51 protein-coding genes (1 of these 51 only partly in view) are annotated in these 57,671 nt (G+C 69.9%); 36 read left to right on the top strand and 15 right to left on the bottom strand.

The features are described 5' to 3' along the window. Positions 1-6: 6 nt before the first annotated feature. From AC068D_RS14305 to AC068D_RS14295, 3 genes are all read left to right on the top strand, one after another. Complete coding sequence (locus AC068D_RS14305; protein ID WP_478823303.1) at positions 7-585, top strand: TerD family protein; 579 nt, start codon at positions 7-9, stop codon at positions 583-585. A 98-nt stretch (positions 586-683) separates the two neighbouring features. Beyond that, complete coding sequence (locus AC068D_RS14300) at positions 684-2,693, top strand: TerD family protein (RefSeq protein ID WP_478823302.1); 2,010 nt, start codon at positions 684-686, stop codon at positions 2,691-2,693. Between the two features lie 450 nt (positions 2,694-3,143). Next, complete coding sequence (locus AC068D_RS14295; RefSeq protein WP_478823301.1) at positions 3,144-4,178, top strand: TerC/Alx family metal homeostasis membrane protein; 1,035 nt, start codon at positions 3,144-3,146, stop codon at positions 4,176-4,178. Between the two features lie 80 nt (positions 4,179-4,258). On the opposite strand, the gene AC068D_RS14290 is transcribed toward AC068D_RS14295, so the two are convergent. From AC068D_RS14290 to AC068D_RS14280, 3 genes are all read right to left on the bottom strand, one after another. Further along, positions 4,259-5,554 (bottom strand): MFS transporter, encoded by a 1,296-nt coding sequence (locus tag AC068D_RS14290; RefSeq protein ID WP_478823300.1) that lies wholly within the window; start codon positions 5,552-5,554, stop codon positions 4,259-4,261. Positions 5,555-5,727: 173 nt separating this feature from the next. Beyond that, on the bottom strand, positions 5,728-6,384 hold the full coding sequence (locus AC068D_RS14285; protein ID WP_478823299.1) for an MBL fold metallo-hydrolase: 657 nt from the start codon (positions 6,382-6,384) through the stop codon (positions 5,728-5,730). A gap of 21 nt (positions 6,385-6,405) precedes the next feature. Next, positions 6,406-7,104: a maleylpyruvate isomerase family mycothiol-dependent enzyme gene (locus AC068D_RS14280; RefSeq protein ID WP_478823298.1), complete on the bottom strand. Its 699-nt coding sequence runs from the start codon at positions 7,102-7,104 to the stop codon at positions 6,406-6,408. A gap of 221 nt (positions 7,105-7,325) precedes the next feature. On the opposite strand from AC068D_RS14280, the gene uvrA reads away from it, so the two are divergent. Further along, entirely contained in the window at positions 7,326-10,397 is a 3,072-nt protein-coding gene (uvrA, locus tag AC068D_RS14275; protein ID WP_478823297.1) for an excinuclease ABC subunit UvrA, read from the top strand. A 518-nt stretch (positions 10,398-10,915) separates the two neighbouring features. Here the strand turns inward: uvrA and AC068D_RS14270 are convergent. Continuing rightward, positions 10,916-11,836 (bottom strand): carbohydrate kinase family protein, encoded by a 921-nt coding sequence (locus AC068D_RS14270; protein WP_478823296.1) that lies wholly within the window; start codon positions 11,834-11,836, stop codon positions 10,916-10,918. A 175-nt stretch (positions 11,837-12,011) separates the two neighbouring features. On the opposite strand from AC068D_RS14270, the gene AC068D_RS14265 reads away from it, so the two are divergent. From AC068D_RS14265 to AC068D_RS14200, 14 genes are all read left to right on the top strand, one after another. After that, positions 12,012-12,440: a Rieske (2Fe-2S) protein gene (locus AC068D_RS14265; RefSeq protein ID WP_478823295.1), complete on the top strand. Its 429-nt coding sequence runs from the start codon at positions 12,012-12,014 to the stop codon at positions 12,438-12,440. 49 nt (positions 12,441-12,489) lie between these two features. After that, entirely contained in the window at positions 12,490-14,580 is a 2,091-nt protein-coding gene (gene uvrC, locus AC068D_RS14260; RefSeq protein WP_478823294.1) for an excinuclease ABC subunit UvrC, read from the top strand. Between the two features lie 203 nt (positions 14,581-14,783). Then, the gene (rapZ, locus tag AC068D_RS14255; protein ID WP_478823293.1) at positions 14,784-15,689 is read left to right on the top strand and encodes an RNase adapter RapZ; all 906 of its coding nucleotides are present in this window, start codon (positions 14,784-14,786) and stop codon (positions 15,687-15,689) included. After that, on the top strand, positions 15,686-16,720 hold the full coding sequence (locus tag AC068D_RS14250; RefSeq protein WP_478823292.1) for a gluconeogenesis factor YvcK family protein: 1,035 nt from the start codon (positions 15,686-15,688) through the stop codon (positions 16,718-16,720). The genes rapZ and AC068D_RS14250 overlap by 4 nt, the downstream gene beginning before the upstream one ends. Then, entirely contained in the window at positions 16,711-17,700 is a 990-nt protein-coding gene (gene whiA / locus AC068D_RS14245) for a DNA-binding protein WhiA (protein WP_385411348.1), read from the top strand. The genes AC068D_RS14250 and whiA overlap by 10 nt, the downstream gene beginning before the upstream one ends. Before the next feature lie 576 nt (positions 17,701-18,276). Next, complete coding sequence (locus tag AC068D_RS14240; RefSeq protein ID WP_478823291.1) at positions 18,277-21,216, top strand: M14 family metallopeptidase; 2,940 nt, start codon at positions 18,277-18,279, stop codon at positions 21,214-21,216. 192 nt (positions 21,217-21,408) lie between these two features. Beyond that, positions 21,409-22,413, top strand: coding sequence for a type I glyceraldehyde-3-phosphate dehydrogenase (gene gap / locus AC068D_RS14235; RefSeq protein ID WP_478823290.1), 1,005 nt, complete (start codon positions 21,409-21,411; stop codon positions 22,411-22,413). Positions 22,414-22,521: 108 nt separating this feature from the next. Beyond that, complete coding sequence (locus AC068D_RS14230) at positions 22,522-23,733, top strand: phosphoglycerate kinase (RefSeq protein ID WP_478823289.1); 1,212 nt, start codon at positions 22,522-22,524, stop codon at positions 23,731-23,733. 6 nt (positions 23,734-23,739) lie between these two features. After that, positions 23,740-24,516: a triose-phosphate isomerase gene (gene tpiA / locus AC068D_RS14225; RefSeq protein WP_478823288.1), complete on the top strand. Its 777-nt coding sequence runs from the start codon at positions 23,740-23,742 to the stop codon at positions 24,514-24,516. A 145-nt stretch (positions 24,517-24,661) separates the two neighbouring features. Further along, positions 24,662-24,892, top strand: coding sequence for a preprotein translocase subunit SecG (gene secG, locus AC068D_RS14220; protein ID WP_478823587.1), 231 nt, complete (start codon positions 24,662-24,664; stop codon positions 24,890-24,892). Between the two features lie 110 nt (positions 24,893-25,002). Beyond that, entirely contained in the window at positions 25,003-25,338 is a 336-nt protein-coding gene (locus AC068D_RS14215) for an RNA polymerase-binding protein RbpA (RefSeq protein ID WP_338675831.1), read from the top strand. Positions 25,339-25,588: 250 nt separating this feature from the next. Beyond that, positions 25,589-27,265 carry a glucose-6-phosphate isomerase gene (gene pgi, locus AC068D_RS14210; RefSeq protein WP_478823586.1) on the top strand — a complete coding sequence of 559 codons (1,677 nt, stop codon included), beginning with the start codon at positions 25,589-25,591 and terminating at the stop codon, positions 27,263-27,265. 14 nt (positions 27,266-27,279) lie between these two features. Continuing rightward, on the top strand, positions 27,280-27,780 hold the full coding sequence (locus AC068D_RS14205; protein WP_478823287.1) for a PH domain-containing protein: 501 nt from the start codon (positions 27,280-27,282) through the stop codon (positions 27,778-27,780). Next, on the top strand, positions 27,777-29,285 hold the full coding sequence (locus AC068D_RS14200; protein ID WP_478823286.1) for a PH domain-containing protein: 1,509 nt from the start codon (positions 27,777-27,779) through the stop codon (positions 29,283-29,285). The genes AC068D_RS14205 and AC068D_RS14200 overlap by 4 nt, the downstream gene beginning before the upstream one ends. Positions 29,286-29,480: 195 nt before the next feature. Here AC068D_RS14200 and pgl read toward each other — a convergent pair whose 3' ends face one another. Genes pgl through tkt form a run of 5 tightly spaced genes read right to left on the bottom strand, consistent with a single transcriptional unit; the run spans position 29,481 to position 36,075 of the window. Continuing rightward, a complete protein-coding gene (pgl, locus tag AC068D_RS14195) occupies positions 29,481-30,263 on the bottom strand; it encodes a 6-phosphogluconolactonase (protein WP_478823285.1) in 783 nt (260 codons plus the stop codon). Continuing rightward, positions 30,260-31,276, bottom strand: coding sequence for a glucose-6-phosphate dehydrogenase assembly protein OpcA (gene opcA / locus AC068D_RS14190; protein WP_478823284.1), 1,017 nt, complete (start codon positions 31,274-31,276; stop codon positions 30,260-30,262). Before opcA ends, pgl begins: the two co-directional genes overlap by 4 nt. After that, entirely contained in the window at positions 31,273-32,805 is a 1,533-nt protein-coding gene (gene zwf / locus AC068D_RS14185; protein WP_478823283.1) for a glucose-6-phosphate dehydrogenase, read from the bottom strand. Before zwf ends, opcA begins: the two co-directional genes overlap by 4 nt. Positions 32,806-32,810: 5 nt before the next feature. Beyond that, positions 32,811-33,953, bottom strand: a complete 1,143-nt coding sequence (gene tal / locus AC068D_RS14180; RefSeq protein ID WP_478823282.1) for a transaldolase — start codon at positions 33,951-33,953, stop codon at positions 32,811-32,813. A gap of 34 nt (positions 33,954-33,987) precedes the next feature. Next, positions 33,988-36,075: a transketolase gene (gene tkt / locus AC068D_RS14175; RefSeq protein WP_478823281.1), complete on the bottom strand. Its 2,088-nt coding sequence runs from the start codon at positions 36,073-36,075 to the stop codon at positions 33,988-33,990. 338 nt (positions 36,076-36,413) lie between these two features. On the opposite strand from tkt, the gene AC068D_RS14170 reads away from it, so the two are divergent. From AC068D_RS14170 to AC068D_RS14160, 3 genes are all read left to right on the top strand, one after another. After that, positions 36,414-37,361 (top strand): heme o synthase, encoded by a 948-nt coding sequence (locus AC068D_RS14170; protein ID WP_478823280.1) that lies wholly within the window; start codon positions 36,414-36,416, stop codon positions 37,359-37,361. 175 nt (positions 37,362-37,536) lie between these two features. Continuing rightward, positions 37,537-37,890: a hypothetical protein gene (locus AC068D_RS14165; protein ID WP_478823279.1), complete on the top strand. Its 354-nt coding sequence runs from the start codon at positions 37,537-37,539 to the stop codon at positions 37,888-37,890. Between the two features lie 566 nt (positions 37,891-38,456). Next, the gene (locus AC068D_RS14160; protein WP_478823278.1) at positions 38,457-39,539 is read left to right on the top strand and encodes an amidohydrolase family protein; all 1,083 of its coding nucleotides are present in this window, start codon (positions 38,457-38,459) and stop codon (positions 39,537-39,539) included. 45 nt (positions 39,540-39,584) lie between these two features. Here the strand turns inward: AC068D_RS14160 and AC068D_RS14155 are convergent, their stop codons facing one another. The 3 genes from AC068D_RS14155 to AC068D_RS14145 all read right to left on the bottom strand — a co-directional run bounded on the left by AC068D_RS14155 (position 39,585) and on the right by AC068D_RS14145 (position 42,392). After that, entirely contained in the window at positions 39,585-40,553 is a 969-nt protein-coding gene (locus AC068D_RS14155) for a COX15/CtaA family protein (RefSeq protein WP_478823585.1), read from the bottom strand. A gap of 112 nt (positions 40,554-40,665) precedes the next feature. Next, positions 40,666-41,433, bottom strand: coding sequence for an ABC transporter permease (locus AC068D_RS14150; RefSeq protein ID WP_478823584.1), 768 nt, complete (start codon positions 41,431-41,433; stop codon positions 40,666-40,668). 32 nt (positions 41,434-41,465) lie between these two features. Continuing rightward, positions 41,466-42,392 carry an ABC transporter ATP-binding protein gene (locus tag AC068D_RS14145; RefSeq protein WP_478823277.1) on the bottom strand — a complete coding sequence of 309 codons (927 nt, stop codon included), beginning with the start codon at positions 42,390-42,392 and terminating at the stop codon, positions 41,466-41,468. Between the two features lie 135 nt (positions 42,393-42,527). On the opposite strand from AC068D_RS14145, the gene AC068D_RS14140 reads away from it, so the two are divergent. The 10 genes from AC068D_RS14140 (at position 42,528) to AC068D_RS14095 (ending at position 50,601) form a co-directional block, all read left to right on the top strand. Further along, positions 42,528-43,289 (top strand): DUF72 domain-containing protein, encoded by a 762-nt coding sequence (locus tag AC068D_RS14140; RefSeq protein WP_478823276.1) that lies wholly within the window; start codon positions 42,528-42,530, stop codon positions 43,287-43,289. Between the two features lie 243 nt (positions 43,290-43,532). Further along, positions 43,533-44,294 carry a helix-turn-helix transcriptional regulator gene (locus tag AC068D_RS14135; protein WP_478823275.1) on the top strand — a complete coding sequence of 254 codons (762 nt, stop codon included), beginning with the start codon at positions 43,533-43,535 and terminating at the stop codon, positions 44,292-44,294. Next, complete coding sequence (gene sufB / locus AC068D_RS14130; protein WP_478823274.1) at positions 44,291-45,712, top strand: Fe-S cluster assembly protein SufB; 1,422 nt, start codon at positions 44,291-44,293, stop codon at positions 45,710-45,712. Before AC068D_RS14135 ends, sufB begins: the two co-directional genes overlap by 4 nt. A gap of 59 nt (positions 45,713-45,771) precedes the next feature. Then, a complete protein-coding gene (gene sufD, locus AC068D_RS14125; RefSeq protein WP_478823273.1) occupies positions 45,772-46,953 on the top strand; it encodes a Fe-S cluster assembly protein SufD in 1,182 nt (393 codons plus the stop codon). Next, positions 46,953-47,270, top strand: coding sequence for a non-heme iron oxygenase ferredoxin subunit (locus tag AC068D_RS14120; RefSeq protein ID WP_017948817.1), 318 nt, complete (start codon positions 46,953-46,955; stop codon positions 47,268-47,270). Before sufD ends, AC068D_RS14120 begins: the two co-directional genes overlap by 1 nt. A 7-nt stretch (positions 47,271-47,277) precedes the next feature. Next, complete coding sequence (gene sufC, locus AC068D_RS14115; RefSeq protein ID WP_478823272.1) at positions 47,278-48,042, top strand: Fe-S cluster assembly ATPase SufC; 765 nt, start codon at positions 47,278-47,280, stop codon at positions 48,040-48,042. Beyond that, positions 48,042-49,307: a cysteine desulfurase gene (locus AC068D_RS14110; RefSeq protein WP_478823583.1), complete on the top strand. Its 1,266-nt coding sequence runs from the start codon at positions 48,042-48,044 to the stop codon at positions 49,305-49,307. The genes sufC and AC068D_RS14110 overlap by 1 nt, the downstream gene beginning before the upstream one ends. A gap of 13 nt (positions 49,308-49,320) precedes the next feature. Beyond that, entirely contained in the window at positions 49,321-49,785 is a 465-nt protein-coding gene (gene sufU, locus AC068D_RS14105; protein WP_478823271.1) for a Fe-S cluster assembly sulfur transfer protein SufU, read from the top strand. After that, on the top strand, positions 49,782-50,177 hold the full coding sequence (locus tag AC068D_RS14100; protein WP_478823270.1) for a metal-sulfur cluster assembly factor: 396 nt from the start codon (positions 49,782-49,784) through the stop codon (positions 50,175-50,177). The genes sufU and AC068D_RS14100 overlap by 4 nt, the downstream gene beginning before the upstream one ends. 58 nt (positions 50,178-50,235) lie before the next feature. Then, positions 50,236-50,601, top strand: coding sequence for a VOC family protein (locus tag AC068D_RS14095; protein ID WP_478823269.1), 366 nt, complete (start codon positions 50,236-50,238; stop codon positions 50,599-50,601). On the opposite strand, the gene AC068D_RS14090 is transcribed toward AC068D_RS14095, so the two are convergent. Further along, positions 50,591-51,742, bottom strand: coding sequence for a DUF7847 domain-containing protein (locus AC068D_RS14090; protein ID WP_478823268.1), 1,152 nt, complete (start codon positions 51,740-51,742; stop codon positions 50,591-50,593). The genes AC068D_RS14095 and AC068D_RS14090 overlap by 11 nt on opposite strands. Before the next feature lie 114 nt (positions 51,743-51,856). On the opposite strand from AC068D_RS14090, the gene AC068D_RS14085 reads away from it, so the two are divergent. The 4 genes from AC068D_RS14085 to AC068D_RS14070 all read left to right on the top strand — a co-directional run bounded on the left by AC068D_RS14085 (position 51,857) and on the right by AC068D_RS14070 (position 54,347). Then, positions 51,857-52,177 (top strand): DMT family transporter, encoded by a 321-nt coding sequence (locus AC068D_RS14085; RefSeq protein WP_478823267.1) that lies wholly within the window; start codon positions 51,857-51,859, stop codon positions 52,175-52,177. Continuing rightward, entirely contained in the window at positions 52,177-52,719 is a 543-nt protein-coding gene (locus tag AC068D_RS14080) for a TetR/AcrR family transcriptional regulator (RefSeq protein WP_478823266.1), read from the top strand. The genes AC068D_RS14085 and AC068D_RS14080 overlap by 1 nt, the downstream gene beginning before the upstream one ends. Positions 52,720-53,060: 341 nt before the next feature. Further along, on the top strand, positions 53,061-54,050 hold the full coding sequence (gene dapD, locus AC068D_RS14075; RefSeq protein ID WP_478823265.1) for a 2,3,4,5-tetrahydropyridine-2,6-dicarboxylate N-succinyltransferase: 990 nt from the start codon (positions 53,061-53,063) through the stop codon (positions 54,048-54,050). 93 nt (positions 54,051-54,143) lie between these two features. Then, positions 54,144-54,347 carry a hypothetical protein gene (locus AC068D_RS14070; protein ID WP_478823264.1) on the top strand — a complete coding sequence of 68 codons (204 nt, stop codon included), beginning with the start codon at positions 54,144-54,146 and terminating at the stop codon, positions 54,345-54,347. On the opposite strand, the gene dapA is transcribed toward AC068D_RS14070, so the two are convergent. After that, positions 54,332-55,258, bottom strand: coding sequence for a 4-hydroxy-tetrahydrodipicolinate synthase (gene dapA, locus AC068D_RS14065; protein WP_478823263.1), 927 nt, complete (start codon positions 55,256-55,258; stop codon positions 54,332-54,334). The two genes, AC068D_RS14070 and dapA, sit on opposite strands and share 16 nt — an antisense overlap. Before the next feature lie 194 nt (positions 55,259-55,452). On the opposite strand from dapA, the gene AC068D_RS14060 reads away from it, so the two are divergent. Beyond that, on the top strand, positions 55,453-56,097 hold the full coding sequence (locus tag AC068D_RS14060; RefSeq protein ID WP_478823262.1) for a hypothetical protein: 645 nt from the start codon (positions 55,453-55,455) through the stop codon (positions 56,095-56,097). Between the two features lie 201 nt (positions 56,098-56,298). Here the strand turns inward: AC068D_RS14060 and AC068D_RS14055 are convergent, their stop codons facing one another. After that, a protein-coding gene (locus AC068D_RS14055) for an endonuclease/exonuclease/phosphatase family protein (protein WP_478823261.1) crosses the window boundary here: on the bottom strand, positions 56,299-57,671 show its 3' portion. It continues 478 nt past the right edge of the window; 1,373 of the gene's 1,851 nt are visible here — the last part of the coding sequence; its start codon lies off the right edge, out of view — the gene reads right to left on this strand; the stop codon is at positions 56,299-56,301.

Below are 57,671 nucleotides of genomic sequence, written 5' to 3'. Positions count from 1 at the left end.
CAGCGCGTGAGCGTCAACTTGTCCAAGGGGCAGGGCATCAGCCTGCAGAAGTCCGACGGCGGCACCCTGAGTTCGGTGCGCATGGGCCTCGGCTGGCAGGCGGCGCCGCGGCGAGGACTGTTCGGTTCGCGTACCCGGGAGATCGACCTGGACGCGTCGGCGGTGCTCTTCGCCGACAAGCAGCCCGTGGACGTGGTCTTCTTCCGGCACCTCGTGAGCGACGACGGCTCGGTCCGGCACACCGGTGACAACCTGGTCGGCGGCGCCGGTCAGGGCGGCGACGACGAGGCCATCCTCGTCGATCTGCAGCGCGTGCCGGTCCACATCGACCAGATCGTCTTTACGGTGAACTCGTTCACGGGCCAGACGTTCCAGGAAGTGCAGAACGCGTTCTGCCGCATCGTCGACGAGACCAACGGCCAGGAGCTGGCCCGCTACACGCTCACCGGCGGAGGCCAGTACACCGCGCAGATCATGGCGAAGGTGCACCGTGTGGGCGCCGGCTGGCAGATGACCGCCGTCGGCAATCCCGCCAACGGCCGGACCTTCCAGGACCTGATGCCGGCGATCCTGCCGCACCTGTAGGCACGGCTTTCGACGTGTCGTGACCGCAGCTCCCGGAGGCATGAGGCCGCCGGGAGCTGCACCAATGAACACCGCTCACCATCGAGGGGACAGAGGCGATGACGGCCGAGCTGGTCCGGGGGCAGAACCATCCACTGCCCCACAACCGACTCGAGATCCGGGTGTCGGCCGGCAAACCCGTCGTCGCCGGCGCCACACTGGCCGACGAGAACGGCCGGGTGCCCGGCATCGAATGGGTCGCCCACCCCGCCCAGCCGGGCCTCCCCGGCATCGAGGTCTCCCGCAGTGCCACCGCGGACCACCGGATCACCGTCGATCTGGCTGCCTTCGCCGCTGCCGTGCACCGCGTGAGCGTGCTGCTCGCACTGCCGATGGGGCCCGCGGTGCCGACCCGCTTCGGCGCCGTCGCGGCCCCGTTCGTCGCCGTCACGGACCCTGACGGCACGGAAATCGCCAGCTACACCATCACGGGCCTGGACACCGAGTCCGCGGTCGTCGCCCTGGAGCTCTACCGCCGCCAGGACGCCTGGAAGGTGCGCGCCATCGGACAGGGATACGCGGGCGGCCTCACCGACCTGTTCGCCGACCAGGGCCTCGCCGACGCCGGCCCGCTGACCGCCGCCATCCAGGAGGCCGTTGCGCCCGGGCTCGCTCGCACGGTGGGCACACCCCCGCCGCGCACCACGGAGGTGCGCCGCAGTGCTCCGGCTGCCGCGTCCGGTACAGCGGCCGCCGATGCCGCCCCGGGCCCGGGTGCCGTGCCGTCCGCACCGTCCCAGGGGGCCCACGGCACCGCGGTGCCCGGCCCCGCCCCGGCGGACACCCCTGCCGATGGGATCCCAGGGGGCCAGAACCAGACGCACGGACCGGACCGGTCCCACGACGGTCCGATCAATTACACGCATCCCCGCCGACAGTCCGCCGCCCCTCCGCCGCCGCCCCCGGTCGCACCGCCCGCCGGTCCGGGCCGCGCCCCCGCCCCGGTCGCCGGGGACGCCACCGGCTGGTCCATGGAGGAGCGGCTGTACAACCAGGTCTGGGGCATGTTCGAGGACCTGGCCCGCACCACGGCGGCCTATCGCAGCGCCGTCGATTTCGCGGAGTCCCGCCTCGATCAGGAGCTCGACAGCGCACTCGCCGACCCGCGGAGCCGTATCGCCGGAACCGGTGACGCCGCACGCGAGGACGCCCGAGCCAAGCACGACCGGCTGACCACGCAGGCCCGTGAGGTCCTCGATCGCGACCTCGACCAGCTCTCGGCCGAATCCGAGGTCGTCGAGCCCGCCCTGCCGCCCGCCTTCGCCCGATGGGACAACCCCGTCTGGCACGCGTACCGCGTCCCGATGGAGATCCCCATGGCCGTGCGCCTCGGTGATCTGCACCTTCCGGAACGCCCCGAACTGCGCATCCCCATGCTCATCAGGCTGCCGCTGGAGCGCGGGCTGTGGGTCGACAGCGGCCGGGCCACATCCGAGGTGGCTTCGACGATGGACGAGGGCCGGCTGCGCAGGCTCGCCATGGACACCGCAGTGGCACTTGCAGCCCGGCTGCTCGCCGTCTATCCGGCCGGCGAGTTCACGGTCCGGGTCATCGATCCGGCCGGTGCCGCGGCGGCGGCGCTCGCCCCACTGGTGCAGTCCGGTGCGCTGGACGAGCCACCGGCCACCGGCGCCCAGGGTGTCTCCGCGATGCTCGCCACGCTCACCCAACGGGTCGATCTCGTGCAGATGGCGGTGCGCGGCGGTGCGTCCGACGCCCTGCCGCCGGACCTGGACACCGCCGAGCAGTTGTTGATCGTCAACGACTTCCCGCACGGTTTCGACGACCGCGCCGTCACCCAGCTGCGCTATATCGCCGACGAGGGCCCGGCGGTCGGCGTTCATCTGCTGATGGTCGCGGACCGTGAGGACGCGAGCGCCTACGGTCCGGTTCTCGACCCGCTGTGGCGATCCCTGCTGAGGATCACCCCGGTCCCGGACGACCACCTCGCCGATCCCTGGGTGCAGCACTCATGGACGTACGAGCCGCCGAGCGTCCCGCCCGGTAGCCAGGTGCTCCAGCAGGTGCTGGCCCAGGTCGCGGAGGCGCGCCGCACCTTGCGGCGTTGACGCCCGGGACGGTACCCGCAGGCACCTCGGGGACGGCGCGCGGCTGACGACGGGCCTTCCACCCTCGCTTCCGGGGGTGGAAGGCCCGTCCTCTTCGCCGAGGGACCAACCAAGCAGGGGACCCGCCCGGGCCGTGCTCCGGCACGGAAAGAGCGGAGGAGCGGGCAGAGCGGGGAGCGCAGAGGAAGCAGCACCGGACAGCGGGCCGACCGGGGCTGACCTGGCCACTTGACGCTTGCATTACCTTCCCCTTTACCTTTCTTTGGCCTTTCCTGTAATGTTCTTTGCGCGGAGGGGAGTACTCCCACATGCGGCGTGCCCGTCAGTACGGACGGACAGACACAGGTCGGTCCCGGGGCGCCGGCCCGGGCAGGGCAGCAGCCCGCCCGGGTGGAAGAGACCTCCGGCAGCGACGACGCTGATCAGTAGCCGTACGACGCCGGAGGCGCAGTGGACGTTTCATTGAACATGTGGGTGCTGACCATTCTCGGTCTGTCCGCCCTGATCGCGGTCGACTTCTTCATCGGCCGCAAGCCGCATGATGTGTCGATCAAGGAAGCGGGGATCTGGACGGTCGTCTGGATCGTGCTTGCCGCACTCTTCGGCCTCGGCCTGCTGGTGTTCGGCGAGAGCCAGGCGTCGGGCGAGTTCTTCGCCGGCTTCATCACCGAGAAGTCGCTCAGTGTCGACAACCTCTTCGTCTTCGTCCTGATCATGGCGAAGTTCGCGGTGCCGTCCCACCTCCAGCAGCGCGTGCTGCTCGTGGGTGTGCTGATCGCCCTGGTCCTGCGGGCCATCTTCATCGCAGCCGGCGCCGCGATCATTGCCAGCTTCTCGTGGGTCTTCTACATCTTCGGCGCGTTCCTGATCTACACCGCCTGGAAGCTCATCCAGGAGGCGCGCTCCGACGACGAGGAGGACGAGTTCGAGGAGAACCGCCTCCTCAAGTCCATCGAGAAGAAGTTCGGCGTCGCCGACCGGTACCACGGCACGAAGCTCTTCATCCGTGTCAACGGCAAGCGTGTGCTGACCCCCCTGATGGTCGTGATGCTCGCCATCGGCACCACCGATGTGCTGTTCGCGCTGGACTCCATCCCCGCGATCTTCGGCCTGACCCAGGACCCGTACATCGTGTTCACGGCCAACGCCTTCGCACTGATGGGCCTGCGCCAGCTGTACTTCCTGATCGGTGGACTCCTCAAGAAGCTGGTTCACCTCAGCTACGGCCTGTCCGTGATCCTCGGCTTCATCGGCGTGAAACTGGTGCTGCACGCCCTGCACGAGTCCGGGGTGCACGTCCCCGAGATCTCCATCCCGTTCTCGCTGGCGTTCATCTGCGGCGTGCTGGTCATCACCACGATCACCAGCCTCATCGCCTCCAGGAAGCAGGAGCGGCGTGAGGCGGCGGAAGCCGCCGAGAAGGCCGCGGCCGTGGAGACGGGCGGGCCGGGCGACACGGCCGACAAGGACAGCATCGACGCCTGAGACAGCAGGTCCGTGTCCCGGGCCTCCGACACCGGCCGGGCCGCTCAGGCGGCCCGGCCGGTGCTGTGCGTGGGCGTCGCTCAGACAGCTGCCCCCTCCTCCGCTGCTCCCTCGTCCGCGGTCTTCGTCGCCGGAGCCCGCGACGGCACGGTCTCCGGAAGCAGGGCGAAGCATCCGAGGCTGAGCAGCGCGATCCCGGTCAGATAGGCGGCGACGCCCCACGGCGGTCCGTGCCCGCCCGACATCGCCGTGGCCACGATCGGCGTCAGCGCGCCCCCCAGCACACCCGCCAGGTTGTAGCCCACGGCCGCACCGGTGCACCTGACCCTCGGTTCGTACAGCTCCGGCAGATAGGCCGCGATGACCGCGAACATGGTGATGAACGCGAGCAGGGCGACGAGGAACCCGACGAACATCAGCAACGGCTCCGCCGTCTGCAGCAGCGCCACCATCGGGAACATCCACACCACGGTGGCGGTGCAGCCGATGAGGCAGAGCGGCCGCCGCCCGTAGCGGTCGCCGAGCAGAGCCACCAGCGGCGTGGCCGCACCCTTGATCGCCACGGCGGCCATGATGCAGCCGAGCATGGTCGTACGGCTGACGCCGAGCTGCTCGGTTCCGTACGCGAGCGACCAGGTGGAGACGGTGTAGAACACGGCGTAACCGACCGCCAGCGCTCCGGCGGTCAGCAGCACGAGCCGCCAGTGTCCGCGGAGCACCTCGGCCAGCGGGAGCCGGGCAGGTTCGGTGATCTGATGGAACTGCGGGGTCTCCGCCAATGAGCTGCGCAGCAGCAGTCCGCCCGCCGCGAGCAGGCCCGCCGCCCAGAACGGCACCCGCCAGCCCCACTCCTGGAACTGGGCATTGCTCAGATTCGCCGACAGGACCAGCATCACCCCGTTGGCGAGCAGAAATCCGACCGCGGGCCCGATCTGCGGAAAGCTCGCCCACAGTCCACGGCGAGCCGCAGGCGCGTGCTCGGCGGTCAGCAGCACCGCCCCGCCCCATTCGCCACCGAGCCCGAGCCCCTGCAGGAAACGCAGCACCAGCAGCAGCACGGGAGCGGTGACGCCGAGCGTTGCGTACGACGGCACACAGCCGACCAGGACGGTGGCCAGTCCGGTCAGCAGCAGCGAGGCGAACATCACCGGCCGCCGTCCGTAGCGGTCGCCGATGTGGCCGAAGAGCACGGAGCCGAGCGGACGCGCGAGAAACCCGGCCGCAAACGTGCCGAAGGCTGCCAGGGTCCCCGCGATCGGAGAGAACGTGGGGAAGAACAGCGGTCCGAGCACCAGCGCGGCGGCGGTGCCGTAGACGAAGAAGTCGTAGAACTCCACGGCCGTACCGGCCAGGGAGGCCGCGGCCAGCCGGGTCATGGAGGGGGGAGCGGCCGGCACGGGTGGGCGCGGAGTGTGATCTTTACGCATGCCGCGCCCAACTACCTGTGATCGTCCCGGGTTACGGGGGCGCACGGAAGCACGGCGCGCCCTTCCGGGGAGCGGCACCGGGCGCGGGGCTCACCGGCCGTGGGCCCCGCGCGACAGGTGGCTCACCAGCCGCGTGCGCGCCACTCCGGCAGATGCGGCCGCTCCGCGCCGAGGGTGGTGTCGTTGCCGTGGCCCGGGTAGACCCAGGTCTCGTCGGCGAGGGCGTCGAAGAGCTTCGTCTCGACATCGTTGACCAGGCTGGTGAAGGCCTCGGGGTCCTTGTGGGTGTTGCCGACCCCGCCCGGGAAGAGACAGTCGCCGGTGAAGACGTGCGGGTGGCCGTGCGGGTCGTCGTAGATCAGGGCGATCGACCCGGGGGTGTGGCCGATGAGACGGCGGGCGGTGAGCTCGACCCGGCCGACCCGGATCGAGTCGCCGTCCTCGACCGCCACATCGGTGGGCACGGGAATGCCCTCGACGTCGTAACGGCCTGCGTAGGTGCGTGCCCCGGTGGCCTCGACGACCTCGGCCAGTGCCTGCCAGTGGTCGCCGTGCCGGTGTGTGGTGACGACGGACGCGATGCCGTCGTCACCGATCAGCCGGAGCAGGGTCTCGGGCTCGTTGGCCGCATCGATCAGCATCTGCTCGCCGGTGGTCCGGCAGCGCAGCAGATACGCGTTGTTGTCCATCGGTCCGACCGCGACCTTGGAGATCATCAGGTCCCTGAGCTCGTGCACGTCCGCCGGACCGCCGACCTTCACCGCTCCGCTGTAAGTCATGGGGCCAGCGTACTCAGCCGACTACAGCGGCGGCAGCACCGGCAGCGGGCCGCCCGAGACCTTCAGTGCCGAACCGGCACGGCGCCCGGCCAGCCAGCCGAGCAGGTCGGCGGGCGTTCCCTCGACGACCACCGTGCCCTCCGCCCCGCCGCCCGTAGTCCAGAACCGGCCGTCCGTGGTGGCCAGGCCGGTCGACGGTACGTCCTTGTGTCCGGTGAACCGCTCCGCGAGGAAGTCGATCTCGCGTTCCGTGAAGTCCGTGGGGAGGTCTTCCAGTTCGTAGCCGATGCCGAGGTCGACGTGGTGGAGCTCGATCTCGACGAGGCGCCGGAAGGGGATCCGGGCCGCCGCGTCCTTGACGCCGTTGCGCAGTTCGACGGTGCGGGTCCAGCCGGCGCCCTGGGCTTCCTGGGCGCCGCCCACGGCCTGGAAGCGCGCGGCGGTCTCCCGCACGTCGTCGAGCTGGACGTCGAGGGGCCGGGGCGCGCCCTGCTCGATGTCGGCATCGCGGGCCTCGGCGCTCGGATACATGGGGCGGCCCTCGAAGACGTTGACGAGGGCGTCCGCGTTACGGGCGAGATGGGCCAGGACATGGCCACGGCTCCAGCCGGGGAGCCGTGACGGCCCGGCGGCCGCCGCGTTGTCCAGGCCGGCGGCTGCGCTGAGGAGCCGCTCGGTCGCTTCATGTACAGAGGCCAGGTCACGTACAGGCTTGATCATGGGCCCGACGATAGTCCCACCACACGTTCGGGTGAAGGTGGCCGAGCAGCACCGAAAATCGAATGCGCGTGCTATAGGCTCGGTGGAGGCATCCTTGGTAGTCAGGCATTCATCCTCAGACAGTCAACGACCTCGTGGCCCCCCGGCCCGGAGCCGTCCGGGGACGGGGGCCGTACCCCCGCTTCTCCCACGACATCCCTCAAGAAAGGTGCGGACCCGGCGTGGCCGACCGTCTCATCGTCCGTGGCGCTCGCGAGCACAACCTGAAGAACGTCTCGCTCGACCTCCCGCGTGACTCACTCATCGTCTTCACCGGGCTCTCGGGGTCGGGCAAGTCGTCGCTCGCGTTCGACACGATCTTCGCCGAGGGACAGCGCCGCTACGTCGAATCGCTGTCCTCGTACGCCCGGCAGTTCCTGGGCCAGATGGACAAGCCCGACGTCGACTTCATCGAGGGCCTCTCCCCGGCCGTCTCGATCGACCAGAAGTCGACCTCGCGCAACCCGCGCTCGACGGTAGGCACGATCACCGAGGTCTACGACTATCTGCGGCTGCTCTTCGCCCGGATCGGCAAGCCGCACTGCCCCGAGTGCGGCCGACCCATCTCGCGCCAGTCGCCGCAGGCCATCGTCGACAGGGTGCTGGAGCTGCCCGAGGGCAGCCGCTTCCAGGTGCTCTCGCCGCTCGTGCGCGAGCGCAAGGGAGAGTTCGTCGATCTCTTCGCCGACCTGCAGACCAAGGGCTATGCCAGGGCCAGGGTGGACGGGCGGACGATCCAGCTCAGTGACCCGCCCAAGCTGAAGAAGCAGGAGAAGCACACCATCGAGGTGGTCGTCGACCGCCTCACCGTCAAGGACAGTGCCAAGCGCCGGCTCACCGACTCCGTCGAGACCGCGCTCGGCCTCTCCGGAGGCATGGTCGTCCTCGACTTCGTCGACCTCCCCGAGGACGACCCCGAGCGCGAGCGGATGTACTCGGAGCATCTGTACTGCCCGTACGACGACCTGTCCTTCGAGGAGCTCGAGCCGCGTTCCTTCTCCTTCAACTCCCCGTTCGGCGCCTGCCCCGACTGCACGGGCATCGGTACGCGCATGGAGGTCGATCCCGAGCTCATCGTGCCCGATGAGGAGCGGTCCCTGGCCGAGGGCGCGATCCACCCCTGGTCCCACGGCCACACCAAGGAGTACTTCGGACGCCTGATCGACGGGCTGGCCCAGGCGCTCGGCTTCAGCACGGACATGCCGTGGGCCGGGCTCCCGCAGCGTGCCAAGAAGGCACTGCTGTACGGGCACAAGACCCAGATCGAGGTCCGCTACCGGAACCGGTACGGCAGGGAGCGCGCATGGACCACCCCCGCCTTCGAGGGGGCGGTCTCCTTCGTCAAGCGACGCCACGGAGAGGCCGAGAGCGACTCCAGCCGCGAGCGCTTCGAGGGCTATATGCGCGAGGTGCCGTGCCCGACCTGTGAGGGCACACGTCTGAAGCCGATCGTCCTCGCGGTGACGGTGATGGAGAAGTCCATCGCCGACGTCGCCGCGATGTCGATCAGCGAGTGTGCGGACTTCCTCGGCCGGCTGACGCTCAACGCCCGGGACAAGAAGATCGCCGAGAGGGTCCTGAAGGAGGTCAACGAGCGGCTGCGGTTCCTGGTCGACGTCGGCCTCGACTACCTCTCGCTGAACCGGGCCGCAGGCACGCTCTCCGGCGGCGAGGCACAGCGCATCCGGCTCGCCACCCAGATCGGGTCCGGTCTCGTCGGTGTGCTGTACGTCCTGGACGAGCCGTCCATCGGCCTGCACCAGCGCGACAACCACCGGCTCATCGAGACCCTCGTCCGCCTCCGCGACATGGGCAACACCCTGATCGTCGTGGAGCACGACGAGGACACCATCAAGGTCGCCGACTGGGTCGTGGACATCGGCCCGGGCGCGGGCGAGCACGGCGGCAAGGTCGTCCACTCGGGACCGCTGAAGCAACTGCTGGGCAACAAGGAGTCGATGACCGGGCAGTACCTGTCCGGGAAGAAGTCGATCGCGACGCCGGACATCCGGCGCCCCGTGGATCCGGCCCGACAGCTGACGGTGCACGGCGCCCGGGAGAACAACCTCCGGGACATCGACGTGTCGTTCCCGCTCGGGGTTCTCACGGCCGTCACCGGTGTCTCCGGCTCCGGCAAGTCGACCCTGGTCAACGACATCCTCTACACCCATCTGGCGCGCGAGCTCAACGGCGCCAAGTCGGTGCCGGGGCGGCACACACGGGTGGACGGCGACGACCTGGTCGACAAGGTCGTGCATGTCGACCAGTCGCCCATCGGCCGTACGCCGAGGTCCAACCCGGCCACCTACACCGGGGTCTTCGACCATGTCCGCAAGCTCTTCGCCGAGACGATGGAGGCGAAGGTCCGCGGATATCTGCCGGGCCGCTTCTCCTTCAACGTCAAGGGCGGCCGCTGCGAGAACTGCTCGGGCGACGGCACGATCAAGATCGAGATGAACTTCCTCCCGGACGTGTACGTTCCGTGCGAGGTCTGCCACGGCGCGCGCTACAACCGGGAGACCCTGGAGGTCCACTACAAGGGCAAGTCCATCGCCGAAGTCCTGGACATGCCCATCGAGGAGGCACTGCACTTCTTCGAGGCCGTGCCGACCATCGCCCGCCATCTGAAGACGCTCAACGAGGTGGGACTGGGGTACGTCCGGCTCGGGCAGTCCGCGCCGACGCTGTCGGGTGGTGAGGCCCAGCGGGTGAAGCTGGCGAGCGAGCTCCAGAAGCGGTCCACGGGCCGCACGGTCTATGTGCTCGACGAGCCGACCACCGGACTGCACTTCGAGGACATCTCCAAGCTGATCACAGTGCTGTCCGGACTGGTGGACAAGGGCAACTCCGTGATCGTCATCGAGCACAACCTGGACGTCATCAAGACCGCCGACTGGGTCGTCGACATGGGTCCCGAAGGCGGCAGCGGCGGTGGTCTCGTCATCGCCGAGGGCACCCCGGAGCAGGTCGCGGGGGTCCCGGCGAGCCATACCGGCAAGTTCCTGCGGGACATCCTCAGCGCGGAGCGGATCAGCGACTCGGTGCCCCCGCAGTCACGCAAGACCGCCCCGGTCAGGAAGGCCGCGGCCGCGAAGAGGACGGTGGCGGCGAACTCCACCCCCACGAAGAAGGCCGCCACGGCCAAGACCGTCACAGCGGCCAAGACGGCCAAGACGGCCAAGTCCGCCACGGCGGCCAAGACGGCGAAGACCGCCACGGCGGCCACGACGCGCGCCCGGGCCCGCAAGGCCTGAGCCGCCGGGCGTGTTCAGCCCCGCCGCTGCCCGGGGGTGGCAGGGCTGTGCACGACCCCGCAACGCGCCCCTTGTCCCGGGTGCCACGCCGTACCCCCTGCCGGTTGCCCCTACGGGCCGAGGTCCTGTCCTGGCGATCTTTGAGGATCGGCCCGCGGCGTCGGATGCATGGGGTCTCCCCGGGCCCGTCGGGGCCGAGGGAAGCATCGCAAGGCGGTGGGGGCACCGGATGGCCATCGCCGACCGCCGACCGCCGGCTGCCGTCCGCCGACGGCCTCGCCGAGTCCACCGAGGGCGGCGTCGTCCTCTCCGTGGACCCGGCCGGCCGCGAGGTGGTCTACAGCGCGCCGGGTTCCGCGCCCTCCCCCTGGCTCTGCCGGGGGTGCCCCACCAGCCGGAGGACGGGGGAGATCACCTTCGTACCGGGCACCCCGTCGCGGGCCCGAGAGGAACGCCCTGGACAGAACCCAGGCGGCTCCGCCCGGCAGCCCCTCTCCCCGGGCAAGGGGCACGGCGGATCACGCCAGCTCGGACGCGTACGGCGGCTCCGCGCCGGTACGAGAGCAGGTCAGCGCGGCCGCACGGGCCGCGAAACCGAGGATCTCGGCCCATGTGGCTTCGTCCAGCGCGCGCAGCACGGGTACGGAGAGGGCGTCCCGGCGCGCCAGGGCGTGGAGCAGCGCCGCGTTCACCGTGTCGCCGGCGCCTATCGTGTCGGCCACCCTGACCGGCACCGCAGGTACGGAGACCTCCACGCCGTTCCGGGTGAAGACCGTCAGGCCCCGGTCGCCGCGGGTCAGCACCACTGCCGCCGGACCGCCCTCCACGAGCCAGTCCCGAGCATCGCTGCCGAGCCACCGGGCGTCGTCCTCGGAGAGCTTCAGCAGGGACACCGACGACAGCCAGCCACGAAAACGGGCCCGGTATGCGTCGGGGTCCGGGATCAGACCGTGGCGGATATTGGGGTCGAGGAGGGTGAAGGCCCCCCGTTCTGCCTCGCGCCGCAGCAGCGCCTCGTAAGCGCTCGCCCCCGGTTCCAGCACCAATGAGCACGTCCCGAACGCCAACGCCCTTACCTCGCCCGGTAGTTCCGGTGGCAGCTCGAAGAGCCGGTCGGCGCTGCCGGCCGTATGGAAGACGTACCCCGCGGAGCCGTCCGCCGCGAGCGAGGCGACGGCGAGCGTCGTGGGCTCGGGCCCGCGCTGCACCAGCGCCGTCCCGACCCCCGCCGCGCGCAGCCCGCCCAGGAGCGCCTCGCCGAAATCGTCCGTCGAGACACGGGAGCAGAAGGTGACGGGCGAGCCCAGCCGCCCGAGGGCCACGGCCGTGTTGTAGGGGCCTCCTCCGCGGCGGGGGAGGAGCGCCGGCAGGGATTCACCGCAGGCCGTCGCCCGCTGCGGGACCAGATCGATCAGGGACTCACCGGCGATGACGATCACGGCCAAAACGTAACCCATCGTGCTGGTCGGCAACAGTGCGTTCCTGGGGCAGCCCCCGGGCCGACCCGGTGGCGGGCACCGTGATCTGCGCCGGTATCGTCGGGTCTGTTCCGACGCCGCGCCCGCAACGCGTACGCATGTCCGCGCCCGCACCCGCCCGACCAGTGGAGAACCGATGTCCGGCCAGCCGCCCGCCCGCCGCACCGTGCTGAAAGGCGCGGCCCTTGCCGGGGCCGCCGGGCTGGGTGCCGCCGCCTGCTCCACCGAGTCCAAGCTCGGACACGCCCAGGTGCCCACCCCGACCGCACCCGTCGACCTCGGTGCAGCGGAGGCGGTCCCGGTCGGCGGCGCCAGGCTCTACCGCGAGCAGCGGCTCGTCGTGCACTGTCCCGCCGAAGGACAGTACAAGGCATTCAGCGCCCAGTGCACCCACGCCGGCTGCGTCCTGGACAAACTGGAGGGAACCGAGGGCAACTGCCCCTGCCACGGCAGCCGCTTCGACGTCACCACCGGCAAGGCCGTCCAGGGCCCTGCGACCGTTCCCCTGCCGGAGGTCCCGGTCACTGTCCAGGGCGGAAAGCTGGTCGCCGGCCCCCAGGCGTAGGGCCCTGCGCGAGCCCCGGTTGTCGGCGTCCGCCAGTAGGGTGGGCGGCATGGCAGACCCCTCCAGCTACCGCCCCAAGCCGGGACAGATCCCCGACTCGCCAGGGGTCTACAAGTTCCGTGACGAGCACCGCCGGGTGATCTACGTCGGCAAGGCGAAGAGTCTGCGGCAGCGTCTCGCCAACTACTTCCAGGACCTGGCGAGTCTGCATCCGCGCACGCGCACGATGGTCACGACCGCGGCCTCCGTGGAGTGGACGGTCGTCTCCACCGAAGTGGAGGCGCTGCAGCTGGAGTACTCCTGGATCAAGGAGTTCGACCCCCGGTTCAACGTCAAGTACCGGGACGACAAGAGCTATCCGTATCTCGCGGTGACGACGAACGAGGAGTTCCCGCGGGTCCAGGTCATGCGCGGGGCCAAGAAGAAGGGCGTGCGCTACTTCGGTCCATACGGGCACGCATGGGCGATCCGCGAGACCGTTGATCTCATGCTCCGCGTCTTCCCCGTGCGGACCTGCTCCGCAGGGGTCTTCAAGAACGCCGCACGGACCGGCCGCCCCTGTCTCCTCGGCTACATCGGCAAGTGCTCGGCGCCCTGCGTGGCACGGATCACCGCCGAGGAGCACCGCGAACTGGCCGAGGATTTCTGCGACTTCATGGCGGGCCGCACCGGAACGTACATCCGCCGCCTGGAGAAGGACATGATGGCCGCGGCCGAGGAGATGGAGTACGAGCGGGCGGCTCGGCTCCGCGACGACATAGAGGCCCTGAGACGGGCCATGGAGAAGAACGCCGTCGTGCTGGCCGACGCCACCGATGCCGATCTGATCGCGGTCGCGGAGGACGAACTGGAGGCCGCGGTCCAGATCTTCCATGTGCGGGGCGGCCGGGTGCGCGGCCAGCGCGGCTGGGTCACCGACAAGGTCGAGGCGGTCGACACGGCGGGCCTCGTCGAGCATGCGCTCCAGCAGCTGTACGGGGAGGAGAGCGGCGACGCCGTCCCCAAGGAGGTGCTCGTCCCGGCCCTCCCCGAGGATCTCGACGCGGTCACCCAGTGGCTGAGCGGCCGGCGCGGGGCGAACGTGTCGCTGCGCATCCCGCAGCGCGGCGACAAGAAGGACCTGATGGCGACGGTCGGGCGCAATGCCCAGCAGGCCCTCGTCCTGCACAAGACGAAGCGCGCCAGCGATCTGACGACGCGGTCCAGGGCCCTGGAGGAGATCGCGGAGGCGCTGGATCTGGACTCGGCGCCCCTGAGGATCGAGTGCTTCGACATCTCGCATCTGCAGGGCCAGGACATCGTCGCGTCCATGGTCGTTTTCGAGGACGGACTGCCCCGCAAGAGCGAGTACCGGCGCTTCCAGATCAAGGGCCGTGTCGGAGACACACAGGTCTGGCACGGCGAGGGCCAGGACGACGTCCGTTCGATGCACGAGGTGATCAGCAGGCGCTTCAGGCGGTATCTCGCCGAGAAGGAGAGGACCGGGGAGTGGGACCTCTCCGCCGAGGGTGGGGAGAGCGCCGGCAATGACGGCGGGACGACCGTCGGCGCCAGTGGTGAGGTCCCCGCCGACAACGGCAGGCCGAAGCGGTTCGCGTACCCTCCCCAGCTTGTGCTCGTCGACGGCGGACAGCCGCAGGTCGCCGCTGCCCAGCGTGCCCTGGACGAGCTGGGCATCGACGATGTCGCCGTCTGCGGCATCGCCAAGCGAATGGAGGAGGTCTGGCTGCCCGGCGAGGACGATCCGGTCGTGCTGCCGCGCTCCAGCGAAGGGCTCTATCTGATCCAGCGCGTCCGTGACACGGCTCATGACTTCGCCATCCGCTATCAGCGCTCCAAGCGCACCAAGCGGCTGCGCACCAGCCCGCTCGACGCCGTCCCCGGTCTCGGTGAAACGCGCAAACAGGCTCTGATCAAGCATTTCGGCTCGGTGAAGCGGCTTCGGCAGGCCACAATCGAGCAGATCTGCGAGGTGCCGGGGATGGGCCGCAAGACCGCCGAGTCCGTCGTCGTCGCTCTCGCCGGGGCAGCCCCGGCGGCGCCCGCCGTGAATACGGCGACAGGAGAGATCATTGAAGAGGAAGCGGACCACGGGGCACCTGCGGCAAGCACGACCGAGAACGGGGGACACACGGAATGACCGGTCAGGACAGATCCGAGCACCGGAACGGCAGCGCTGAGTCCGGCGGGGGGCGGCAGGACGGCATCGGCGGACACAGGGGTGCAGGTCCGGACGGACGAGAAGAACGACATGATCGAGACGGTCGAGACGGTCGAGACGGTCGAGACGAACGACAAGAACGACAAGAACGACAAGAACGACAAGAACACGGAGCGGGAGACGTGAGTACGGGTACGACGACCGATGCCGGGCAGGTCGCTGAAGCGGCCATTCCCGAGCTGGTGATCATTTCCGGTATGTCGGGTGCGGGCCGCAGCACCGCGGCGAAGTGCCTGGAGGACCTCGGCTGGTTCGTCGTCGACAACCTGCCGCCCGCGCTGATCCCCACCATGGTGGAGCTCGGCGCACGTTCCCAGGGCAATGTGGCCCGTATCGCCGTCGTCGTGGACGTTCGCGGCAGGCGGTTCTTCGACAACCTCCGCGAGTCCCTCGCGGATCTCGACGCCAAGCAGGTCACCCGCCGGATCGTCTTCCTGGAGTCGTCCGACGAGGCCCTGGTGCGCCGTTTCGAGTCCGTGCGCCGCCCGCACCCGCTGCAGGGCGACGGCCGGATCGTCGACGGCATCGCCGCCGAGCGGGACCTCCTGCGGGAGCTGCGCGGCGACGCCGACCTGGTGATCGACACCTCCAGCCTCAATGTCCACGAGCTGCGCGCCAAGATGGACGCCCAGTTCGCCGGCGACGAGGAGCCGGAGCTGCGGGCCACGGTGATGTCGTTCGGCTACAAGTACGGCCTTCCGGTCGACGCCGACCTCGTGGTGGACTGCCGCTTCCTGCCGAACCCGCACTGGGTTCCGGAGCTGCGCCCCTTCACCGGCCTCAACGACGAGGTCTCGGGCTATGTCTTCAACCAGCCCGGCGCCAAGGAGTTCCTCAACCAGTACACCGAGCTGCTGCAGCTGATCGCCGCGGGTTACCGGCGCGAGGGCAAGCGGTACGTGACCATCGCCGTCGGCTGCACCGGCGGCAAGCACCGTTCCGTGGCCATGTCGGAGAAGCTCGCGGCACGCCTCGGCTCCGAGGGGATCGAGACCGTCGTCGTCCACCGTGACATGGGGCGCGAGTGACCGGTCGTACTCTCCGGCTGCGCCGGCTGCGGGGCAGTGACGCTCCCCGGGCCGGCCGAAGGCGCGGTACGCAGCCCAAGGTCGTCGCACTCGGCGGCGGGATGGGCCTGTCGGCGTCGCTCGCAGCCCTGCGCCGGATCACCGGCGATCTCACCGCGGTCGTCACCGTGGCCGACGACGGCGGCTCCAGCGGCCGGCTCCGGGAGGAGCTCGGCGTACTGCCGCCCGGCGATCTCCGCAAGGCGCTCGCGGCGCTGTGCGGTGACGACGCCTGGGGCCAGACCTGGTCCAGGGTCATCCAGCACCGTTTCCAGTCCCAGGGCGACCTGCACGAGCACGCGGTCGGCAATCTGCTGATCGTCGCCTTGTGGGAGCAGCTCGGCGATCATGTGCAGGCCCTGGACCTGGTCGGCAGGCTGCTCGGCGCCCATGGCCGGGTGCTGCCCATGTCCGCCGTGCCCCTGGAGCTGGAGGCCCTGGTCAAGGGCCATGATCCGGAGCGGCCCGAGGACATCGGGACGGTCCGGGGTCAGGCCACCGTCGCCCTGACGCCGGGCGAGGTGCAGTCCGTGCACCTCGTGCCGAACGATCCGCCTGCAGTTCCGGAGGCGGTCGAGGCCGTCCTCGACGCCGACTGGGTGGTGCTCGGCCCGGGTTCCTGGTTCTCCTCGGTGATTCCGCACCTGCTCGTCCCCGAGCTGCTGGACGCTCTGGTCGAGACGAAGGCCCGCCGTGTGCTGTCGCTCAACCTCGCGCCCCAGCCGGGAGAAACCGAAGGGTTCTCTCCGCAGCGTCATTTGGAGGTTTTGGGGCGACACGCCCCTAAACTCGCCCTGGACGTGGTGCTGGCCGACGAGGCCGCCGTGCCCGACCGCGAGTCCCTCGCCGACGCCGCCAAGCGGCTCGGTGCCGCGGTCGAGCTCGCGCCGGTGGCCAGGCCCGACGGTGCTCCTAAGCACGACCCGGAGCTGTTGGCCGCCGCGTACGACCGTATTTTTCGGATGCATGGAAGGATCGGCCCATGGCGATGACGGCAGCGGTGAAGGACGAAATCTCCCGGCTCCCCGTCACCCGGACCTGCTGCAGAAAGGCAGAGGTCTCGGCGATCCTCCGGTTCGCGGGCGGACTGCACCTGGTCAGCGGTCGCATCGTGATCGAGGCGGAGCTGGACACGGGAATCGCGGCGCGCAGGCTCCGCAAGGACATCCTGGAGATCTTCGGGCACTCCTCGGATCTCGTGGTGATGGCCCCCGGTGGCCTGCGGCGCGGCTCGCGCTATGTCGTACGGGTCGTGGCGGGCGGTGACCAGCTGGCCCGCCAGACCGGCCTGGTGGACGGCAGGGGTCGCCCCATCCGGGGGCTGCCGCCGCAGGTCGTCTCAGGAGCCACCTGCGACGCCGAGGCGGCGTGGCGCGGGGCGTTCCTCGCGCACGGTTCGCTGACCGAGCCCGGCCGGTCCTCCTCGCTGGAGGTGACCTGCCCTGGCCCGGAGGCCGCGCTGGCCCTCGTCGGGGCCGCACGCCGGCTCTCCATCGCCGCGAAGGCCCGCGAGGTCCGCGGCGTCGACAGGGTCGTCGTCCGCGACGGTGACGCGATCGGTGCCCTGCTGACCCGGCTCGGTGCCCATGAGTCGGTGCTGGCCTGGGAGGAGCGCCGGATGCGGCGCGAGGTCCGCGCCACGGCCAACCGTCTGGCCAACTTCGACGACGCCAATCTGCGCCGTTCTGCCCGTGCGGCGGTGGCCGCGGGAGCCCGGGTGCAGCGCGCACTGGAGATCCTGGGCGAGGAGGTGCCCGAGCACCTCGCCGCGGCGGGGCGGCTGCGCATGGAACACAAGCAGGCGTCCCTGGAGGAGCTGGGGGCCCTCGCGGACCCGCCGCTGACGAAGGACGCGGTCGCGGGCCGTATCCGCCGTCTGCTGGCGATGGCCGACAAGCGTGCACAGGACCTCGGCATTCCGGGAACGGAGTCCAGCCTCACCGAGGAGATGGCCGACGGTCTGGTCGGCTAGGGCCTCTCGTTCGGATCTTGCCGGGCTCGCGGGCCCGATCCGAACGAAAGACCCCGGCGCCGTGACCGGAAAGGCTCACCGGCTTGCGACGTCCCGCGCGGTGGTTCCGGCTGCCGCTGGGATGGGGTGTTCCGCCCGCGCTGCGTCGTCGCACGATCCGGGTGCTCCCCCACGAGGGTGATCTCCTCCGGCCTCCGGCCGGGTGGGGGTGTCCCCGGCGAACCAGGGGCGGGCCCCAACGCCTTGCCGTGCTTCCCCTCGGCCCTCGCGGGCCGGGGGAGATCCGAGCGCCGCCGCGCAGTCCGCGAGTTCCCCGGCAGACCGTTCCGGTCACAGCACCAGGGCGTCGACCACCGGCCCTTCCCAGGGCATCGGCCGTGCCGGACCGGCGGGTCGGTCGGCTGCCCGCTCTCTGGCCGAATTTTAGCCAACTCCCCACTGCCGGCGCCCATATGGGCGCCGGCAGTCGCGTTCGGCGCAGCCTCCCCGCGGGATGTCGGCCATCTTGACATGATCATGAACTGTCATGAGCCTGGCATCTGTTTCTTTCGCGACAGACGAAAGCAAGGGGGGCCAATGAGACGAAGAGCGAGATCGATCCTCGCCGCGACCTCACTCCTGATCGCCGGACTGGCAGCCGCACCGCTCGCCCGGGCCGACCAGGGTGTCAGCGGTGACGTTCTCTCCGTATGGCATGCGGAAGTGAGCCGGGCCCAGGTGCCGCTGCTCATCGCGGCAGGTGCCGACAGTCATGAACTGAGCGAACAGGTGCCCGGCAAGGGCACCGCCACCATCGAGATGTACCTCACCGACGAGCAGGCCGGTCAGCTCCGCGGTCAGGGCGTCACCATCAGCGAGCACAAGGTCTCCGCCACCGCGAGAACGCGGGCTGCGGCCGCCGGCGACGGGGTCTTCAGGCCCTACAGCGGCAACGGCGGGCTCCAGGAGGAGATCCTTGCCGTCGCCCGCGCCAACCCGTCGATCACCAAGGTCGTCAGCATCGGCAAGACGGTCAAGGGCCAGGACATGCTGGCCCTGAAGCTCACCAAGGGCGCCGACAAGTACCGCGACGGCTCCAAGCCGTCGACTCTGTACATGTCCAACCAGCACGCCCGTGAGTGGATCACCCCCGAGATGACCCGGCGGCTGCTCCACCACTATGTCGACGGCTACGGCAAGGACCCGCGCATCACCGGGATCGTGGACAGGACCGAGCTGTGGTTCCTGCTCTCGGCCAACCCGGACGGCTACGACTTCACCCATGAGTCCGACAGCAACCGTCTGTGGCGCAAGAACCTGCGCGACAACAACGGCGACGGACGGATCACCACGGGCGACGGTGTCGACCTGAACCGGAACTTCGCCTACAAGTGGGGCTACGACAACGAGGGTTCGTCCCCCAACCCGGGCAGCGAGACCTACCGCGGCCAGGGCCCCTCCTCCGAACCCGAGACGGTCGCGCTCGACCGCTTCCAGAAGCGCATCGGCTTCGAGTACGGCATCAACTACCACTCCGCCGCCGAACTGCTGCTGTACGGGGTGGGCTGGCAGGTCGCCACCCCGACCCCGGACGACGTGCTCTACAAGGCACTTGCCGGCACGCCGGACAAGTCCGCGGTTCCCGGCTACTACCCACAGGTCTCCTCCGAGCTCTACACCACCAACGGTGAGGCCGACGGCCATGCGGCCAACGCCAACGGGATGATGATGTTCACCCCGGAGATGACCACCTGTCAGACGGCATCCGCCGCCGATCCGAACGACGCGTGGAAGCCCGAGGACTGCCGGTCCGGCTTCAACTTCCCCGACGACGAGAAGCTGATCCAGGCCGAGTTCGCGAAGAACATCAACTTCGCGCTCTCCGTTGCCGAGACGGCCGCCCACCCGGACCGGCCCTCGTCCCCGGTCGGCATGACGGCTCCCGACTTCACGGTCGATCCGTTCACCACTTCCTACGCCCGCGGAGGCGACCAGGAGGTCTCCGTCGTCGTCCGGAAGTCGGTCCGGGACAAGGAACTCAAGTACCGGGTCAACGGCGGCCGCACCCACGACATGGCCCTCAGGCCGTGGAAGGGCGGCAACACCTACGGCGGCGAGGACAACATCCGATTCGACCAGTACCGGGCGAAGGTCAAGGACGGTGACGTCGGGGACAAGGTCGAGGTCTGGTTCACCGGCGAGACCAGAAGCGGAAAGCCCACGTCCAGCGAGCACTTCACCTACACCATCGCGCCTCGGCCGAAGGCCGACACCGTGGTGATCGCCGAGGAGGGCGCGGCCGCCCAGCACGCCCAGAAGTACGTCGACGCGCTGAAGGCCAACGGCCGCAAGGCCGTCGTCTGGGACGTCGCCGCACAGGGCGCCCCTCATCCGCTCGGCGTGCTCGGCCACTTCTCCCACGCCGTGCACTACACCGGGGCCCAGGCCCCGGGCGGCCCCACCCAGCTGGCGCTGCGCGACTTCCTCAACGAGGGCGGCAAGCTGATCGAGGCCGGTGAGCTGGCCGGCGGCAACGCCCAGGTGGGCAGGGCCGCCACCAACGACTTCAGCCAGTACTACCTCGGTGCCTACGGCCGAGCCACCGCACCCACCGCCGCCGGCTTCGAGGGCGCCGGAGGGCTCGGCGGGTTCACCGGGCCGCTGACCGGTGCCACCGGCAATCCCCTCAATGCGGCCGGTGCATACACCATCACCTCCGACACCCTGCCGGCAGCGGACTTCCCTCAGTTCGGCAGCGCACAGGCAGGCCGCTACAACGGCGTGACCAACCCCTATGCCCCGTACGCGGGACAGTCGATGGCCTCCGCCACCCACGAGGACAACGACTGGAAGCGCCTCACCAGGACCGTCGACCTCACCGGTGTCACGGCGGCCGACAAGCCGCAGCTGAAGCTCGCACTCAACTGGAACACCGAGCCCGGCTACGACCACGCGATCCTGGAGGCGCACACCGTCGGCGCCGAGGACTGGACGACGCTCCCCGAGCAGGGCGGACTCACGGGCACCGCGGTCCCCGACGAGTGCGAGGCCGGGTTCTTCCTCAACGGTCATCCCTTCCTGCGCCACTACCTCACACTGGGCGCAGGCGGTTGCACCGCGACGGGAAGCAGTGGAGCGTGGAACAGCTTCACCGGCTCCTCCGCCGGCTGGAAGCAGGTCTCGTTCGATCTGAGCGCCTACGCGGGCAGGAAGGTCGAGCTCTCGGTCAGCTCCGTCACCGACCCCGGAAGCGGCGGTCGCGGAGTCTTCGTCGACAACGCCGCACTGTTCGTCGGCGGCGCGGAGAAGGAGAGCGAGGGCTTCGAGACCTCTCTCGGAGCCTGGACCGCATCCGGGGCGCCCGAGGGCAGCCCCGCGGTCGGCGGTGACTGGGCGCGGTCGGGCGAGCTGTTCGTCTCGTACGCGGCGGTCACCACGCGGGACACCGTCCTGCTCGGCTTCGGGCTGGAGCACGTCTCGGAACCGGCGGCCCGCGAGCAGCTCATCGGAAAGGCACTGAGAGCACTGCGTCGCTGACGCTGCGTGGCCAATTCCCCGACGGAAACGGCGGCCCGCATCCTACTCACGGGTACGGGTCGCCGTCTCGTTTCCGGCTCGTGGCCGATGTCACTGCACGGCTCCCGGGGAGGTAGGGTCATAAGCGGTCGGGGACATCCCTATAAAAGCTCGCCGGCGTCGAACCCGGCGTACCAACGAGGAGATCGGTTCGTGACGATCCGCGTAGGCATCAACGGCTTTGGCCGCATCGGTCGTAACTACTTCCGCGCGCTGCTGGAGCAGGGTGCTGACATCGAGATCGTGGCTGTCAACGACCTCGGTGACACCGCGACCACCGCTCACCTGCTGAAGTACGACACCATTCTGGGTCGTCTCAAGGCAGAGGTGAGCCACACCGCCGACACCATCACGGTGGACGGCCACACCATCAAGGTGCTCTCCGAGCGCAACCCGTCCGACATCCCGTGGGGTGAGCTGGGCGTCGACATCGTCATCGAGTCGACCGGCATCTTCACCAAGAAGGCCGACGCCGAGAAGCACATCGCCGGCGGTGCGAAGAAGGTCCTCATCTCGGCTCCGGCCACCGACGAGGACATCACCATTGTCATGGGCGTCAACCAGGACAAGTACGACGCCGCGAACCACCACGTCATCTCCAACGCCTCCTGCACCACCAACTGTGTGGCGCCGATGGCCAAGGTCCTCGACGAGAACTTCGGCATCGTCAAGGGCATGATGACCACGGTCCATGCGTACACGAACGACCAGCGCATCCTGGACTTCCCGCACAAGGACCTGCGTCGCGCCCGCGCCGCCGCGGAGAACATCATCCCGACCTCGACCGGTGCCGCGAAGGCCACCGCCCTGGTCCTCCCGCAGCTCAAGGGCAAGCTGGACGGCATCGCGATGCGCGTCCCGGTTCCGACCGGCTCCGTCACCGACCTGGTCCTCGAGCTCGACCGCGAGGTCACCAAGGACGAGATCAACACCGCCTTCCAGAAGGCAGCCGAGGGCCAGCTCCAGGGCATCCTGGAGTACACCGAGGACCCGATCGTCTCCTCGGACATCGTCAACTGGCCGGCTTCCTGCACCTTCGACTCGAAGCTGACCATGGTCCAGGGCAAGCAGGTCAAGGTCGTCGGCTGGTACGACAACGAGTGGGGTTACTCCAACCGCCTCGTCGACCTGACCGTCTTCGTCGGCGGCCAGCTCTGATTCACCCGCCGGTAGGCACCTCGATGTGAGCAGCAGGGCTCGAACAGCGCAAGGACGCGCTGTACGAGCCCTGTCGCTTGCCCTCGACCTCTCCTAGGAGTCATCACCATGAAGACGATCGACGAACTTCTCGCCGAAGGCGTCGCCGGTAAGCGGGTCTTCGTCCGCGCCGACCTCAATGTGCCGCTCGACGGCACCACCATCACCGACGACGGCCGTATCCGCGCCGTGCTGCCGACCGTGAAGGCGCTCGCCGACGGGGGCGCCCGGGTCGTCGTCGCCTCGCACCTGGGCCGCCCCAAGGGCGCCCCGGACCCGGCCTTCTCGCTCGCCCCGGCCGCGGCCCGTCTCGGTGAACTGCTCGGAGCCGAGGTCGCATTCGCGACCGACACGGTCGGCGAGTCGGCCCGCAGCACCGTCGGCGGCCTCGCGGACGGCCAGGTGGCCGTCATCGAGAATCTCCGCTTCAACGCGGGCGAGACGTCCAAGGAAGACGCGGAGCGCGGCGCGTTCGCCGACGAGCTCGCCTCCCTCGCCGATGTGTACGTCGGGGACGGCTTCGGAGCGGTCCACCGCAAGCACGCCTCGGTGTACGACCTCCCGGCCCGCCTGCCGCACGCCGCCGGCCACCTCATCGCCACCGAGGTCGGCGTGCTGAGGAAGCTCACCGAGGACGTCAAGCGGCCGTATGTCGTCGTTCTCGGCGGCGCCAAGGTCTCCGACAAGCTCGCGGTCATCGACCAGCTGCTCGGCAAGGCCGACCGGCTGCTGATCGGCGGCGGCATGGCGTACACCTTCCTCAAGGCCAAGGGGTACGAGGTCGGGATCTCCCTCCTCCAGGAGGACCAGATCCCCAAGGTGACCGAATACATGGAGCGCGCCGAGAAGAACGGCGTCGAGCTCGTGCTGCCGGTCGACATCCTGGCCGCGGCCGACTTCCCGGATCTGAAGACCAAGGCCCCGGCCGAGTTCACCACGGTCGACGCCGACAAGATCCCCTCCGACAAGGAGGGTCTGGACATCGGTCCGAGGACTCGGGAGCTGTACGCGTCGAAGATCGCCGACGCCGAGACCGTCTTCTGGAACGGCCCGGTGGGCGTCTTCGAGCACCCCGACTACGCGGGCGGCACCCGCGCGATCGCCCAGGCTCTCGTCGACAGCTCCGCGTTCACCGTCGTCGGCGGTGGCGACTCGGCCGCCGCCGTCCGTACGCTCGGCTTCGACGAGAATGCATTCGGACATATTTCGACCGGTGGTGGCGCGAGCCTCGAGTACCTCGAGGGCAAGACGCTTCCCGGCCTCGCCGCACTGGAGGACTGACCCCGCATGAGCACCCGCACCCCGCTGATGGCGGGCAACTGGAAGATGAACCTCAACCACCTCGAGGCCATCGCGCACGTCCAGAAGCTCGCCTTCGCCCTGGCGGACAAGGACTACGACGCCGTAGAGGTCGCCGTCCTGCCGCCCTTCACCGACCTGCGCTCCGTGCAGACCCTGGTCGACGGCGACAAGCTCAAGATCAAGTACGGCGCCCAGGACATCTCGGCGCACGACTCCGGTGCCTACACCGGCGAGATCTCGGGCCCCATGCTCGCCAAGTTGAAGTGCACCTACGTGACCGTCGGTCACTCCGAGCGACGTCAGTACCACGCCGAGTCCGACGAGATCTGCAACGCCAAGGTGAAGGCCGCGTTCAAGCACGGTCTGACCCCGATCCTGTGCGTCGGCGAGGGCCTGGACATCCGCAAGGCCGGACAGCAGGTCGAGTACACGCTGAAGCAGATCGACGGCGGTCTGAAGGACATCCCGGCCGAGCAGGCCGAGACCGTCGTGATCGCCTACGAGCCCGTCTGGGCCATCGGTACCGGAGAGGTCGCCACCCCCGAGGACGCCCAGGAGGTCTGCGGGGCGATCCGTGGCCGGCTGGCCGAGCTGTACGGCCAGGAGCTGGCCGACAAGGTCCGGATCCAGTACGGCGGCTCGGTGAAGGCCGGCAACGTCGCGGCGATCATGGCGCAGCCCGATGTGGACGGCGCCCTGGTCGGCGGGGCGGCGCTGGACGCGGACGAGTTCGTCAAGATCGTCCGGTTCCGTGACCAGTGAGTAGGCCGTAGGGCCGATCCGTCGTACCCTTGCGGGGGCCGAGGCTTTCGGGCCCGGCCCCCGCCTTCTCGAGTGACTGCTCGGTCCGATCAGTCGCCCAGATTCCAGTTCTGTCCCGTCCGAGGAAGTTGGTCCAGCCGTGATTATGGGGTTCTCGATCGCCCTGATCGTCTTCAGCCTGCTGATGATGCTGCTGGTGCTGATGCACAAGGGGAAGGGCGGCGGCCTCTCCGACATGTTCGGTGGCGGCATGCAGTCCTCCGTCGGCGGCTCCTCGGTCGCCGAGCGCAACCTCGACCGCATCACCCTCGTGGTCGGTCTGATGTGGTTCGCGTGCATTGTCGTACTTGGTCTGCTGATGAAGTTGGGCAGCTGACCCACTGCAGGCGTCCTGGGGGTGGGGGTGTAACTCCAATCACTGGACGCGCGTTGGGCCTTACGTAGACTGGGGCATCTTCGAGCACCATCACGCAGGGAGTTACGACCGTGGCAAGTGGCAACGCGATCCGGGGAAGCCGGGTCGGAGCGGGGCCGATGGGGGAGGCCGAGCGGGGCGAGTCCGCGCCGCGTCTCCGCATCTCCTTCTGGTGCTCGAACGGGCACGAGACGCAGCCGAGCTTCGCCAGTGACGCACAGGTTCCGGAGCACTGGGACTGCCCGCGCTGCGGGTTCCCGGCCGGTCAGGACCGGGACAATCCGCCGGACCCGCCGCGCACCGAGCCGTACAAGACGCATCTGGCGTACGTACGGGAGCGGCGCAGCGACGCGGACGGGGAGGCGATCCTCGCCGAGGCGCTCGCCAAGCTCCGGGGCGAGATCTGAGCGGTCCACGCTCATCGGCCTACAGCGGGCCCGGGGTCCGCCCCCCCCCCCCCCCCCCCCCCCCCCCCCCCCCCCCCCCCCCTCCCCCCCCCCCCCCCCCCCCCGGGCCCGACGCGTTCGCCCGGCTTCCGCCCTCCGCCCGACCGCATCACCGGCACCCTCGCCGTCGCATGGCCGGCCCTCAGATCAATTAGGTTGGTGGGGCAGCGGGGCACACAGGCAGGTACGAGAAGAAGTGGGCGGAATGTCAGTGAATGCGGAAAGCCGTACCCGGCTCAACCGGATGCCCGAGTGGGCTGCTCTGGCCAAGCACCGTGAGCAGCTGGCCGACACACATCTGCGGGAGCTGTTCGCCGCCGATGCCGACCGGGGCAGCCGGTACACCCTGCAGGTGGGTGACCTCCACCTCGACTACTCCAAGCACCTGGTGACCGGCGAGACGCTGGCGCTCCTGCGCGAGCTCGCCGAGGCCACGGATGTCGAGGGGCTGCGGGACGCCATGTTCCGCGGCCAGAAGATCAACATCACCGAGGACCGGGCCGTACTGCACACCGCGCTCCGCGCCCCCCGCGACGCCGTGATCGAGGTCGACGGTGAGAACGTGGTGCCCGCAGTGCATGCCGTGCTCGACAGGATGGGCGCCTTCTCCGAGCGGATCCGCTCGGGCGGCTGGACCGGCCACACCGGAAAGCCCATCAAGAACGTCGTCAACATCGGTATCGGCGGCTCCGATCTGGGCCCGGCGATGGCCTACGAGGTCCTGCGTTCCTGCACCGCACGGGATCTGACGTTCCGGTTCGTCTCGAACGTGGACGGGGCCGATCTGCACGAGGCGGTCCGCGACCTCGACCCGGCCGAGACGCTGTTCATCGTCGCGTCCAAGACCTTCACCACGATCGAGACCATCACCAATGCGACATCGGCCCGCGAATGGCTCCTCAGCGGACTGAAGGCCGGCCAGGAGGCTGTCGCCGAGCACTTCGTGGCCCTGTCGACGAACGCCGAGAAGGTCGAGGAGTTCGGCATCGACACGGCGAACATGTTCGAGTTCTGGGACTGGGTCGGCGGGCGGTACTCGTTCGACTCGGCCATCGGGCTCTCGCTGATGATCGCCATCGGTCCGGACCGATTCCGCGAGCTGCTCGACGGCTTCCACCTCGTCGACGAGCATTTCCGTACCGCGCCCGCCGCGGAGAACGCCCCTCTGCTGCTCGGACTGCTGGGTATCTGGTACGGCGCCTTCTTCGACGCGCAGTCGCACGCGGTCCTGCCGTACTCGCACTATCTGAGCAAGTTCACCGCGTATCTGCAGCAGCTCGACATGGAGTCCAACGGCAAGTCCGTGGACCGCGAGGGCAACCGGGTCGACTGGCGGACGGGCCCCGTCGTCTGGGGCACGCCCGGCACCAACGGCCAGCACGCGTACTACCAGTTGATCCACCAGGGCACCACGTTCGTCCCGGCGGACTTCATCGGCTTCGCGCAGCCGGTCGACGACCTGATGCCGGGAGTGGTCGCCCAGCACGATCTGCTCATGGCCAACTTCTTCGCCCAGACGCAGGCGCTGGCCTTCGGCAAGACCCCGGACGAGGTACGGGCCGAGGGCGTGGCGGAGGAACTTGTGCCGCACAAGACGTTCCCCGGAAACCACCCGACGACCACGATCCTGGCGAACGAGCTGACGCCCTCCGTGCTGGGCCAGCTGATCGCCCTGTACGAGCACAAGGTGTTCGTCCAGGGCGCCGTCTGGAACATCGACTCCTTCGACCAGTGGGGTGTCGAACTCGGCAAGGTGCTGGCCAAGCGGATCGAGCCGGTGCTGACCGGGGAGAGCGAGGGTCGGGACCTCGACAGCTCGACCGCCGCGCTCGTGGCCAGATACCGCACACTGCGCCGGGGGACCGGCGGCGCCCGCAGGGCGCAGTAGGGGGAGCTGATCCGATGGCGGGGGAGGAAGTCGTACGGCTGAGACCACCGGCGAACACGCTCAATGAGCGGGCCGTCGGCTGGTGGCGTACGAGGTGCCTGCTGACGACGCTGGTGCCGGTGACCGTGCTCGGGGTCCTGGGCGTGTTCATCGGGCCCGCCCGGGGCTGGTTGCTGTCCGCCGCCGCTGCGGCGGCGGTTCTCGGCCTGGCCGGCACCGTCTTCCTCCCCGCCTGGTGGTACCGCGTGCACCGCTGGGAGGTCACCGACGAAGCGGTGTACGTCCGTACCGGCGCACTGTGGCAGGAGTGGCGGATCGCGCCCATGTCCCGCATCCAGACGGTGGACACCGAGCGCGGACCGCTGGAACAGGCCTTCCGGCTCTCGACCGTCACCGTCACGACGGCCTCGTCCAGGGGCGCGATCAGGATCGGCGGCCTGGACCACGAGCTCGCGGCGGAACTGGCGGGGCAGTTGACCCGGATCACCCAGGCCACACCCGGGGATGCCACATGAGCGACGGCTGGTCGAGGCTCGACCGGCGCACCGTCCTCGTCACGGCCGTGGTCATGTGCCCGGTCACGGTCGGTGCTGCGCTTCCGGTCCTGTTCGGCCTGGCCGGCAGCTTGGGATGGTGGGAGGCGCTCGGCGGGGTGCTGGCCGGATGCACCCTCATCGTCCTCGTCGGCGCGGCCGCCGACCATGTGCGGTGGCGGAGAACGAGGTACCGCATCACACCGGAGCGCGCCGAACTCCACACCGGACTGTTCCTGATGAAGCGCCGCTCGCTGGCCCGGGAACGCATCCGCAGTGTCGATCTGTCGGCCAATCCGCTGCTGCGCATACTCGGGCTGGTGAAAGTGCGCATCGGCACCGGTGAGCACACCGGCGCCGGTGAGTCCACGCTGGAACTCGCCCCGGTCACCAGGGAGGAGGGCGAGCGGCTGCGCCGTGTACTGCTGGCCCGTGACGCGTCGGCGGCTTCCGGCACCCATCGAGAGGGCGAACTCGCGGTCCTCGATCCCCGCTGGATCCGCTATGCACCGGTGTCCTTCGTCGCCCCGCTGCTCGGCGGCGCGGCGGTGGGTGCCGTGATGCAGGTCAGCGAATGGTTCGGCGCCCGGGGCAGGGTGATCGAATGGGCGGAGGACCGATTCCGCGACACACCTCTGTTCTGGACGGTCCTCGTTCTGGCCCTCGGGGCCCTGGTCGCGGGGGTCGTGGGCGCGCTCGGACTCTGGGTGGAGATGTGGTTCAACTACCGGCTGGAGCGCGAGCCGGGTGGCACACTCCGGGTCCGCCGTGGGCTCTTGACGGCCCGCTCGGTATCCATCGAGGAGCGGCGGCTGCGCGGGGTGGAGCTCGTCGAGCCGCTCGGTGCACGGCTGTGCGGCGCGGCGCGCGTGGACGCGGTGGCGACCGGTCTGGTGAACGACGTGGACGACAAGCACGCCGACCTCAAGACGCTGCTGCCGGCCGCGCCCCGGTCCGCGGCGGACGACGTGGCCGCGCTGGTGCTCCGTGAGAACGGTGCGCCGACGAGCGTGCCGCTGACCCCGCACCCGCGCGCGGCCCGCACCCGCAGGTTGCGCCGGTCGCTGGCTGCCGCGCTGCTTCCGCTGCTGGCCCTCACCGTGCTGGGGCTGCTGCTCGCAGAGGTCCTGCTGTACGTCGCGGCCGCGTGTGCCCTGGTCTTCCTGCCCCTCGCGGTGCTGCTGGCCCTGGACGCGTACCGCAGTCTGGGCCACGGCATCGAAGGGGACTATCTGCTCGCCCGGTCGGGGACGGTCCGCCGCGGGACGGTCGCGCTCCAGCGCGGGGGTGTGATCGGCTGGACGCTCAAGCAGTCCTGGTTCCAGCGCCGCGCCGGTCTTGTCACCCTGACCGCGACGACGGCCGCGGGAGACGGGGCGTACTCGGTCCGCGACGCCGATGCGCACGAGGCCCTGGATTTCGCCTCGCGCGCGGTACCGGGGCTGCTGGAGCCGTTCGTCGAGCGACCGCGGAACGCCGCCGGGTAGCGGACGGGCGGCTCAGTTCCCTCAAGAGCGGGGGAAGTTGCGGTACGAGCCCCTCCTGGACGCTCGGGCTCTTCGCTCGTCGGCAGGCCCGGCATGGGACCGGGGCACCGCGTTGTCCTGCCCGGGCACCCAACGGCAGGCGGCCCGGTCCGCAGCTGCGGACCGGGCCGTCGGACGGGCGGTGAAGCCGTGGACTCAGGGCGAGGCCGGCGGGTACAGCCCGCGGGGAAGCTGCGCGGCCGCCGCCGAATCGAGGAGCCACAGCGTCCGGGAGCGGCCGTACGCCCCCGCCGCCGGAGCCTGGATCTCCCCCGCTCCCGACAGGGCGATCGCCACGGCGCTCGCCTTGTCCTCGCCCGCTGCGAGGAGCCACACCTCGCGTGCCGCCCGGATGGCGGGGAGCGTCAGCGAGATCCGGGTCGGCGGAGGCTTCGGCGCACCGTGGACACCGACCACCGTCCGCTCCGTCTCCCGCACCCCCGGGAGCTCCGGGAACAGGGAGGCGACATGGGTGTCCGGGCCGACCCCCAGCATCAGTACGTCGAAGGTGGGGACGTCGCCGTGGTCCTCGGGGCCTGCCGCGGCGGCGAGTTCCGCGGCGTAGGCTGCGGCCGCCGCATCCGCGTCCTTGCCGTGCGCACCGTCCGAAGCCGGCATCGCGTGGACCCGGGCAGGATCCAGCGGCACCGAGTCCAGCAGGGCCTCCCGGGCCTGGGTGACATTGCGCTCGGGGTCGGCCTCCGGCAGGAACCGCTCGTCGCCCCACCACAGATCCAGCCGGGACCAGTCGATCGCGTCCCGCGCAGGAGCGGCGGCGAGTGCGGCCAGCAGGCCGTTGCCGTTGCGTCCTCCGGTGAGCACCACCGACGCGGAGCCGCGCGCGGCCTGGGCGTCCACGACCTTGGTGATCAGCCGCGCCGCGGCGGCCTGCGCCATCAGCTCCTTGTCGCGGTGGACGACGAGTTGTGGGGTGCTCATTTCGATGCCGCCTTCTTGGGCGGGGTCTTCGCCGCGGCCTTCTTCTGCGGCGCCACGGGTGCGGTCCCGGCCTCCGCCTCCGCCGATTCCACGTTGAGCCGTTCGACGCCGTAACGCAGTGCCGACGCATAGGTGTCGTCCGGGTCGAGCCGCCGCAGTTCCTCCGCGATCAGCTCGGCCGTGTCACGCCGCTTCAGCGCCACCGCACGGTCCGGCTGGCCCTCGATGGACAGCGTCGCCAGCGAGCCGTCCGCCCGGTCCAGCACGATCGGGCCGTTCTTCGTCTCCAGCCGTACGGAAGTGAGCCCGGGGCCCGGCGACACCGAACGCTTCACCGGAACCTTCAGCCGGTCGGCGAGCCACATGGCGAGCAGTTCGCAGCTCGGGTTGAACTCCTCGCCCTCCACCGCAGCCGCTGTGACCTCGTAGGTCACCTGGTCCAGCGCGGCCGCGAGCATCGAGCGCCACGGGGTGATCCGGGTCCAGGACAGATCCGTGTCACCCGGAGTGTAGGCGTCGGCGCGGGCCGTCAGTTCGGCGACCGGCTGTTCGCAGGCGTAGGTGTCGGTGACCCGGCGCTGCGCCAGCGAGCCCAGCGGGTCGGACGCCGGGTCGACCGGCGCGTTCACCGGCCACCAGGCCACGACCGGAGCGTCCGGCAGCAGCAGCGGCAGCACCACCGACTGGGCGTGGTCGGTGACCTCGCCGTAGAGCCGCAGCACGACCGTCTCGCCGGTGCCGGCGTCCGAGCCGACCCGCACCTCGGCGTCGAGGCGTGCCTTCGCCCGGTCGCGCGGAGAGCGCGAGATCCGCTTGATGACGACGAGCGTGCGGGAAGGGTGCTCGCGGGACGCGTCGTTGGCGGCCTTCAGGGCGTCGTACGCGTTCTCCTCGTCCGTGACGATGACGAGGGTGAGGACCATGCCGACGGCCGGCGTGCCGATCGCCCGCCGCCCCTGCACCAGGGCCTTGTTGATCTTTCCGGAGGTGGTGTCCGTAAGGTCGATCTTCATGGCCGGCGCCAGCTCCGTCCGTCTCGTGCGAGCATTTCGTCGGCCTCGACCGGACCCCAGGTCCCGGCGGGGTACTGCGCGGGCTTGCCGGTCCTTTCCCAGAACTGCTCGATCGGATCGAGGATCTTCCAGGACAGCTCGACCTCCGCCAGCCTCGGGAAGAGGTTGGAGTCGCCGAGCAGCACATCGAGGATCAGCCGCTCATAGGCCTCGGGGCTCGATTCGGTGAAGGACTCGCCGTAGGCGAAGTCCATCGAGACGTCGCGGACCTCCATCGAGGTGCCCGGCACCTTCGAGCCGAACCGCATCGTCACGCCCTCATCCGGCTGGACCCGGAACACCAGGGCGTTCTGCCCCAGTTCCTCGGTGGCGGTGTGGTCGAACGGGGAGTGCGGCGCGCGCTGGAAGACGACCGCGATCTCGGTGACCCTGCGGCCCAGACGCTTGCCCGTGCGGAGATAGAAGGGGACGCCCGCCCAGCGGCGGTTGTCGATCTCCAGCTTTATGGCGGCGTAGGTGTCGGTGTTCGACTTGGGGTTGATGCCGTCTTCCTCGAGATAGCCGACCACCTTCTCGCCGCCCTGCCAGCCGGAGGCGTACTGGGCGCGCACCGTGTCGGCCGCCAGGTCCTTCGGCAGCTTGACGGCGCCCAGCACCTTGGTCTTCTCGGCGGCCAGTGCATCCGCGTCGAAGGAAGCGGGCTCCTCCATCGCGGTCAGCGCGAGAAGCTGGAGGAGGTGGTTCTGGATGACGTCACGCGCGGCACCGATGCCGTCGTAGTAGCCGGCGCGGCCGCCGATGCCGATGTCCTCGGCCATGGTGATCTGCACATGGTCGACGTACGACCGGTTCCAGATCGGCTCGAAGAGGGTGTTGGCGAAGCGGAGCGCCAGGATGTTCTGGACGGTTTCCTTGCCCAGATAGTGGTCGATCCGGAAGACCTGGTCCGGGGCGAAGACCTCATGGACGATCGAGTTGAGCTCCATGGCGGAGACCAGGTCGTGGCCGAAGGGCTTCTCGATGACGGCACGCCGCCACGAGCCGTCCTTCTGGTCGGCCAGTCCGTGCTTCTTCAACTGCTGGACGACCTTGGGGAAGAACTTCGGCGGCACGGAGAGGTAGAACGCGAAGTTGCCGCCGGTGCCCTGGACCTGATCGAGGTCGATGATCGTCTTCTTGAGCGTCTCGAACGAGTTGTCGTCGTCGAAGGTGCCCTGGACGAAGCGCATTCCCTGGATGAGCTGCTGCCAGACCTCCTCGCGGAAGGGGGTGCGGGCGTGCTGCTTGACGGCTTCGTGGACTTCCTCGGCGAAGTCCTGGTCGTCCCAGTCGCGGCGGGCGAAGCCCACGAGCGAGAAGCCCGGCGGCAGGAGCCCCCGGTTGGCCAGGTCGTAGACGGCGGGCATCAACTTCTTACGTGACAAATCGCCCGTAACGCCAAAGATCACCAGGCCCGACGGCCCCGCGATACGCGGGAGCCGTCGGTCCGCGGCGTCACGAAGCGGGTTGGCTCCGTGTGCGGGAGTCAAGATGCTCAGCCCTCCGAAGGAGCGAGGCGCTCGAGCTCCGCCTCCGTCGACTTGAGCAGGTCGTTCCAGGACGCCTCGAACTTCTCGACGCCCTCGTCCTCCAGCAGCTGCACCACGTCGTCGTAGGAGATCCCGAGCTTCTCGACGGCGTCGAGCTCGGCACGCGCCTGCTCGTACGAACCGCGCACCGTGTCACCGGTGATCTGCCCGTGGTCGGCGGTGGCCTCGAGTGTGGCCTCCGGCATGGTGTTCACCGTGCCCGGGGCGACCAGCTCGTCCACGTACAGCGTGTCCTTGTAGGCCGGGTCCTTGACACCGGTCGAGGCCCACAGCGGACGCTGCGGGTTGGCCTGGGCCTTGTCCAGCGCAAGCCAGCGGTCGGAGGGCGGTGTCGACTTGTCGGCAGAGCCGAACACCTCCTCGTAGGCCTGGTACGCGAGGCGGGCGTTGGCCAGCGCCGCCTTGCCGCGCGCCTGCTTCGCCTCGTCCGTGCCCAGCGCGTCCAGGCGCTTGTCGATCTCCGTGTCCACCCGGGAGACGAAGAACGACGCCACAGAACGGATCTTCGACAGGTCCAGGCCCGCGGCCTTCGCCTTCTCCAGACCGGCCAGGTACGCGTCCATCACCTCGCGGTAGCGCTCCAGCGAGAAGATCAGCGTGACATTGACGCTGATGCCGAGGCCGATGACCTCGGTGATCGCCGGCAGGCCCGCCCTGGTCGCCGGGATCTTGATGAACGTGTTGGGCCGGTCGACCAGCCAGGCCAACTGCTTGGCCTCGGCGATCGTCGCCGCGGTGTTGTGCGCGAGACGGGGGTCGACCTCGATGGACACGCGGCCGTCCTGGCCGCCCGTGGAGTCGAACACCGGGCGCAGCACATCGGCGGCGTCACGGACGTCCGCCGTCGTGATCATGCGAAGTGCCTCTTCGACGGTCAGCTTGCGGGTGGCCAGATCGGTGAGCTGCTGCTCGTAGCCGTCACCGCCCGAGATGGCCTTCTGGAAGATCGACGGGTTGGTCGTGACGCCCACGACATGCTGCTGGTCGATCAGCTCGGCGAGATTGCCGGAGGTGATCCGCCTGCGCGACAGGTCGTCGAGCCAGATCGCCACGCCTTCGTCGGAGAGGCGCTTGAGTGCGTCTGTCATGAGAATTGCATCTCCTACTGGTCGTACACCGGCGTCAGCGCGCGGCGGCTTCGATCGATTCCCGGGCGGCGGCCGCCACCTTCTCGGGGGTGAACCCGAACTCACGGAAGAGCACCTTGCCGTCCGCCGAGGCGCCGAAGTGCTCCAGCGAGACGATCCGGCCGGCGTCCCCGACGTAGCGGTACCAGGTCAGCCCGATCCCGGCCTCGACGGCCACACGGGCCTTCAGGGACGGCGGCAGGACGCTGTCCTTGTACGCCTGGTCCTGCTCCTCGAACCACTCGACCGACGGCATCGAGACAACCCGGGCCGGGATGCCCGCGGCCTGCAGCTGCTCGCGCGCCTCGACGGCCACGTGCACCTCGGAGCCGGTGCCGATGAGCACGACCTCGGCGTCGCCGCCGTCGGCCTCGAACAGCACGTAACCGCCCTTGGCCGCATCCTCGTTGGGCTCGTAGGTCGGCACGCCCTGGCGGGTCAGCGCCAGACCGTGCGGGGCACCCACGCCGAACTTCTTCGTGTAGCGCCTGAGGATCTCGCGCCAGGCGATGGCGGTCTCGTTGGCGTCGGCCGGCCGCACGATGTTCAGACCGGGGATGGCGCGCAGGGAGGCCAGGTGCTCCACCGGCTGGTGGGTCGGGCCGTCCTCGCCGAGACCGATGGAGTCGTGCGTCCAGACGTAGGTCACCGGCAGATGCATCAGCGCGGACAGTCGCACCGCGTTGCGCATGTAGTCGGAGAACACCAGGAAAGTGCCGCCGTAGATACGGGTGTTGCCGTGCAGCGCGATGCCGTTCATCACCGCGGCCATCGCGTGCTCGCGGATGCCGAAGTGGATGGTGCGGCCGTACGGGTCGGCCTCCGGCAGCGGGTTGCCCTTCGGCAGGAACGACGACGTGTTGTCGATCGTCGTGTTGTTCGAACCGGCCAGGTCGGCGGAACCGCCCCACAGCTCGGGGATCACATCGCCGAGCGCCTGCAGCACCTTGCCCGACGCGGCGCGGGTGGCGACACCCTTGCCCGCCTCGAACACCGGGAGCTTCTCCTCCCAGCCGGCCGGCAGCTCCGTCGAGCGGATCCGGTCGAACTCGGCAGCGCGCTCCGGGTTGGCAGTACGCCATTCGGCGAAGGCCTTCTCCCACTCCTCCCGGGCGTCACGGCCGCGGTCCAGGGCCTCGCGGGTGTGCGCGATGACCTCGTCGGAGACCTCGAAGGTCCGCTCCGGGTCGAAGCCCAGGACGCGCTTGGTGGCCGCAACCTCCTCGTCACCCAGCGCCGAGCCGTGCGCCGCCTCGGTGTTCTGCGCGTGCGGGGCGGGCCAGGCGATGATGGAGCGGGCGGCGATGAAGGAGGGACGCTCGGTCTCCTCCTGAGCCGCCTTCAGCGCCCTGTACAGGCCGACCGGGTCCAGGTCGCCACTGGGCAGCTGCGCCACGCGCTGGACGTGCCAGCCGTAGGACTCGTACCGCTTCAGCGTGTCCTCGGAGACGGCGGTCTCGGTGTCGCCCTCGATCGAGATGTGGTTGTCGTCCCACAGCAGCACGAGGTTGCCGAGCTTCTGGTGGCCGGCCAGCGAGGACGCCTCGTGGGAGATGCCCTCCTGGAGGCAGCCGTCGCCCGCGATGGCCCAGACGGTGTGGTCGAACGGGGAGGTGCCCGGCGCGGCGTCCGGGTCGAACAGGCCGCGCTCGTAGCGGGCAGCCATGGCCATGCCGACGGCGTTGGCCACGCCCTGGCCCAGCGGACCGGTTGTCGTCTCGACGCCGACGGTGTGGCCGTACTCCGGGTGGCCCGGGGTCTTGGAACCCCAGGTGCGGAAGGCCTCGAGGTCATCCAGCTCCAGGCCGTACCCGGCCAGGTAGAGCTGGATGTAGAGGGTCAGACTGGAGTGGCCCGCGGAGAGCACGAACCGGTCGCGACCGGTCCAGTCCGCATCGGCGGGGTCGTGCCGCATCAGCTTCTGGAAGAGGACGTACGCCGCGGGGGCCAGGCTCATGGCCGTTCCCGGATGGCCGTTGCCGACCTTCTGTACGGCGTCAGCGGCAAGGACACGGACGGTGTCCACGGCCCGCTGGTCCAATGCGGTCCACTCGAGGTCTGTGGTGGTCGGCTTGGTGCTCACCCTGGGTCAGGGCTCCTCTCCACATGTTCGGGTCCCGGTGACTTAGGGGTGTACCGGGCGCTGTCGAGCCTACCCTCGCAGCAGTGCGCATCCTCTCGGGAGCACGTCTCTCCCCTCGGACACTGCCCGCACTGCCAGGGTGCGCTCCGCGGCTCGACTTCGCCTCCTGTCGGTGACCCCGACGGTGAATACGCAGCGTCGTGCCGCACGGCTCAACACGACCCCACCCCCGCGAAGATCGGCATGCGGCCAACGTCTAGAGTGGCGTGGTACGCGCAAGTCTTCACCGGGGGATCTCACCCTCGGGGCTTGCTGGGATTTCTCTGTCAGGGGTGTGCGTGACGGCCGTCGAGTCCCGACCCGCAGGGGTCGTCTTGACTCCCAGCCCGGGGGGCCATCGGCCGTTCGGGGCCCGCGTCAAGGCATTCGTGGCGCTCACGAAGCCGCGGATCATCGAGCTGCTGCTCATCACCACCGTTCCGGTGATGTTCCTGGCGGCCCAGGGTGTGCCCGACCTCTGGCTCGTGGTGGCCACGTGCATCGGCGGATATCTCTCCGCGGGTGGTGCCAACGCCCTGAACATGTACATCGACCGCGACATCGACGCCCTGATGGACCGTACGTCCCAGCGCCCGCTCGTCACCGGCATGGTCTCGCCGCGTGAGGGCCTGGTCTTCGGCCTCACCCTCGCGGTGGGCTCGACCCTGTGGTTCGGCCTGCTCGTCAACTGGCTCTCCGCGGCGCTCGCCCTCGGCGCGCTCCTCTTCTACGTCGTCGTCTACACGATGCTGCTGAAGCGGCGTACCGCGCAGAACATCGTGTGGGGCGGTATCGCGGGCTGTATGCCGGTGCTGATCGGCTGGTCCGCCGTCACGAACTCGGTGTCGTGGGCCGCCGTCATCCTCTTCCTCGTCATCTTCTTCTGGACGCCGCCGCACTACTGGCCGCTGTCGATGAAGGTGAAGGAGGACTATGCGCGCGTCGGCGTGCCGATGCTCCCCGTGATCGCCTCCAACAGGGTCGTCGCCCGCCAGATCGTCGTCTACAGCTGGGTGATGGTCGCCGTCTCGCTGCTGCTGACCCCACTCGGCTACACCGGCTGGTTCTACACGGCCGTTGCCCTGGTGACGGGTGGCTGGTGGCTGTGGGAGGCGCACGCCCTGCAGAACCGGGCGAAGGCCGGGGCCACGGGCGGCAAGCTCAAGGAGATGCGGCTCTTCCACTGGTCGATCACCTATGTCTCGCTGCTGTTCGTGGCGGTGGCCGTGGACCCGTTCCTGCGCTGACGGCCGCCCGACCGGCCCTCGCGCCACCGGGACTTCGCCTCCGGCCTCCGGTACGGGCCCGTCGCGGGCCCGTCGCCGTTTCTCCCGATCCGGGCCCGGGGAGCGGACGACGCGTGGCCCAGACCACGTGGCCCGACGGTCGCCAGTGGATCTACCCGCGAGTAGCATCCTGGTCATGGCAGACACCCAGCAGGTCGACGAGACCACTCCCCAGCCCGACGCCCGGGCTGAGCGCAAGGCGGCGAAGCTCGCCAAGCAGATCGGTTCCTTCGCCAAGGCGCACGGAGGCGCCGAGGGCCAGCTCGCGTACATCGGGCAGACGGGTACCCGCATCGTCCTCGTCGGCGAGGACGGCGGCTGGGGCGATCTCGTCGCACCCACCCACGCCATCGCGGTCAGCGCCGCCGAGAAGTCCGGCATCACCCTGCACGAGTCGTTCGACGGCGATTTCGCGGCGAAGGTCCGCACCGGACCCTACGAGTGGACGCGCATGGCCGGCATCCAGCTCGGCGGCCCGAAGAACGGCTGACGGCCGAGCCGTCACCACGCGCGGTGCAGGGGCGTGAACCAGGTGCGCCGGCCGGCGCCCGCGCACCGGACACCCCCCACCGCCTGTCGCCGGGCCCGCATCAGTGACGCGCGCCGCCCGACGCGCGCCGCCCGAGGGGCAGCCCGGCGTGCGCCGCACAGGCGGCTGCCGCGGCGCCGTGGTTGCCGGACACGCGGCCGGAGGGTCGCCCGGGCGGGTGGCTTCCCTCGCGCCCAGGTGCCTCCGGCCCGAGCGGTTGCGCCGGGGTACGGGACGTCCCCATCGCACGGCCCCGGGGCTGCCCGGCTCGCACGGCGCCGACTTCCCGGACCGGCGCGGTACCGCCGGGCCTGGCTGGGGTGTCGCACCTGACGCGGGCGGGCCGGTTCGGTCCGCCGTTCCCGGCGCGGGGCGCTCTCCACGGCACCCGCGCGTGCCACCCCGGCGCCCGGGACGCACGCCCGCGCACGCCGAGCCGCCGACAGGCCCGTACGGCGATGGGCAACACCTCGCGCGGGGCTCACCCGTTAGGACGTGTGGAAGCCGTCCACCGCTGGGAGCCCCGGATGATCGATACGCCGTCCCTGGTCGATCAGTACTGCCACGGTGTCCTCCGCACCGAGCTGGGCCTCGGCTCCTTCGAGGCGCACCTCGGCAGGACCGCCGGTCCGCCCGCGCCCGGCACCACCTTCTTCGACACCCAGACCGGCTTCGCCGTACGGCGCTGGTGTCCGCCGCTCCTCGGCCTGGAGCCGCACTGCCCGCCCGCGCACTATCTCGCGCGCCGCAGGGAGCTGGGCGTCCTGGAAGCCGGCAGGCGGCTGCTGCGCGCCAGCGGCATCTCCACCTATCTGGTGGATACCGGGCTGCCCGGGGATCTCACGGGACTCCCCGAGATCGCCGCCACGGGCTCGGCCGAGGCCCATGAGATCGTCCGTCTCGAGCAGCTGGCCGAACAGGTCGCCGACACCTCCGGCACCGTCGAGTGCTTCCTCGCAAATCTTGCCGAGGCCGTGCACGGCGCCGCCGGATCGGCCGTCGCATTCACCTCGGTCGCGGGCGTACGCCATGGGCTCGCTCTCGCGCCCGAGCCGCCGGGACCCGGCGAGGTGCGCGGCGCGACGGGTCGCTGGCTGACCGGGCGCCAGGTCGGGGGCCGGCTCACCGACCCCGTGCTGCTGCGGCATCTTCTCTGGATGGCCGTCTCGTCGGGGCGGCCGCTGCAGATCCATGTGGGGGTCGACGACCCGCTGATGCTCACCGGTTTCGCGGCGGCCACGACCGGGCTCGGCACCGATCTGGTGCTGCTGCACGGCTACCCGTACCACCGTCATGCCGCGCATCTGGCGAGTGTCTTCCCGCATGTGTACGCCGACGTGGGACCCGCGCTCGCCCACACGGGTGCCGGGGCCGCGTCCGTCCTCGCGGAGATCCTGGAGCTGGCGCCGTTCGGCAAGCTGCTGTTCTCCAGCGGGGCCCGCGGGCTGCCCGAACTGCATGTGGTCGGGGCCCGGATCTTCCGGGAGGCCCTGGGACGGGTGCTGAGCGGCTGGGTCGTCGACGGGGCCTGGTGCCGGTCGGACGCCCAGCGGGTGGCGGGGATGATCGCCGCGGACAACGCCCGCCGCGTCTACGGACTCGCCGGGTGACCCCCGGCCTCCTCCCCTGGTCGGGCGGGGATCACGGGACGGCCGTCAGGCCGCGGTGAGCTCCGCGTCGGACGGCGTACGGACCGCCGGGGTGTCCAGCGGCCGTTCCCGCAGGCTGAGCGCCAGCCGGAGCGCAGCGATCCACATCAGTGAGGAGCCGAGCATATGGGCGCCGACCAGCAGCTCGGGCACATCGGTGAAGAACTGCACATAGCCGATCACCCCCTGCGCAAGCAGGACGAGGAGCAGATCACGGGCCCGGGCCCGGGTGTCGTCGGGGGCGTCCACCACCCGCAGCACCAGCCACATCGCCACGGCGAGCGCGCACACCAGCCAGGCCAGCGCGGCGTGCACGTGCGCGGCGTTCACCCAGTCGAACGGCATGCGCGGCACATCGCTGCTGTCGCCCGCGTGCTTGCCCGAGCCGGTCACCACCGTGCCCGCGGCGATCAGCAGCGCCGAGACGGTCAGCAGCGCCCAGGACAGCTTGCGCACCGGCCGGGGCACCCGTGGCCTCGGTGCGCTGTCGCCCTCGCCCGCCCGCACCCAGGTGATCGTGGCCACGGTCAGCAGGGCGTTGGCGGCCAGGAAGTGCCCGGCGACGGTCCACGGGTTGAGGCCCGCCCACACGGTGATCCCGCCGATCACGGCGTTGCTCATGACGAGCCAGAACTGTGCCCAGCCGAGCCTGGTGAGCCCGCGGCGCAACGGCTTCGTGGAGCGGGCCGCGACGATGGCCCAGCCGACCGCCGCCGACAGCACGTAGGTCAGCATGCGGTTGCCGAACTCGATGGCTCCGTGGATGCCCTGTTCGGGCGTGGCGAAGAGGCTGTCGTCCGTGCACTTGGGCCAGGTGTCGCAGCCGAGGCCCGAGCCGGTCAGGCGGACCGCGCCGCCGGTGACGATGATGACCACGCTCATCACGATGGCGGAGAGCGCGGCGCGCCGGACGGTCCGGGGGGTCGGCGTCCAGCGCTGGGCGATGTGGGCGAGGGGGGTCTGCACGGCGACTATCGTAGAGGGCCGCTTGTGCAAGCTTTCACGAGGGGTGCGAGACGGGCGAGAGGGATCATTCCCGCGCACGCTCCGACCGTCCGCCCGCGGGCCCGTCCACCGTGGCGCGGGCTCATTCCCAGCGGAAGAACCTCGCCGCCGCGCCCAGGCCGAGCACCGCCCATCCGGCCAGGATCCCGAGATCGGCCCACGGCATCGCCGCCCCGTCCTGGAGCACGTCCCGCAGCCCGTCCGAGAGTGCCGAGATGGGAAGCAGGTCCAGCACCGCGCGGGCGGTGTCCGGGAACCTGTCCAGGGGCACGATCACGCCGCCGCCCACCAGCAGCAGCAGGAAGACCAGGTTCGCGGCGGCGAGGGTCGCCTCGGCCTTCAGCGTGCCGGCCATCAGCAGCCCGAGCCCGGAGAACGCGGCCGTCCCGAGGACCAGCAGAAGAAATACGGGGACGGGGCCGCCGTGCGGTGTCCAGCCCAGCGCGAAGGCGATCAGCGTCAACAGGACGATCTGCAGCACCTCCGTGACCAGGACGGACAGCGTCTTGGCCGTCATCAGCGCCCAGCGGGGGAGCGGCGAGGCACCGAGCCGCTTGAGCACGCCGTAGCGGCGTTCGAAGCCGGTGGCGATGGCCTGGCCGGTGAAGGCGGTGGACATCACCGCGAGGGCCAGCACGCCGGGGGCGAGGAAGTCCACCGCCCTGCCCGCGCCGGTCTCGACGATGTCGACCGTGGAGAAGAGCACGAGCACCAGCGACGGGATGACCACGGTCAGCAGCAGCTGCTCGCCGTTGCGCAGCAGCATCCTCGTCTCCAGCGCCGCCTGCGCCATGATCATCCGCCCCACGGGGGCGGCTCCGGGATTCGGTGCGTACGTGCCGGGCGTCATGCCGGCACCCCTGTCCGTCGCCGTCTGAGCCGTCACGACCGCAGCTCCTTCCCCGTCAGTTCCAGAAAGACGTCCTCGAGCGTGTGCCGCTCCACCGAGATGCCGTCGGGCATCACTCCGTGCTGCGCGCACCAGGACGTGACCGTGGCGAGCAGCTGGGGGTCGACGGTGCCCGCGATCCGGTAGGCCCCGGGCGTCAGCTCCGCGGCGGACGTGCCGTCCGGCAGCGCCTTCAGCAGCGAACCCAGATCGAGGCCGGGGCGGCCGGTGAAGCGCAGGGTGTTCTCGGCACCGCCGCGGCACAGCTGATCGGGGCTGCCCTGTGCGACGACTCGCCCCGCGTCGATGATCGCGACATCGTCCGCGAGTTCCTCCGCCTCGTCCAGGTAGTGCGTGGTGAGGACCACGGTGACCCCGTCCGTGCGCAGCTCCCGCACCAGGTCCCAGGTCGACCGGCGGGCCTGGGGGTCGAGCCCCGCGGTCGGCTCGTCCAGGAAGACCAGCTCGGGGCGGCCGACGACGGCCATGGCGAGCGCGAGCCGCTGCTGCTGTCCGCCGGACAGACGCCGGTACGTCGTACGGCCGCAGGAGCCGAGTCCCAGGCGCTCGATCAGGGCGTCCACGTCGAGCGGGTCGGCGTGCAGCCCGGACATGTGGCGGAGCATCTCGTCCGCCCGGGCGCCGGAGTAGACACCGCCGGACTGGAGCATCACGCCGATCCGCGGGCGCAGGCGCGCCGCATCGGTCACCGGGTCGAGTCCGAGGACGCGGACCGTGCCCGAGTCCGCGCGGCGGTAGCCCTCGCACGTCTCGACCGTGGTGGTCTTGCCTGCCCCGTTGGGACCGAGGACGGCGGTCACCGTACCGGCGCGGACGTCGAGGTCGAGCCCGTCCACGGCGGTCCTGGCTCCGTACCGCTTGACCAGGCCCCGGACCTGGACGACGGACTCGTTGTTCATGCGGGGAAGTCTAAGGAGCCGCGGGGGGCGTCCGGTCCGCCGGGTCCGGATCCCGCCGCTGCGGGCCCAGGCCCTCAGGACGCGACGGTCCGCCACCGGCCGGGTGAGCGGCAGGCTGCGGGGAAGGATCCCCTCATGCCCCTGCTCATCGGAACCTCCGGGTGGCAGTACAAGGACTGGCGGGGCGGGCTCTACCCCGAGGAGCTGCCCCAGCGTCTCTGGCTGGAGGAGTACGGACGGCATTTCACGACAGTCGAGAGCAACAACGCCTTCTACCGGCTGCCCGAGTCCAGGACCTTCGCCGACTGGCGTGACCGCACTCCGGACGGATTCGTCTTCGCGGTGAAGGCGAGCCGCTATCTGACCCACATCCGACGACTGCGTGACCCGGAAGAACCCGTTCACCGTCTGATGAGCCGCGCGGCAGCGCTGAAGGACCGGCTGGGACCCGTGCTGCTCCAGCTCCCGCCCACCCTCCGGTGCGACCCCGGTGCCCTGGACGCGGCGCTCGCCTGCTTCCCGCGCCGGGTGCGCGTGGCCGTCGAGCCCCGGCACGACTCCTGGTGGACGGACGAGGTCGGGGAGGTGCTGCGCAGCCGGGGAGCGGCCCTGTGCTGGGCGGACCGCGGGTCCCGGCCGGTGACACCGCTCTGGCGCACGGCCGACTGGGGTTATGTGCGGTTCCACGAGGGCCGGGCGGAGCCGTGGCCACGGTACGGGCGCCGGGCCCTCGCCGCCTGGGCCGGACGCATCGCCGACACCTGGCCGGACGGGGACGACGTCTTCGCGTATTTCAACAACGATCCGGGGGGTGCGGCCGTTCGGGATGCGACCGCCTTCGCACGTGCGGCGACGTCCCGGGGGACGACGGTGGCTCCTGTGCCCGGGAGTCGCTGAGCCTCCGGAGCGGCGCGCCGACGGGAGTCGGCCGGACACGGCGGCGGAGGGACAAAACGCCCGGTCAGTGGGGTCGCGGCGATCTTCGGGGTCCGCCCGGCCGCCCCGGAGCGCCCCCGCGGAAATGAACCTCGAGTGATCATTTCCGCAGGTCAGGTTAGGTTTCCCTAAGTGATGCAGGGCACCGTCGGTCCGGTGGGATGCGGCTTGTCAGTCTCTCGGGAATTACGCAACAATGGCGTTGTGAAAAACGGTCGAGCTGTCGGGGAGACCCCTCAGGAGGAACTCGGGACCGGGGAGCGTTCCACGCGCAACCGGGTCGCGCGGTCCATCCTGGACCACGGGCCGTCCACCGTCGCCGACCTTGCACAGCGGCTCGGCCTCACCCAGGCCGCCGTTCGCCGCCATCTCGACGCGCTGGTGCACGACGACGTCGTCGCGGCGCACGAGAAGCGGGTCTACGGAGCGCGTACGCGCGGCCGCCCCGCCAAGGTCTTCGCGCTCACCGACTGCGGCCGGGACGCCTTCGAGCAGTCCTACGACACGCTCGCCGTCGACGCCCTGCGCTGGATCGAGGAGAACGCGGGAGGAGAAGCGGCCGTGGCCGCATTCGCCCGTGACCGGATCGAGGCCCAGGCCGAGGCGTACCGCGCGGCCGTCGAGGCCGCGGACCCCGAGGACCGTACCGAGGCACTTGCCAAGGCGTTGACCGCCGACGGGTACGCTGCTACGGCCCGTAACGCCCCGGTCGGCGAGCAGCTGTGCCAGCACCACTGCCCGGTCGCCCATGCCGCCGAGCGGTACCCGCAGCTGTGCGAGGCGGAGACGGAGTTCTTCTCCCGCCTGCTCGGGACTCATGTGCAGCGTCTGGCCACCATCGCCCACGGCGACGGTGTCTGTACGACCTTCATCCCGAAGGCAGGCGGCGGCACGAGCAGCGACAGCACCACCACGAAGACCGACACATCAGCATCTGCAAGCACGGCCGGGAGGAACCCCGCATGACTCTCCCCACGGAGACTGCCCACCCCGAACTCGAGGGTCTGGGCACGTACGAATACGGCTGGGCCGACTCCGACGTCGCAGGCGCCTCTGCCAGGCGTGGTCTTTCGGAGGACGTCGTCCGCGACATCTCCGCGAAGAAGAACGAGCCGGAGTGGATGCTGAAGCTGCGGCTCAAGGGTCTGCGGCTGTTCGACAAGAAGCCGATGCCGAGCTGGGGCTCCGACCTGTCGGGCATCGACTTCGACAACATCAAGTACTTCGTCCGCTCCACCGAGCAGCAGGCCGCCTCCTGGGAGGAGCTGCCCGAGGACATCAAGAACACGTACGACAAGCTCGGCATCCCGGAGGCGGAGAAGCAGCGCCTGGTCGCCGGTGTCGCCGCACAGTACGAGTCCGAGGTCGTCTACCACCAGATCCGTGAGGACCTGGAGGAGCAGGGCGTCATCTTCCTCGACACGGACACCGCGCTGAAGGAGCACCCGGAGCTCTTCAAGGAGTACTTCGGCACCGTCATCCCGGTCGGCGACAACAAGTTCGCCTCGCTGAACACGGCCGTGTGGTCCGGCGGCTCGTTCATCTACGTCCCCAAGGGCGTCCATGTGGACATCCCGCTGCAGGCCTACTTCCGCATCAACACGGAGAACATGGGTCAGTTCGAGCGGACGCTGATCATCGTCGACGAGGACGCCTACGTCCACTACGTCGAGGGCTGCACCGCTCCGATCTACTCCTCGGACTCGCTGCACAGCGCGGTCGTCGAGATCATCGTCAAGAAGGGCGGCCGCTGCCGCTACACGACGATCCAGAACTGGTCGAACAACGTCTACAACCTGGTCACCAAGCGCGCCGTGGCGTACGAGGGCGCGACCATGGAGTGGGTCGACGGCAACATCGGCTCCAAGGTGACCATGAAGTACCCGGCCGTCTACCTGATGGGTGAGCACGCCAAGGGCGAGACCCTGTCCATCGCCTTCGCGGGCGAGGGCCAGCACCAGGACGCCGGCGCCAAGATGGTCCACATGGCCCCGAACACCTCGTCCAACATCGTCTCCAAGTCGGTGGCGCGAGGCGGCGGCCGTACGTCCTACCGTGGTCTGATCGAGATCGGCGAGGGCGCACCGGGCGCCAAGTCGAACGTGCTCTGTGACGCCCTGCTCGTCGACACGATCTCCCGCTCCGACACCTACCCGTACGTGGACGTCCGCGAGGACGACGTCTCCATGGGCCACGAGGCCACCGTCTCCAAGGTCTCCGAGGACCAGCTCTTCTACCTGATGAGCCGCGGCATGACCGAGTTCGAGGCGATGGCGATGATCGTGCGCGGCTTCGTCGAGCCGATCGCCAAGGAGCTGCCCATGGAGTACGCCCTCGAGCTCAACCGGCTGATCGAGCTCCAGATGGAGGGCGCGGTCGGCTGAGGCCACCGTCCCCACCCATCAGCACCGACTTATCCGAGAAAGCGAGCACTACGACAGCCATGGCTGAGGCTCAGAACATTCCGGCGGGCTCCACCACTGCCGGGTCGATCGCGGTGGCCGCCGAGTCCACCGTCGCCACGCGCATGAGCGCGCCCCCGTCCTTCGACGTGGCGGACTTCCCCGTCCCGCACGGGCGGGAGGAGGAGTGGCGGTTCACCCCGCTGGACCGTCTCGCCGGGCTGCACGACGGCACCGCGGTCGCGACCGCGGGCGGTGTGACCGTCGAGGTCAGCGCTCCTCAGGACGTCACGGTGCAGACGGTCGGACGTGACGACGCCCGGCTCGGCAAGGCAGGCACCCCGGTGGACCGGGTCGCCGCCCAGGCCTACTCGTCCTTCGAGAAGGCCTCCATCGTCACGGTCCCCAAGGAGGCCGTGCTCACGGAGCCGATCCGGATCTCCGTGCACGGCGAGGGCGGTACCGCCTTCGGCCACCAGCACATCGAGCTCGGTGCCTTCGCCGAGGCCGTCGTCGTGATCGACCACACCGGTCACGCGGCCCTCGCGGCCAACGTCGACTACGTCCTCGGTGACGGCGCCAGGCTGACCGTCGTCTCCGTCCAGGACTGGGACGACAAGGCCGTCCACGTCGCCCAGCACAACGCGCTGGTCGGCCGCGACGCCTCCTTCAAGTCGATCGTGGTCACCTTCGGCGGCGATGTCGTACGGCTCCACCCGCGCGTGTCGTACGCGGGCACGGGCGGCGAGGCCGAGCTCCTCGGTCTGTACTTCACCGATGCCGGCCAGCACCAGGAACACCGCCTGCTGGTCGACCACAACGCCCCGCACTGCAAGTCCAACGTCGCCTACAAGGGCGCGCTCCAGGGCGACGACGCGCACGCGGTGTGGATCGGCGACGTGCTCATCGAGGCCAAGGCCGAGGGCACCGACACCTACGAGATGAACCGCAACCTCGTCCTCACGGACGGGGCGCGGGTCGACTCCGTACCGAACCTGGAGATCGAGACCGGCGAGATCGTCGGCGCCGGCCACGCCTCCGCCACCGGCCGCTTCGACGACGAGCAGCTGTTCTACCTGATGGCCCGCGGCATCCCGGAGGCCGAGGCCCGTCGTCTGGTCGTCCGTGGCTTCTTCGCCGAGCTGGTGCAGCAGATCGGGCTGCCCGACGTCGAGGAGCGCCTCATCGCCAAGATCGATGCCGAGCTGGAGGCGTCCCTCTGATGGCCTTCGTCCGAGCCTGTGGGCTGAGCGAGCTGGAGGAGGACACCCCGAAGAGGGTGGAACTCGACGGCACGCCGGTCTCCGTCGTCCGCACGGAGGGCGAGGTGTTCGCGATCCACGACATCTGCTCGCACGCGAACGTCTCCCTCTCCGAGGGCGAGGTGGAGGACTGCCAGATCGAGTGCTGGCTGCACGGCTCCAGCTTCGACCTCCGCACCGGCAAGCCGTCCGGCCTTCCCGCGACGCGCCCCGTCCCCGTGTACCCCGTAAAGATCGAAGGGGACGATGTGCTCGTCTCCGTCACCCAGGAGTCCTGAGTCACCCATGGCAACGCTTGAAATCCGCGACCTGCACGTCTCCGTCGAGGCCGAGAACGGCCCCCGGGAGATCCTCAAGGGCGTCGACCTGACCGTGAAGCAGGGCGAGACCCACGCCATCATGGGCCCCAACGGCTCCGGCAAGTCGACCCTCGCCTACTCTCTCGCGGGCCACCCCAAGTACACGATCACCGATGGCTCCGTGACCCTGGACGGCGAGGACGTCCTGGAGATGTCCGTCGACGAGCGCGCACGCGCCGGCGTCTTCCTCGCCATGCAGTACCCGGTCGAGGTCCCGGGTGTCTCGGTCTCCAACTTCCTGCGCACCTCCGCCACCGCGATCCGCGGCGAGGCCCCCAAGCTGCGCACCTGGGTGAAGGAGGTCAAGGAGACCATGGAGCGTCTCCAGATGGACCCGGCCTTCGCCGAGCGCAACGTCAACGAGGGCTTCTCCGGCGGTGAGAAGAAGCGCCACGAGATCCTTCAGCTGGAGCTTCTCAAGCCGAAGATCGCGATCCTGGACGAGACCGACTCCGGCCTCGACGTCGACGCCCTGCGCACCGTCTCCGAGGGTGTCAACCGGGTCCGTGAGACCGGCGAGGTCGGCACCCTGCTGATCACGCACTACACGCGCATCCTGCGCTACATCAAGCCCGACTTCGTCCATGTGTTCGCGAACGGCCGTATCGCCGAGTCCGGCGGCGCCGAGCTCGCGGACAAGCTCGAGGCCGAAGGCTACGAGGCATACACGAAGGGTGGCGTATCCGCGTGATCCATCCCCGCCAGGGGCTCCCCGGCCTCCTCGACACCGAGGCGCTCCGCAAGGACTTCCCGATCCTCGACCGTGTCCTGCACGACGGGAAGAAGCTCGTCTACCTGGACAACGCGGCGACTTCGCAGACGCCGCGCCAGGTGCTCGACGTGCTCAGCGAGTACTACGAACAGCACAACGCCAACGTCCACCGCGGTGTGCATGTGCTCGCCGAGGAGGCCACGGCACTGTACGAGGGCGCCCGCGACAAGGTCGCCGCCTTCATCAACGCGCCGAGCCGCGACGAGGTGATCTTCACCAAGAACGCGTCGGAGTCCCTGAACCTCGTGGCCAACATGCTGGGCTGGGCGGACGAGCCCTACCGCGTGGACCACGAGACCGAGATAGTCATCACGGAGATGGAGCACCACTCCAACATCGTGCCGTGGCAGCTGCTGGCGCAGCGCACCGGTGCGAAGCTGAAGTGGTTCGGCCTCACCGACGACGGCCGCCTCGACCTGTCCAACATCGACGAGATCATCACCGAGAAGACGAAGATCGTCTCGTTCGTGCTGGTCTCCAACATCCTGGGCACCGTCAACCCGGTCGAACAGATCGTCCGCCGTGCGCAGGAGGTCGGCGCGCTCGTCCTCGTCGACGCCTCGCAGGCCGCGCCGCACATGCCGCTGGACGTCCAGGCGCTGGGCGCCGACTTCGTGGCCTTCACGGGGCACAAGATGTGCGGTCCGACCGGCATCGGCGTGCTCTGGGGCCGCCAGGAGCTGCTGGAGGACCTCCCGCCGTTCCTGGGCGGTGGCGAGATGATCGAGACCGTGTCGATGCACTCGTCGACCTACGCCCCCGCGCCGCACAAGTTCGAGGCCGGTACGCCTCCGATCGCGCAGGCCGTCGGTCTCGGCGCAGCCGTGGACTACCTCACCTCGATCGGCATGGACAAGATCGCCCAGCATGAGCATGCGATCACGGAGTACGCCGTCCAGCGTCTCCAGGAAGTCCCCGACCTGCGGATCATCGGCCCGGTCACGGCCGAGGACCGCGGCGCGGCGATCTCGTTCGTGCTCGGCGACATCCATCCGCACGACGTGGGCCAGGTACTCGACGAGCAGGGCATCGCGGTACGGGTCGGCCACCACTGCGCCCGACCCGTGTGCCTGCGGTACGGAATTCCTGCGACCACGCGGGCGTCGTTCTATCTGTACTCCACGCCGGCCGAGGTGGATGCACTGATCGACGGCCTGGAGCACGTCCGCAACTTCTTCGGATGAGGGACTTTGACGCGTGAAGCTTGATTCGATGTACCAGGACGTCATCCTGGACCACTACAAGCACCCGCACGGGCGGGGCTTGCGGGACGGCGACGCCGAGGTGCACCACGTCAATCCGACCTGCGGCGACGAGATCACCCTCCGTGTGAAGTACGACGGCACGCTCATCGAGGACGTCTCCTACGAGGGCCAGGGCTGCTCCATCAGCCAGGCGTCCGCCTCCGTGCTCAATGAGCTGCTCGTCGGCAAGGAGCTGGCCGAAGCACAGAAGATCCAGTCCACCTTCCTGGAGCTGATGCAGTCCAAGGGGCAGATCGAGCCGGACGATGCGATGGAGGAGGTACTGGAGGACGCGGTCGCGTTCGCCGGTGTCTCGAAGTATCCGGCACGGGTCAAGTGCGCCCTGCTGAGCTGGATGGCGTGGAAGGACGCGACCGCCCAGGCCCTGGGCGAGAGCGCCGAAAGGAAGACGGTATGACCGAGAACCCCGAGACCACGGCGGAGAAGGACTGGCCGGACGAGGAGACCTTCTCGTCCAAGGCCGCGACGCCGACGAGCACGAAGGCCTCCGAGGAGGAGGTCCGCGAAGCCCTGTACGACGTCGTCGACCCCGAGCTGGGCATCGACGTGGTCAACCTCGGGCTGATCTACGGCATCCACATCGACGACTCCAATGTCGCCACGCTGGACATGACGCTGACGTCCGCGGCCTGCCCGCTGACCGATGTGATCGAGGACCAGGCGAAGTCGGCGACGGACGGCATCGTCAGCGAGCTGAAGATCAACTGGGTCTGGATGCCGCCGTGGGGTCCGGACAAGATCACGGACGACGGGCGTGAGCAGCTGCGCGCCCTGGGCTTCAACGTCTGACATCCCGGCAGATCCGGAGACCCGACGACGGCCATGTCCGCCAGGCACACTGGCGGACATGGCCGTTCGTATGTACCACCTCGTTGTCGACGCCCACGATCTGCCGCGCCTTGCACGGTTCTGGTGCCGGGTCCTCGACTGGCGGGTGCTCTTCGAGGCCGAGGACGAAATCGTCATCGGCGCCGATGAGTTCGCGATGCCGGGCATGTGCTTCGTGCCGGTGCCGGAGAGGAAGACCGCCAAGAACCGGCTGCACATCGATCTCACACCCGACGATCAGGCCGCCGAGGTGAAGAGGATCCTCGCGCTCGGAGCCCGCAGGGCCGACGTCGGACAGGGCGCGGACGTGGGCTGGGTGGTCCTGGAGGATCCCGAGGGGAACGAGTTCTGCGTGCTGAGGCCCAAGAGGTCACTCACGGAGTGACCGGCGGACCCCCGGGTGCGGTCGGGCCGGGCGGCCCGTAGGAGCCGTAGGGCATCGGCGGGTCCGTCGGCAGGGGTGTTCCCGCCGCCTCGGCCAGAGTCGGGGCCAGGTTCTCCTTGCGCATGCGCTCGTCGACGTAGAGCAGGCCGTTCACCACGCAGGGGACGGTCGACACGATGATCTGGGCGACCAGATGGCCCACCAGAGTGATGACGAGGTAGCCGCTCATCGCGACGATCACCGCGGTGACGCCGTCGTCCTCGTCGATGGCCGATGCGCCGAACATGCCGGGGAACATGCCCAGGATGCTCACGGCGTACTGCAGCATCGTGCTGACCACCGCTGCCATCAGATACGCCAGCAGCGAGATTCCGAAGACCCGCCACCAGTCGCCGCGCACCAGCGCGGCAGAGCGGCGCAGCGCCTGGACCGGTCCCTGGTTCTCGAAGACGGCGGCGGCCGGGGCGAAGGTGAACTTCACCCAGAGCCAGATCGCGAGCGGTGCGGTCGCCAGGGCGCCGAGGAAGCCGAGCAGGGCGAATCCGCCCGCCCCGGCGAAGTCGTCCTGGCCGGTCAGGGCGAGGATGGTCCCGACGAACGCCAGCATCGCCAGGGCCACCGGAACGAGGGCGACGAGCCCGCTGAGGAACGTGGCCCCGAGTACCGCGGGCATCCGCCGCGCGGCCCGGCGCCATACGGTGCCGAAGGTCGTGGGGCGCCCGAGGACCGCGTCCTGGAGGACCGCCGGGATGGCCGCCTGCAGCATCGCCGCCGCGAGGACCATCGACAGCACGGCGACCAGCCACACGGAGATGACGGCGATGAGCAGCGAGGCGCCCTCGTCCCAGCTGGGGTCCGATCCGGGCGCGGTGTCCACCAGGGCCCGGAAGTCGTCGTTGACCGCGGAGTACGCGATGGCGCACGCGACCACGACGGCCAGGATCGCGGCTCCGTACACGGCCAGGGCCATGCCGATCAGCTGCTTCCAGTAGCGGCCGATCGTCGTGAACGAGCCGCTGAGGATGTCGCCGAGCGTGAGCGGCCCCAGGGGTATCACCCCGGGCTTGGGTGGCGGAGGCGGGGCCCAGCCGCCCCATCCCGGCGCACCGCCGTACGGGCCCCACCCCAAGTTCTCCGACATCCTCAGACCCCCCGTGTGTCCTGTTCTCGTCCCTGGTTGTCCGGGACACGGTAGCGGGCCGGGACATGCCAACGTTGCGTACGTTCGTACACATCGTTGTGTACCCTCGTACACATGGGATACGGACTGCTGGCTGCGGCCATCGCGGCAGAGGTGGCAGGCACGACGGCCATGAAGTTCAGCGAGGGCTTCACCAAACTGTGGCCCTCGCTGATCACCGTGGTGGGCTATGTGCTCGCCTTCGCGCTGCTCGCGCAGACGCTCAAGACGCTCTCGGTGGGCACGGCCTACGCGATCTGGGCCGGGATCGGCACCGCCGCGGTGGCCGCGATCGGCATCCTCTTCCTGAACGAGTCCCTGAGCTTCGCCAGGATCGCGGGCATTGTCCTGATCGTCGCCGGTGTCGTCGTGCTCAATCTCGGTGGTGCGCACTGATGGGACGCGGCAGGCGCTACGACCCCGACCGGCGGCAGCGCATCATCGAGGCCGCGATCCGGGTGGCGGGGCGCAGCGGTATCACGCGGCTCAGCCATCGCGCGGTCGCGGCCGAGGCCGATGTGCCCCTCGGCTCGACGACGTACCACTTCGCCTCCCTGGACGAGCTGCTCATCGCCGCGCTGCGGGAGGCGAACGAGGGCTTCGGCAGGACGTTGCGCGAGAGCAGCACCCTCACCGACCCGGAGGCCGACCTCCCCGACGAGCTCGCCCGGCTGATGGGGCAGTGGCTCGGCGGGGAGCGAACCGGTGTGGAGCTGGAGTACGAGCTCTATCTGGCCGCTCTGCGGCGCCCGGCCCTGCGGCCGGTCGCGGCGGAGTGGACCGAAGGGGTCGCCGGCATCCTCGCCCGCAGGACGGACGCGGTCACCGCGCGGGCGCTGGTGGCGCTGATGGACGGCATCTGTCTGCAGGTGCTGCTGACGGGCGCGGACTACGACGAGGCGTACGCGCGGGAGATGCTCGCGCGGGTGCTGCGCTGACGGACCGGGTGGCGCCGGTGCCCCGGCCGACGGGCGGGATCCGGGATCCGGGATCCGGGATCCGGGAGGGATCCGGGATCCGGGTGACGGTACGGCGCCCGCCGGAGGACCGGTGGCCGGATGGTCGTCCGGACACCACGGGCGAGGGGCGTCCTCAGGCGCCGGGCCGGGGCAGCCCACTCACCCGCCCCGCGCCCTCGGCCGCCCACCCGCCCGCGCCTTCGGCCGCCACGCGCAGCCGGCCGGCAGTGCACGGGCCGGCACGGGGCATCGCGTGGCATCCCGGACCGGCACATGAGACCGGTTCGCCCGGGCGCGGCCCTGCCGGTTAGGTTCTCCTCATGACCGACACCACTGCTCCTCGCACCACCGGCGCCGTCGCCGCCGGGCTTGCCACCGTCGCCGGCGACGGCACCGTTCTCGACACCTGGTTCCCCGCTCCCGAGCTCTCCGCCGAGCCCGGTCCGGCCGGAACCGAGCGGCTCACGTCCGACGAGGCGGCGGGCCTGCTCGGTGAGGGCGCGGCCAAGGCCATCGGTCTGGATGCCCGCCGCGGGGTCGAGATCGTCGCCGTCCGTACGGTCATCGCCTCCCTCGACGACAAGCCGCTGGACGCCCACGACGCCTATCTGCGTCTGCACCTGCTCTCGCACCGCCTGGTGAAGCCGCACGGCCAGAACCTGGACGGCCTCTTCGGGCTGCTCACCAATGTCGCCTGGACCTCGCTCGGTCCGGTCGCCGTCGACGATGTGGAGAAGGTCCGGCTCAACGCCCGCGCCGAGGGCCTGCACCTCCAGGTCACCTCGATCGACAAGTTCCCGCGGATGACGGACTACGTCGCCCCCAAGGGGGTCCGGATCGCCGACGCCGACCGCGTCCGTCTCGGCGCCCACCTCGCCGAGGGCACCACCGTGATGCACGAGGGCTTCGTCAACTTCAACGCAGGCACGCTCGGCACCTCCATGGTCGAGGGCCGGATCTCCGCGGGCGTCGTCGTCGGCAACGGCTCCGACATCGGCGGCGGCGCCTCCACCATGGGCACCCTCTCCGGCGGCGGGAACGTCATCATCTCCATCGGCGAGCGCTGCCTGGTCGGTGCCGAGGCAGGCGTCGGGATCGCACTCGGCGACGAGTGTGTCGTCGAGGCCGGGCTGTACGTCACCGCCGGCACGCGCATCACGATGCCCGACGGTCAGATCGTCAAGGCGCGTGAGCTCTCCGGCGCGTCGAACATCCTCTTCCGCCGCAATTCGGTGACCGGCGCCGTCGAGGCCCGCCCGAACAACGCGGTCTGGGGCGGGCTCAACGAGGTGCTCCACAGCCACAACTGACTCGTCCGTGTGACTGTGCGCAACCTGTGGTGCCGCCGAGCAGATGAACAGGCAGACATGCAGTCGGACGAAGAGTCAATGCGAGGACCCTCTATGAAGACCAGGCCGGCCGTGCTCGGAACGCTGGCGCTCATGGCCGCGGCGCTGCAGACAGGCACCGCGTCCGCCGACGAGACGCACACCGACTCGCACAACGCGCCCGCCGTTTCGCTGATCTCGACCGGGCAGGTCGACGATCCGCTCGAGGACGTCCTGGAGCACGCCGCCGTCCTCGGTACGACCTATGTGCAGGACTGAGCCGCCGAGGCCATCTCGTACGCCGCCAGCAGCCCGTCGACCGTCTCACGGTCGGCGGGCTGCAGGGGTTCCCGGACCGGCCCGGCCGGCCGGCCGAGCGCGTTCAGCAGCGCCTTGGCGGTCACCGTGCCGGGCAGCCCCGCCGCCATCATGAGCTCGGTCAGCGGGAGCAACCGCTGGTTGAGTCGTGCGGCCTCCGCCGTCCTGCCCGCGTCGAACGCGTTCGGCACTGCGCGCATGTGGCGCGGCATCACGTTCGCGACCGTACTGACGAAACCCGCGCCTCCCAGCGCGTACAGGGGCAGATTCATCTCCTCGCTGCCGGAGTAGTACGCGAGCGGGGTCCGGGCGATCACCTTGGTGGTGCCGAGGAGGTCGTACGCGCAGTCCTTCACGGCGACGATCCGCGGATGGGAAGCCAGGCGCAGCATCGTCTCCGGCGCGATCCGTGTGCCGGTACGGCCGGGGATGTCGTACAACATCAGCGGAATCCCCGTCGCATCCGCGACCCGCCGGAAATGCGCCTCGACGGCGGGCTGCGGGGGCCGGCTGTAGTACGGGGTGACGACGAGGAGGCCGTCGGCGCCGGCTGCCTCGGCGGACCGGGCCAGCTCGACCGTGTGCCGGGTGCTCGCGCTGCCGACTCCCGCGACGATGCTCACCCCGTCGCCCACCGCCTCGCGCACGGCTCGCACGAGCGCCGTCTTCTCGGCATCGGTCGTGGTCGGGGACTCGCCGGTGGTGCCGTTCAGGACGAGGCCGTCGCAGCCCTCGGCCACGAGGTGCGCGGCGAGCTTCCCGGCGCCGTCGAGGTCGGGTTCGCCCAGGTCGGTGAAAGGCGTGATCATCGCGCAGAGCGCGCGGCCGAAGGGACGGGGGCGCGTGCGTGGCGTCGTCGTGTCCGCAGTCATGAACGGATTCTCCGCGGCCCCATGGTGAAGGTCCACTGAGATCTTCTGGGGATCAAGGGCAAGAGATGGTTGAGGGAGGGGCGTGGTCGAGGGGGCGCCGGGGGAGGGCCGTGTGGCCGTCGTCACGGGGCGGGGCGGGATGTGAGCGGTGCGAACGGACGCCAACGCGCGCCCGGCGAGGGCAGGATGGCATCATGATCCGTCCACTGCGCGTCTCCGCCGTGCTTCCCCTGCTGCTCGTCCTCGCCGCCTGCGGTACGGAGCCCACCGTCGGCGCAGCCGGTCCCGCCCCCGCCCCGGCCCCCGATCGGTCCGCACTGGAGGCGAGGGCCCGGAGCCTGGAGTCCGCCATGGAGCTGATCTACGTCACCCGAATCCCGGGGTTCGAGCTGGCGAAGCAGTCCCTCGGTCCGTCCGGGAACGACGGCTTCCAGAGCACCTACACACCGGCATCGGGCGGTGCCGCCCAGATCCGGCTCGTCGTCGACCGGGGAAGCCTCGGTGATGCCAACTGCCCCTCCACGCACGTCGACCACGCCGACCCCGTGAAGGTCCGGTGCGAGCCGGACGGCGAGCGGACCTGGTACCGCACCGCGGGCTCCCGTCATGAATACGCCCGGGCCGAGGACGGCCATGTCGTCCGTGTCGCCGCCGACCGCTCCCAGGTGGACCGCTCCACCCTGCGCGCAGCGGCCTCCTCCGCCCACAGGGCGGACGACCGCGAACTCGACGAGATCCTCCCCGAGGAGCGATCGGCTCCGACCGCTCCGGTCGAGCGCGGAGATCTTCCGCCCGTCGGCGACGGCGCTCCGAACAACGACGTCGGGGCAGGAGGCTGACGGTTCGCTGTCGACCTCGACCTCGACCTTGACCTTGACCTCGACCTCGACCTCGACCTCGGTCGAGGTTCCTGGACGGTCGTCGAAGTGGCGCACCGCACGGGTGCCCGTGCTGCACCGCCCGGGGCCCGAGACCAGCCGGGCAACGCGCTGCACGCCCGCGCTCAGTGGGAGCGCGGGCGTGCAGCGGACGGCGGGCGGCTACGGGCGGAAGCGCAGCACCTGCGGGTCGTGGTCGCTGTTCTGGTCCGCGAACTCCGCGTTGATGTGCACGCTGTCGTAGCTGAAGTCGCAGATCGACGGGCTGGTCAGGATCTGGTCGAGAACCTGGCTGTTGCCCTGGAAGACGTACGAGTAACGCTCGCTGCGCGGCAGGGACTTGATCGCCGGGTACAGCGCCCCGCCGTCCGTCAGCGCCTTCGTCGTCGCCGAGAACTCGAAGTCGTTGATGTCGCCGAGGACCACGACATCGGCGTTCCGCTGCGTCTTGAGGACGTCCTTGACGAAGGTGTTGACGGCCTGCGCCTGCTGAAGGCGCTTGGTCTCGGAGGAGCGGGCCGGCGGCTGGTGGTGCGAGGTCAGGCCCTCGTCGCCGCCCTTCGAACCGAAGTGGTTGGCGATGACGAAGACCGTGCGGCCGCGGAAGACGAACTCGCCCGCGAGCGGCTTGCGGCTGTTCTCCCAGGCGGTGTTCGCCGGGTCGATCCGGCCGGGGGAGAGCGTGAGCGCTGCGCGCCCCTTCTCCTTCACGACACCGGTCGCGGCCGTCGCGTCGCCGCCGGCGCGGTCGGTGAAGGACACCCGCTCCGGGTTGAACAGGAAGACCTGGCGGATGTTGCCGCCGGGCTCGCCGCCGTCCTTGTTGTTCTCCGGGTCGACCGAGCGCCACTCGTACGCCGGGCCGCCGGCCGCCACGATCGCGTCCGTGAACTTCTTGACCGTACCGTCCGCGGCGACGACGCCGTCGTTCTTGGCACCGTTGTTGTCCTGGATCTCCTCCAGGGCGAGGATGTCGGGGGAGGAGAGGTTGTCGACGACCGCCTTCGCCAGCGCGTCGAACTTCTCCTGCGGGTCGGTCGGGTCCAGGTTCTCCACGTTGTACGTGGCGACCGCGAGCTCGCCGCGGTGCTGCGGACGCGTCGACTCGCGCTCCAGCCCGCGGTCGGTGACCGTGCCGAGGGTCCGGGCGGTGATCGTGTATCCGCCGAACTGGTTGAAGTCCAGCGGGCCTTCCGTCGTCCCGGACAGCACGTCGCCGACGTTCGCCTTGGGGAACGGCTGCTGGGCGAGCGGAATCAGCGACTGGATCTGCAGCCGGCCGGTGTTCTGCGACTCGTACGAGCCGTAGCGCGCACCCCCGCGCGAGGTCGGGTTCTCCCACGGCTTCACCGTGACCCAGAGCTCGGAGTAGGGGTCGGTGGCACCGACGACACGCGAGGTGCCGATGCGCACATTGCTGCCCTCGAGGGACTCGTAGTAGTCCAGGGCGTACGAGCCCGGCTTCAGCGGCAGCGCATTGATGCTGTTGGCGGCGGCCGGGTCGCCCTCGGGCGCGTACGCCGACGGGACGGTCC

The sequence above is a fragment of the Streptomyces sp. NPDC043861 genome, from assembly GCF_056435905.1.
The sequence above is the reverse complement of the archived record's forward strand: the minus strand, read 5'-3'. Positions and strand labels throughout refer to the sequence as shown.

What these genes read in the sequence shown, in the direction of transcription:
- AC068D_RS14160 (WP_478823278.1), top strand. Translation starts at nt 38,457, where the DNA reads ATGATCGATACGCCGTCCCTGGTCGATCAGTACTGCCACGGTGTCCTC.
- tal (WP_478823282.1), bottom strand. Translation starts at nt 33,953, where the DNA reads ATGACAGACGCACTCAAGCGCCTCTCCGACGAAGGCGTGGCGATCTGG.
- opcA (WP_478823284.1), bottom strand. Translation starts at nt 31,276, where the DNA reads ATGAAGATCGACCTTACGGACACCACCTCCGGAAAGATCAACAAGGCC.
- AC068D_RS14070 (WP_478823264.1), top strand. Translation starts at nt 54,144, where the DNA reads ATGAAGACCAGGCCGGCCGTGCTCGGAACGCTGGCGCTCATGGCCGCG.
- sufD (WP_478823273.1), top strand. Translation starts at nt 45,772, where the DNA reads ATGGCTGAGGCTCAGAACATTCCGGCGGGCTCCACCACTGCCGGGTCG.
- uvrC (WP_478823294.1), top strand. Translation starts at nt 12,490, where the DNA reads ATGGCAGACCCCTCCAGCTACCGCCCCAAGCCGGGACAGATCCCCGAC.
- dapD (WP_478823265.1), top strand. Translation starts at nt 53,061, where the DNA reads ATGACCGACACCACTGCTCCTCGCACCACCGGCGCCGTCGCCGCCGGG.
- sufB (WP_478823274.1), top strand. Translation starts at nt 44,291, where the DNA reads ATGACTCTCCCCACGGAGACTGCCCACCCCGAACTCGAGGGTCTGGGC.
- AC068D_RS14285 (WP_478823299.1), bottom strand. Translation starts at nt 6,384, where the DNA reads ATGACTTACAGCGGAGCGGTGAAGGTCGGCGGTCCGGCGGACGTGCAC.
- AC068D_RS14290 (WP_478823300.1), bottom strand. Translation starts at nt 5,554, where the DNA reads ATGACCCGGCTGGCCGCGGCCTCCCTGGCCGGTACGGCCGTGGAGTTC.
- AC068D_RS14095 (WP_478823269.1), top strand. Translation starts at nt 50,236, where the DNA reads ATGGCCGTTCGTATGTACCACCTCGTTGTCGACGCCCACGATCTGCCG.
- pgl (WP_478823285.1), bottom strand. Translation starts at nt 30,263, where the DNA reads ATGAGCACCCCACAACTCGTCGTCCACCGCGACAAGGAGCTGATGGCG.
- AC068D_RS14120 (WP_017948817.1), top strand. Translation starts at nt 46,953, where the DNA reads ATGGCCTTCGTCCGAGCCTGTGGGCTGAGCGAGCTGGAGGAGGACACC.
- secG (WP_478823587.1), top strand. Translation starts at nt 24,662, where the DNA reads ATGGGGTTCTCGATCGCCCTGATCGTCTTCAGCCTGCTGATGATGCTG.
- AC068D_RS14265 (WP_478823295.1), top strand. Translation starts at nt 12,012, where the DNA reads ATGTCCGGCCAGCCGCCCGCCCGCCGCACCGTGCTGAAAGGCGCGGCC.
- AC068D_RS14240 (WP_478823291.1), top strand. Translation starts at nt 18,277, where the DNA reads ATGAGACGAAGAGCGAGATCGATCCTCGCCGCGACCTCACTCCTGATC.
- AC068D_RS14200 (WP_478823286.1), top strand. Translation starts at nt 27,777, where the DNA reads ATGAGCGACGGCTGGTCGAGGCTCGACCGGCGCACCGTCCTCGTCACG.
- AC068D_RS14085 (WP_478823267.1), top strand. Translation starts at nt 51,857, where the DNA reads ATGGGATACGGACTGCTGGCTGCGGCCATCGCGGCAGAGGTGGCAGGC.
- AC068D_RS14205 (WP_478823287.1), top strand. Translation starts at nt 27,280, where the DNA reads ATGGCGGGGGAGGAAGTCGTACGGCTGAGACCACCGGCGAACACGCTC.
- AC068D_RS14060 (WP_478823262.1), top strand. Translation starts at nt 55,453, where the DNA reads ATGATCCGTCCACTGCGCGTCTCCGCCGTGCTTCCCCTGCTGCTCGTC.
- AC068D_RS14280 (WP_478823298.1), bottom strand. Translation starts at nt 7,104, where the DNA reads ATGATCAAGCCTGTACGTGACCTGGCCTCTGTACATGAAGCGACCGAG.
- AC068D_RS14145 (WP_478823277.1), bottom strand. Translation starts at nt 42,392, where the DNA reads ATGAACAACGAGTCCGTCGTCCAGGTCCGGGGCCTGGTCAAGCGGTAC.
- sufC (WP_478823272.1), top strand. Translation starts at nt 47,278, where the DNA reads ATGGCAACGCTTGAAATCCGCGACCTGCACGTCTCCGTCGAGGCCGAG.
- AC068D_RS14150 (WP_478823584.1), bottom strand. Translation starts at nt 41,433, where the DNA reads ATGACGCCCGGCACGTACGCACCGAATCCCGGAGCCGCCCCCGTGGGG.
- AC068D_RS14080 (WP_478823266.1), top strand. Translation starts at nt 52,177, where the DNA reads ATGGGACGCGGCAGGCGCTACGACCCCGACCGGCGGCAGCGCATCATC.
- AC068D_RS14100 (WP_478823270.1), top strand. Translation starts at nt 49,782, where the DNA reads ATGACCGAGAACCCCGAGACCACGGCGGAGAAGGACTGGCCGGACGAG.
- AC068D_RS14090 (WP_478823268.1), bottom strand. Translation starts at nt 51,742, where the DNA reads ATGTCGGAGAACTTGGGGTGGGGCCCGTACGGCGGTGCGCCGGGATGG.
- AC068D_RS14165 (WP_478823279.1), top strand. Translation starts at nt 37,537, where the DNA reads ATGGCAGACACCCAGCAGGTCGACGAGACCACTCCCCAGCCCGACGCC.
- AC068D_RS14140 (WP_478823276.1), top strand. Translation starts at nt 42,528, where the DNA reads ATGCCCCTGCTCATCGGAACCTCCGGGTGGCAGTACAAGGACTGGCGG.
- dapA (WP_478823263.1), bottom strand. Translation starts at nt 55,258, where the DNA reads ATGACTGCGGACACGACGACGCCACGCACGCGCCCCCGTCCCTTCGGC.
- AC068D_RS14300 (WP_478823302.1), top strand. Translation starts at nt 684, where the DNA reads ATGACGGCCGAGCTGGTCCGGGGGCAGAACCATCCACTGCCCCACAAC.
- AC068D_RS14230 (WP_478823289.1), top strand. Translation starts at nt 22,522, where the DNA reads ATGAAGACGATCGACGAACTTCTCGCCGAAGGCGTCGCCGGTAAGCGG.
- whiA (WP_385411348.1), top strand. Translation starts at nt 16,711, where the DNA reads ATGGCGATGACGGCAGCGGTGAAGGACGAAATCTCCCGGCTCCCCGTC.
- tpiA (WP_478823288.1), top strand. Translation starts at nt 23,740, where the DNA reads ATGAGCACCCGCACCCCGCTGATGGCGGGCAACTGGAAGATGAACCTC.